The 54,225-nt window shown below is 62.4% G+C and carries 62 protein-coding genes and 1 tRNA gene (2 of these 63 only partly in view); 41 read left to right on the top strand and 22 right to left on the bottom strand.

Annotated features, from left to right (window positions below):
• Both AC1ROT_RS21200 and AC1ROT_RS21195 read right to left on the bottom strand, forming a co-directional pair.
• Positions 1–2,378, bottom strand: partial view of a penicillin acylase family protein gene (locus tag AC1ROT_RS21200; RefSeq protein WP_493001495.1) — the 5' portion only. 49 nt of this gene lie to the left of the window's left edge; only the first 2,378 of its 2,427 coding nucleotides appear in the window; its start codon is at positions 2,376–2,378; the stop codon falls past the left edge of the window.
• Positions 2,379–2,484: 106 nt separating this feature from the next.
• Positions 2,485–2,976, bottom strand: a complete 492-nt coding sequence (locus AC1ROT_RS21195; RefSeq protein WP_493001493.1) for a hypothetical protein — start codon at positions 2,974–2,976, stop codon at positions 2,485–2,487.
• Positions 2,977–3,190: 214 nt separating this feature from the next.
• Here AC1ROT_RS21195 and AC1ROT_RS21190 point away from each other — a divergent pair, with 214 nt between their 5' ends.
• On the top strand, positions 3,191–4,078 hold the full coding sequence (locus tag AC1ROT_RS21190; protein WP_493001492.1) for an NAD(P)-dependent oxidoreductase: 888 nt from the start codon (positions 3,191–3,193) through the stop codon (positions 4,076–4,078).
• Positions 4,079–4,107: 29 nt separating this feature from the next.
• On the opposite strand, the gene hemB is transcribed toward AC1ROT_RS21190, so the two are convergent.
• Genes hemB through AC1ROT_RS21175 form a run of 3 tightly spaced genes read right to left on the bottom strand, consistent with a single transcriptional unit; the run spans position 4,108 to position 7,652 of the window.
• Positions 4,108–5,130, bottom strand: coding sequence for a porphobilinogen synthase (hemB, locus tag AC1ROT_RS21185; protein WP_493001490.1), 1,023 nt, complete (start codon positions 5,128–5,130; stop codon positions 4,108–4,110).
• Positions 5,131–5,358, bottom strand: a complete 228-nt coding sequence (locus AC1ROT_RS21180; protein ID WP_493001489.1) for a helix-turn-helix transcriptional regulator — start codon at positions 5,356–5,358, stop codon at positions 5,131–5,133.
• A 50-nt stretch (positions 5,359–5,408) separates the two neighbouring features.
• Positions 5,409–7,652 carry a sensor histidine kinase gene (locus tag AC1ROT_RS21175; RefSeq protein ID WP_493001487.1) on the bottom strand — a complete coding sequence of 748 codons (2,244 nt, stop codon included), beginning with the start codon at positions 7,650–7,652 and terminating at the stop codon, positions 5,409–5,411.
• Between the two features lie 150 nt (positions 7,653–7,802).
• Between AC1ROT_RS21175 and AC1ROT_RS21170 the strand changes: the two genes are divergently transcribed.
• The 3 genes from AC1ROT_RS21170 to mmsB are packed head-to-tail and all read left to right on the top strand — an operon-like array spanning position 7,803 to position 10,941.
• Entirely contained in the window at positions 7,803–8,954 is a 1,152-nt protein-coding gene (locus AC1ROT_RS21170) for an isobutyryl-CoA dehydrogenase (protein WP_493001485.1), read from the top strand.
• Positions 8,955–8,973: 19 nt separating this feature from the next.
• The gene (locus AC1ROT_RS21165; RefSeq protein WP_493001483.1) at positions 8,974–10,023 is read left to right on the top strand and encodes an enoyl-CoA hydratase/isomerase family protein; all 1,050 of its coding nucleotides are present in this window, start codon (positions 8,974–8,976) and stop codon (positions 10,021–10,023) included.
• 27 nt (positions 10,024–10,050) lie between these two features.
• Positions 10,051–10,941: a 3-hydroxyisobutyrate dehydrogenase gene (gene mmsB / locus AC1ROT_RS21160; protein WP_493001482.1), complete on the top strand. Its 891-nt coding sequence runs from the start codon at positions 10,051–10,053 to the stop codon at positions 10,939–10,941.
• Between the two features lie 9 nt (positions 10,942–10,950).
• Here mmsB and AC1ROT_RS21155 read toward each other — a convergent pair whose 3' ends face one another.
• From AC1ROT_RS21155 to AC1ROT_RS21145, 3 genes are all read right to left on the bottom strand, one after another.
• Positions 10,951–11,436 (bottom strand): PRC-barrel domain-containing protein, encoded by a 486-nt coding sequence (locus AC1ROT_RS21155; RefSeq protein ID WP_493001480.1) that lies wholly within the window; start codon positions 11,434–11,436, stop codon positions 10,951–10,953.
• Positions 11,436–11,627 (bottom strand): hypothetical protein, encoded by a 192-nt coding sequence (locus AC1ROT_RS21150; RefSeq protein WP_492973048.1) that lies wholly within the window; start codon positions 11,625–11,627, stop codon positions 11,436–11,438. The genes AC1ROT_RS21155 and AC1ROT_RS21150 overlap by 1 nt, the downstream gene beginning before the upstream one ends.
• A 113-nt stretch (positions 11,628–11,740) precedes the next feature.
• The gene (locus AC1ROT_RS21145) at positions 11,741–12,139 is read right to left on the bottom strand and encodes a RidA family protein (protein ID WP_493001478.1); all 399 of its coding nucleotides are present in this window, start codon (positions 12,137–12,139) and stop codon (positions 11,741–11,743) included.
• 189 nt (positions 12,140–12,328) lie between these two features.
• On the opposite strand from AC1ROT_RS21145, the gene AC1ROT_RS21140 reads away from it, so the two are divergent.
• The 19 genes from AC1ROT_RS21140 (at position 12,329) to AC1ROT_RS21050 (ending at position 29,136) form a co-directional block, all read left to right on the top strand.
• On the top strand, positions 12,329–12,544 hold the full coding sequence (locus tag AC1ROT_RS21140) for a DUF6898 family protein (protein ID WP_492973045.1): 216 nt from the start codon (positions 12,329–12,331) through the stop codon (positions 12,542–12,544).
• Complete coding sequence (locus tag AC1ROT_RS21135; protein WP_492973044.1) at positions 12,544–13,458, top strand: ABC transporter permease subunit; 915 nt, start codon at positions 12,544–12,546, stop codon at positions 13,456–13,458. The genes AC1ROT_RS21140 and AC1ROT_RS21135 overlap by 1 nt, the downstream gene beginning before the upstream one ends.
• 1 nt (position 13,459) lies before the next feature.
• Positions 13,460–14,743: a high-affinity branched-chain amino acid ABC transporter permease LivM gene (gene livM / locus AC1ROT_RS21130; protein ID WP_493001476.1), complete on the top strand. Its 1,284-nt coding sequence runs from the start codon at positions 13,460–13,462 to the stop codon at positions 14,741–14,743.
• Entirely contained in the window at positions 14,740–15,564 is an 825-nt protein-coding gene (locus tag AC1ROT_RS21125) for an ABC transporter ATP-binding protein (RefSeq protein WP_493001474.1), read from the top strand. The genes livM and AC1ROT_RS21125 overlap by 4 nt, the downstream gene beginning before the upstream one ends.
• Positions 15,564–16,271 (top strand): ABC transporter ATP-binding protein, encoded by a 708-nt coding sequence (locus AC1ROT_RS21120; protein ID WP_492973041.1) that lies wholly within the window; start codon positions 15,564–15,566, stop codon positions 16,269–16,271. Before AC1ROT_RS21125 ends, AC1ROT_RS21120 begins: the two co-directional genes overlap by 1 nt.
• Positions 16,271–16,624 carry a DUF6867 family protein gene (locus tag AC1ROT_RS21115; protein ID WP_493001472.1) on the top strand — a complete coding sequence of 118 codons (354 nt, stop codon included), beginning with the start codon at positions 16,271–16,273 and terminating at the stop codon, positions 16,622–16,624. Before AC1ROT_RS21120 ends, AC1ROT_RS21115 begins: the two co-directional genes overlap by 1 nt.
• Before the next feature lie 68 nt (positions 16,625–16,692).
• Positions 16,693–17,793, top strand: a complete 1,101-nt coding sequence (locus AC1ROT_RS21110) for a branched-chain amino acid ABC transporter substrate-binding protein (protein WP_492973039.1) — start codon at positions 16,693–16,695, stop codon at positions 17,791–17,793.
• 194 nt (positions 17,794–17,987) lie between these two features.
• The gene (gene rpiB / locus AC1ROT_RS21105; RefSeq protein ID WP_493001470.1) at positions 17,988–18,431 is read left to right on the top strand and encodes a ribose 5-phosphate isomerase B; all 444 of its coding nucleotides are present in this window, start codon (positions 17,988–17,990) and stop codon (positions 18,429–18,431) included.
• Positions 18,432–18,466: 35 nt separating this feature from the next.
• Positions 18,467–19,765: a serine hydroxymethyltransferase gene (gene glyA / locus AC1ROT_RS21100; protein WP_493001468.1), complete on the top strand. Its 1,299-nt coding sequence runs from the start codon at positions 18,467–18,469 to the stop codon at positions 19,763–19,765.
• A 32-nt stretch (positions 19,766–19,797) separates the two neighbouring features.
• Positions 19,798–20,265, top strand: coding sequence for a transcriptional regulator NrdR (gene nrdR, locus AC1ROT_RS21095; RefSeq protein ID WP_492973036.1), 468 nt, complete (start codon positions 19,798–19,800; stop codon positions 20,263–20,265).
• A complete protein-coding gene (gene ribD / locus AC1ROT_RS21090) occupies positions 20,258–21,376 on the top strand; it encodes a bifunctional diaminohydroxyphosphoribosylaminopyrimidine deaminase/5-amino-6-(5-phosphoribosylamino)uracil reductase RibD (RefSeq protein WP_493001466.1) in 1,119 nt (372 codons plus the stop codon). Before nrdR ends, ribD begins: the two co-directional genes overlap by 8 nt.
• 9 nt (positions 21,377–21,385) lie before the next feature.
• Positions 21,386–21,982 (top strand): riboflavin synthase, encoded by a 597-nt coding sequence (locus AC1ROT_RS21085; RefSeq protein WP_492973034.1) that lies wholly within the window; start codon positions 21,386–21,388, stop codon positions 21,980–21,982.
• Between the two features lie 5 nt (positions 21,983–21,987).
• Positions 21,988–23,109, top strand: coding sequence for a 3,4-dihydroxy-2-butanone-4-phosphate synthase (ribB, locus tag AC1ROT_RS21080; protein WP_493001464.1), 1,122 nt, complete (start codon positions 21,988–21,990; stop codon positions 23,107–23,109).
• A 2-nt stretch (positions 23,110–23,111) separates the two neighbouring features.
• Positions 23,112–23,660: a 6,7-dimethyl-8-ribityllumazine synthase gene (locus AC1ROT_RS21075; protein ID WP_492973032.1), complete on the top strand. Its 549-nt coding sequence runs from the start codon at positions 23,112–23,114 to the stop codon at positions 23,658–23,660.
• The gene (nusB, locus tag AC1ROT_RS21070; protein ID WP_492973031.1) at positions 23,657–24,151 is read left to right on the top strand and encodes a transcription antitermination factor NusB; all 495 of its coding nucleotides are present in this window, start codon (positions 23,657–23,659) and stop codon (positions 24,149–24,151) included. Before AC1ROT_RS21075 ends, nusB begins: the two co-directional genes overlap by 4 nt.
• A gap of 7 nt (positions 24,152–24,158) precedes the next feature.
• Positions 24,159–25,154: a thiamine-phosphate kinase gene (thiL, locus tag AC1ROT_RS21065; RefSeq protein WP_493001462.1), complete on the top strand. Its 996-nt coding sequence runs from the start codon at positions 24,159–24,161 to the stop codon at positions 25,152–25,154.
• 26 nt (positions 25,155–25,180) lie between these two features.
• Positions 25,181–25,651, top strand: a complete 471-nt coding sequence (locus AC1ROT_RS21060; protein ID WP_493001461.1) for a hypothetical protein — start codon at positions 25,181–25,183, stop codon at positions 25,649–25,651.
• A 25-nt stretch (positions 25,652–25,676) separates the two neighbouring features.
• Positions 25,677–26,876 (top strand): MFS transporter, encoded by a 1,200-nt coding sequence (locus AC1ROT_RS21055; RefSeq protein ID WP_493001459.1) that lies wholly within the window; start codon positions 25,677–25,679, stop codon positions 26,874–26,876.
• Positions 26,877–27,051: 175 nt separating this feature from the next.
• Entirely contained in the window at positions 27,052–29,136 is a 2,085-nt protein-coding gene (locus tag AC1ROT_RS21050; protein WP_492973027.1) for a sodium-translocating pyrophosphatase, read from the top strand.
• Positions 29,137–29,197: 61 nt separating this feature from the next.
• Here AC1ROT_RS21050 and cobS read toward each other — a convergent pair whose 3' ends face one another.
• Entirely contained in the window at positions 29,198–30,049 is an 852-nt protein-coding gene (gene cobS, locus AC1ROT_RS21045) for an adenosylcobinamide-GDP ribazoletransferase (RefSeq protein ID WP_492973026.1), read from the bottom strand.
• Between the two features lie 78 nt (positions 30,050–30,127).
• Here cobS and cobT point away from each other — a divergent pair, with 78 nt between their 5' ends.
• Positions 30,128–31,150, top strand: coding sequence for a nicotinate-nucleotide--dimethylbenzimidazole phosphoribosyltransferase (cobT, locus tag AC1ROT_RS21040; RefSeq protein ID WP_492973025.1), 1,023 nt, complete (start codon positions 30,128–30,130; stop codon positions 31,148–31,150).
• Here the strand turns inward: cobT and AC1ROT_RS21035 are convergent.
• Entirely contained in the window at positions 31,147–31,620 is a 474-nt protein-coding gene (locus tag AC1ROT_RS21035; RefSeq protein ID WP_493001457.1) for an outer membrane protein assembly factor BamE, read from the bottom strand. The genes cobT and AC1ROT_RS21035 overlap by 4 nt on opposite strands.
• 99 nt (positions 31,621–31,719) lie before the next feature.
• On the opposite strand from AC1ROT_RS21035, the gene AC1ROT_RS21030 reads away from it, so the two are divergent.
• The 8 genes from AC1ROT_RS21030 (at position 31,720) to AC1ROT_RS20995 (ending at position 36,760) form a co-directional block, all read left to right on the top strand.
• The gene (locus AC1ROT_RS21030) at positions 31,720–32,265 is read left to right on the top strand and encodes a ubiquinol-cytochrome C chaperone family protein (RefSeq protein ID WP_493001456.1); all 546 of its coding nucleotides are present in this window, start codon (positions 31,720–31,722) and stop codon (positions 32,263–32,265) included.
• Positions 32,266–32,370: 105 nt separating this feature from the next.
• Positions 32,371–32,931: a YceD family protein gene (locus AC1ROT_RS21025; protein WP_492973022.1), complete on the top strand. Its 561-nt coding sequence runs from the start codon at positions 32,371–32,373 to the stop codon at positions 32,929–32,931.
• 104 nt (positions 32,932–33,035) lie between these two features.
• Positions 33,036–33,221: a 50S ribosomal protein L32 gene (rpmF, locus tag AC1ROT_RS21020; RefSeq protein ID WP_492973021.1), complete on the top strand. Its 186-nt coding sequence runs from the start codon at positions 33,036–33,038 to the stop codon at positions 33,219–33,221.
• 30 nt (positions 33,222–33,251) lie between these two features.
• The gene (gene plsX / locus AC1ROT_RS21015) at positions 33,252–34,328 is read left to right on the top strand and encodes a phosphate acyltransferase PlsX (RefSeq protein ID WP_492973020.1); all 1,077 of its coding nucleotides are present in this window, start codon (positions 33,252–33,254) and stop codon (positions 34,326–34,328) included.
• Positions 34,325–35,299 carry a beta-ketoacyl-ACP synthase III gene (locus AC1ROT_RS21010; RefSeq protein ID WP_493001717.1) on the top strand — a complete coding sequence of 325 codons (975 nt, stop codon included), beginning with the start codon at positions 34,325–34,327 and terminating at the stop codon, positions 35,297–35,299. The genes plsX and AC1ROT_RS21010 overlap by 4 nt, the downstream gene beginning before the upstream one ends.
• A gap of 133 nt (positions 35,300–35,432) precedes the next feature.
• Positions 35,433–35,762, top strand: a complete 330-nt coding sequence (locus tag AC1ROT_RS21005) for an integration host factor subunit alpha (RefSeq protein ID WP_493001454.1) — start codon at positions 35,433–35,435, stop codon at positions 35,760–35,762.
• Positions 35,763–35,782: 20 nt separating this feature from the next.
• A complete protein-coding gene (locus tag AC1ROT_RS21000; RefSeq protein ID WP_493001452.1) occupies positions 35,783–36,283 on the top strand; it encodes a MerR family transcriptional regulator in 501 nt (166 codons plus the stop codon).
• Positions 36,284–36,683: 400 nt separating this feature from the next.
• Positions 36,684–36,760: transfer RNA gene (locus AC1ROT_RS20995), tRNA-Pro, on the top strand.
• Positions 36,761–36,790: 30 nt separating this feature from the next.
• Here the strand turns inward: AC1ROT_RS20995 and AC1ROT_RS20990 are convergent.
• Positions 36,791–36,943 (bottom strand): hypothetical protein, encoded by a 153-nt coding sequence (locus AC1ROT_RS20990; protein WP_493001451.1) that lies wholly within the window; start codon positions 36,941–36,943, stop codon positions 36,791–36,793.
• A 226-nt stretch (positions 36,944–37,169) separates the two neighbouring features.
• Between AC1ROT_RS20990 and AC1ROT_RS20985 the strand changes: the two genes are divergently transcribed.
• From AC1ROT_RS20985 to AC1ROT_RS20965, 5 genes are all read left to right on the top strand, one after another.
• Positions 37,170–37,592 (top strand): hypothetical protein, encoded by a 423-nt coding sequence (locus AC1ROT_RS20985; RefSeq protein ID WP_493001449.1) that lies wholly within the window; start codon positions 37,170–37,172, stop codon positions 37,590–37,592.
• Positions 37,593–37,752: 160 nt separating this feature from the next.
• The gene (gene yajC, locus AC1ROT_RS20980; RefSeq protein ID WP_492973015.1) at positions 37,753–38,103 is read left to right on the top strand and encodes a preprotein translocase subunit YajC; all 351 of its coding nucleotides are present in this window, start codon (positions 37,753–37,755) and stop codon (positions 38,101–38,103) included.
• 124 nt (positions 38,104–38,227) lie between these two features.
• Positions 38,228–39,832 carry a protein translocase subunit SecD gene (gene secD, locus AC1ROT_RS20975; RefSeq protein ID WP_492973014.1) on the top strand — a complete coding sequence of 535 codons (1,605 nt, stop codon included), beginning with the start codon at positions 38,228–38,230 and terminating at the stop codon, positions 39,830–39,832.
• Positions 39,833–39,845: 13 nt separating this feature from the next.
• Positions 39,846–40,802 carry a protein translocase subunit SecF gene (secF, locus tag AC1ROT_RS20970; protein WP_492973013.1) on the top strand — a complete coding sequence of 319 codons (957 nt, stop codon included), beginning with the start codon at positions 39,846–39,848 and terminating at the stop codon, positions 40,800–40,802.
• Positions 40,803–40,826: 24 nt separating this feature from the next.
• Positions 40,827–41,201: an Mth938-like domain-containing protein gene (locus tag AC1ROT_RS20965; RefSeq protein WP_493001447.1), complete on the top strand. Its 375-nt coding sequence runs from the start codon at positions 40,827–40,829 to the stop codon at positions 41,199–41,201.
• 75 nt (positions 41,202–41,276) lie between these two features.
• Here AC1ROT_RS20965 and AC1ROT_RS20960 read toward each other — a convergent pair whose 3' ends face one another.
• A complete protein-coding gene (locus AC1ROT_RS20960; RefSeq protein ID WP_492973011.1) occupies positions 41,277–41,855 on the bottom strand; it encodes a urate hydroxylase PuuD in 579 nt (192 codons plus the stop codon).
• A 164-nt stretch (positions 41,856–42,019) separates the two neighbouring features.
• Between AC1ROT_RS20960 and AC1ROT_RS20955 the strand changes: the two genes are divergently transcribed.
• Positions 42,020–42,847 carry a phytoene/squalene synthase family protein gene (locus tag AC1ROT_RS20955; protein WP_492973010.1) on the top strand — a complete coding sequence of 276 codons (828 nt, stop codon included), beginning with the start codon at positions 42,020–42,022 and terminating at the stop codon, positions 42,845–42,847.
• On the opposite strand, the gene trmFO is transcribed toward AC1ROT_RS20955, so the two are convergent.
• From trmFO to uvrA, 4 genes are read right to left on the bottom strand one after another with little or no spacing between them, the layout of a single operon-like run.
• Positions 42,844–44,199: a methylenetetrahydrofolate--tRNA-(uracil(54)-C(5))-methyltransferase (FADH(2)-oxidizing) TrmFO gene (gene trmFO / locus AC1ROT_RS20950; protein ID WP_493001445.1), complete on the bottom strand. Its 1,356-nt coding sequence runs from the start codon at positions 44,197–44,199 to the stop codon at positions 42,844–42,846. The two genes, AC1ROT_RS20955 and trmFO, sit on opposite strands and share 4 nt — an antisense overlap.
• Positions 44,186–44,767 carry a regulatory protein RecX gene (locus AC1ROT_RS20945; protein WP_493001443.1) on the bottom strand — a complete coding sequence of 194 codons (582 nt, stop codon included), beginning with the start codon at positions 44,765–44,767 and terminating at the stop codon, positions 44,186–44,188. Before AC1ROT_RS20945 ends, trmFO begins: the two co-directional genes overlap by 14 nt.
• A gap of 8 nt (positions 44,768–44,775) precedes the next feature.
• Positions 44,776–45,189 (bottom strand): GlcG/HbpS family heme-binding protein, encoded by a 414-nt coding sequence (locus AC1ROT_RS20940; RefSeq protein WP_493001442.1) that lies wholly within the window; start codon positions 45,187–45,189, stop codon positions 44,776–44,778.
• Between the two features lie 19 nt (positions 45,190–45,208).
• On the bottom strand, positions 45,209–48,100 hold the full coding sequence (uvrA, locus tag AC1ROT_RS20935) for an excinuclease ABC subunit UvrA (protein ID WP_493001440.1): 2,892 nt from the start codon (positions 48,098–48,100) through the stop codon (positions 45,209–45,211).
• A gap of 112 nt (positions 48,101–48,212) precedes the next feature.
• Between uvrA and ssb the strand changes: the two genes are divergently transcribed.
• The 3 genes from ssb to AC1ROT_RS20920 all read left to right on the top strand — a co-directional run bounded on the left by ssb (position 48,213) and on the right by AC1ROT_RS20920 (position 51,438).
• Positions 48,213–48,722 carry a single-stranded DNA-binding protein gene (gene ssb, locus AC1ROT_RS20930; RefSeq protein ID WP_493001438.1) on the top strand — a complete coding sequence of 170 codons (510 nt, stop codon included), beginning with the start codon at positions 48,213–48,215 and terminating at the stop codon, positions 48,720–48,722.
• Between the two features lie 200 nt (positions 48,723–48,922).
• Positions 48,923–51,049, top strand: a complete 2,127-nt coding sequence (locus AC1ROT_RS20925) for an ATP-binding protein (protein WP_493001436.1) — start codon at positions 48,923–48,925, stop codon at positions 51,047–51,049.
• Positions 51,046–51,438: a response regulator gene (locus tag AC1ROT_RS20920; protein WP_492973001.1), complete on the top strand. Its 393-nt coding sequence runs from the start codon at positions 51,046–51,048 to the stop codon at positions 51,436–51,438. The genes AC1ROT_RS20925 and AC1ROT_RS20920 overlap by 4 nt, the downstream gene beginning before the upstream one ends.
• Before the next feature lie 3 nt (positions 51,439–51,441).
• Here AC1ROT_RS20920 and AC1ROT_RS20915 read toward each other — a convergent pair whose 3' ends face one another.
• The 6 genes from AC1ROT_RS20915 to AC1ROT_RS20890 all read right to left on the bottom strand — a co-directional run.
• Positions 51,442–51,771, bottom strand: a complete 330-nt coding sequence (locus tag AC1ROT_RS20915) for a hypothetical protein (RefSeq protein WP_493001435.1) — start codon at positions 51,769–51,771, stop codon at positions 51,442–51,444.
• Positions 51,772–51,854: 83 nt separating this feature from the next.
• Positions 51,855–52,163, bottom strand: a complete 309-nt coding sequence (locus AC1ROT_RS20910; RefSeq protein ID WP_492972999.1) for a hypothetical protein — start codon at positions 52,161–52,163, stop codon at positions 51,855–51,857.
• 11 nt (positions 52,164–52,174) lie between these two features.
• Positions 52,175–52,456 (bottom strand): CsbD family protein, encoded by a 282-nt coding sequence (locus AC1ROT_RS20905; RefSeq protein ID WP_492972998.1) that lies wholly within the window; start codon positions 52,454–52,456, stop codon positions 52,175–52,177.
• Positions 52,457–52,498: 42 nt separating this feature from the next.
• Positions 52,499–52,795 (bottom strand): CsbD family protein, encoded by a 297-nt coding sequence (locus tag AC1ROT_RS20900; protein WP_492972997.1) that lies wholly within the window; start codon positions 52,793–52,795, stop codon positions 52,499–52,501.
• A 216-nt stretch (positions 52,796–53,011) separates the two neighbouring features.
• Positions 53,012–53,833: a nucleoside triphosphate pyrophosphohydrolase gene (mazG, locus tag AC1ROT_RS20895; protein ID WP_493001433.1), complete on the bottom strand. Its 822-nt coding sequence runs from the start codon at positions 53,831–53,833 to the stop codon at positions 53,012–53,014.
• An 87-nt stretch (positions 53,834–53,920) separates the two neighbouring features.
• Positions 53,921–54,225: the 3' portion of a homospermidine synthase gene (locus AC1ROT_RS20890; protein ID WP_493001431.1), read on the bottom strand. The gene runs 1,105 nt beyond the window's last position; only the last 305 of its 1,410 coding nucleotides appear in the window; its start codon lies off the right edge, out of view; its stop codon occupies positions 53,921–53,923.

Raw genomic sequence — 54,225 nt, 5'->3', positions numbered from 1 at the left:
TCGATATCCCCGGGGCGAAGCGACATCGGGATGTACTGAACGCCAGCCCAGGGGGCGGCAAAATCACGGTAATTGGGCGAAAGCACATGTCCCGACTGGCCGGTGGAATGGATAAATTGCGACCGGTTAAGGTCGGCCAGGTCATAAATGGCCCGCAATGAGGCGGCATGGCGGTTGGCAAAGGGCTCGGTTTCCTGACCCAGGTCATTGCGGCCGACATTCACGCTAAAGGCGTCGCCGGGGGTCGGGACGCTGACCTCGAACAGCCGCCTGAGCGGCGCGATGGTGCTGAATGGCCGGTGCGGTGCCTTGGCGAAATGCGCCTCGCCCCAGCGCCACCGGCCGAGATCGCCGCCGTACCGGCTTTTGAGATCGCTCAGGGCCAGGTCGAGGGCTTCGGCAACCAGGGTGGGGCAAGACGTTGGCGCACCGGTTGCAACATTGGCACACCAGCGGGCCTGCCCGTCTGTGTTGGCGAGGATGTTTTTCATCAGGACTGGCCGGAAGCGCCAAAGTGGCAGAAACGACTCTCCCAATTCGTCGGCCAGCACCAGGCGGGTCAGCTCGCGATACCACGCCTGAAAGATCAGTGGTTCAGACCGGTTGGCGGTCATCGCGCCGTCCCAGGCAGACATCATGGCGTGGGTGGTTGGCAGCTCGGCGTTGCGCGGAGTGCTTTTTTGCGGCGCGCCCAGCATCAGCGGCAGGATATCGCTAACCATCAGCGACACAGTGTCGCCCTGGAGCTGTTTGAAACTCTCCACGGAATGGACCGCGCGCTCCTGGAGCAGCTGCTCGATCCGGCGTGCGCGATACGGTTCTGCCCATTCGGAGGTAATGAAATGCGGGTAGCTGTCGGGCACAATTTTGTGATTGGCGGTAACCAGCATACCCTTTGCCGGATTGTAGCTGCGCGGCAGCTCGTTAAAAGGAATGAAGCCGGTCCAGTCGTATCGCGCGTCCCATCCCGGTGCCGGCGACAGTCCCTTCAGATCGTTATCCGGACGGCGAACCGGGATTAAACCCGGCGCCAGAAAGCCGATATTCCCGTCGCGATCGGCATAAACGATATTCTGCTGCGGTGAGACAAAACGTTCGAAATTCCTGACAAAGCTGTTCCAATCCGTCACCGCTTCGAGTCCGAGCAATGAATCGGCTGTGGTGTCTTCATCGCGCAATGCCGTCCAGGCAAAGGCCAGGACATAGCCAGGTTCGATCAGGCGCTGAGCTGAGTCGTGGACATCGCTGATAACAGGGCCATGGCGCGTTTCGCGCACCGTGAGTGCAACGTCGTCACCGCCGCGCAGCTTGATGATTTCCTGCCTTGTGGCAAAGGCGGCTGTGCCATCCGGTGTTACGTAACGGCCAGAATCATTCGGGTCGATCTTCTCAATGAAGAGATCCTGAGTGTCCGGTCCAGTATTGGTGAAGCCCCAGGCGACGCGACCGTTATGACCCAGGATAACGCCAGGGACGCCGGGCAATGTTGCGCCGATAATGCCATTGTTCTGGACGGTGAGATGGGCGAAATACCAGATTGCAGGCGTCGTCAGGCCCAGATGCGGATCGTTGGCTAGCAGAGGCAACCCCGTAACGGTGCGTTTGCCATGCACGACCCAATTGTTCGAGCCGATGCCTTCGGGTGGCGGGGCGGGCAGGGCCTGCTGCAGCTGGTCGAGATTGATTGCGGCCGTGACCTGCCTGTAAAGGCTGCTGTAATCTGCCAGCGCGACCGGTCCGTCGCCTGGATAGGGCGGGAAAAATTCTTCAATCTGCTGCTTGCTGAGGCGGCGCGACAGACTGAGGCGCGCCAGCTCACTGCCCCAGTTCCCGCTCAGATCCCAGGCCATCATCTTCAGCCAGCCAAGCGAGTCCGCAGGTGTCCATGGCTCTGGCGATACGTCGAAGACGAGGAATTCCGGAGGCAACGGGCCGGGATGATCGGTGATGAAGGCATTGATGCCGTCGGCATAGGCCTGCAGATAGGCCTGGGTGTCAGGCTGAAGATAGGCGAATGCGGCGACAGCCTTGCGGCGGATACCGAGGGTGCGTGTAAACCTGTCTGTATTGAGGGTGGCTGTGCCAAAAATTTCGGACAGGCGGCCGGCTGCGATGCGGCGCTGTACTTCCATTTGCCACAAGCGATCCTGAGCATGGGCATAACCCAGTCCGAACGCGCTGTCGTTGCGGCTGGCAGCACGAATATGGGGGACGGCGTAGCGGTCGCGCAGGATTTCAAGCGGTCCGGCAAGTGCCCGGTCGACCTTTACCTCGCCATTGACGGCAGGCAGTGAGAGGCGGGCAATGACATAGATGCTACCAGCGGTGATCCCGGCAAGCAGAACCAATGCCATAACCAACCGAATCAACCAGCGCATAACGCCCCGCTCGCGACAAAGACACGAACTGGCTTAGCAGATTCGCGAGTGATTTGCAGGTTTCAAAAAACGCCACAGCACCGGCTGCTGGCATTGGCCGCCACAATCAGGCGATCGCAACTTCCCGTTTGGCTGCAGGAGCAGGAGCAGGAGCGGGGCTGTCGCTCTGGGCAGTGCTGGTCGTCTGGGCCTTCGCAGGCTCGGCGGCCTTGTCGGAATCGCTGCCAATGATGCGGGGTTCGGCCTTATCGTTCTGCTTGTCGCTGCCTTCGGCGCGCAAATCCGAGTCATCGGGCAGGTTCTGCGCATACTCGCGAACCGCACGTGGACTTGGATATTGCTGCTGAACTTCGCCGGTCTGGCTGTTGCGGATTTCGACAATCGCCAAGCGTGTCTCTACATCGAGCCTGATGAACGGGCTGACGAAAACGGCCAAGCCTCCCGTCGAGGAGACTTTCGTTTCAGCAGCTTCGTTGTCCGAGCGAACGGAGAGAGCCGCGGAACTAACGGTTGTGGAGGTGTCTGTACTTCGAGCAGAGCGGGCAACTACACCGCTACTGCTCGACGAGGCGTAACTGCCTATGGTGTCGAGCGGCATGATGGGCTTCTCCCACGCCAGAACTTGGGTAACTCTGTATTCTGTTTACTATAATTGCCCCTGTCCCGCAAGTTGAAATTGTATGTGCCCTACAATCAAACGCGGTGGGTTGCGTTTGAGGCAATTGCCCGTTCCGGCGCCATGGTGCAAACTGGGGGCGTGAATCGAACGCATCTTCTAATAAATTGAAAAACAAAGACTTTTGGAGAAAAAGATGGCGAAGGTGGCATTCATCGGTCTGGGTGTTATGGGCTTTCCTATGGCCGGGCACCTGGCCAAGGCCGGGCATAGTGTAACGGTCTGGAATCGTTCCGCGGATAAGGCAGACCGCTGGGTGGCCCAGCATAAGGGGCAAAAAAGGTTAACCCCTAAGGAGGCTGCCACCGGCGCTGAATTTGTCATGGCCTGTGTCGGCAATGACGATGATCTGCGGTCTGTCGTCTATGGCGAGACAGGGATTCTGGCCGGCCTGGCCAAGGGGGCAGTCTTCGTTGACCATACAACGGCATCGGCTGATGTTGCCCGCGAGATTGGCGAGAAGGCCAAGGCCAATGGTCAGGGTTTCATCGATGCGCCGGTTTCCGGTGGCCAGGCTGGTGCCGAAAATGGCCAGCTGACCATCATGTGCGGCGGCGATGAGCCGACCTATGAGAAGGTCAAGCCGGTGATCCAGGCCTATGCCAAGATGCAGAACCTGATGGGTGCGACCGGCAGCGGCCAGCTCACCAAGATGATGAACCAGATTTGTATCGCCGGTCTGGTGCAGGGTCTGTCCGAAGCGCTGGCTTTCGGTCGCGCCTCGGGGCTCGATCTGACCAAGGCAGTGGAAGTGATTTCCAAGGGCGCAGCCGGGTCCTGGCAGATGGACAACCGCCACAAGACGATGATCGAAGGCAAATTCGATTACGGCTTCGCGGTCGACTGGATGCGCAAGGACCTCGGCATCTGCCTGGCCGAAGCGCGCCGCAACGGTGCCAGTCTGCCGGTGGCGGCACTGGTCGACCAGTTCTACGCCGAAGTGCAGCAGATGGGGGGCAATCGCTGGGATACGTCCAGCCTGATCGCGCGTCTGGAAGCGACCAAGACCGCCAAGAAGTTCTGATTATCCGTGATGCCGGTGGCGGCGGCCCGTCAGGGCTGCTTGCCGTCGGCCATCATGCGGGCGACGTCACGCGCAAAGTATGTCAGCACGCCGTCGCAGCCGGCACGTTTGAAGGCGAGCAAGCTTTCAAAGGCCACCTTGGTGCGATCAAGCCAGCCACGTTCAGCGGCGCCGGCCATCATGGCGTATTCACCGGAGACCTGGTAGGCGAAAGTCGGCAGGCGGAAAGCCTGTTTCACCCGCCAGCAGATGTCGAGATACGGCATGCCGGGCTTGACCATCACCATATCCGCGCCCTCGGCGACATCGAGAGCAACTTCGCGCAGGGCTTCGTCGCCATTGGCGGGATTCATCTGATAGGTGCGCTTGTCGCCCAGGCCGAGATTCACGGACGAACCGACGGCATCGCGGAATGGGCCATAGAAAGCGGATGCGTATTTTGCTGCATAGGCCATCAGTTGCACATGGCGGATGCCGTCGCGCTCAAAAGCGCCGCGGATCGCCGCGATGCGGCCATCCATCATGTCTGACGGAGCGATGATATCGCAGCCGGCCTGCGCCTGCACGATCGCTTGCTGGACTAGCAAAGCGACTGTTTCGTCATTCAGAATCACACCATCACGCAGCAGTCCGTCGTGGCCGTGACTGGTATAGGGATCCAGGGCCACATCGCACAGCACGCCCAGATTTTTGGTCGCAGCCTTTATAGCGCGGACACTGCGGCAGACCACATTATCGGGATTGAGACCTTCGCGACCGTCATCGCTTTTCAGCTTGGGGTCGGTGGCCGGAAAGAGGGCAATCGCCGGAATGCCAAGGGCTTCGGCTTCCTTCGCAGCAACGACTGCCGCATCGATACTCAGGCGTTCGACTCCCGGCATCGAAGGGATCGCGATATTGGCAGAGCCGTCGTGGACGAAAATCGGCCAGATCAGGTCATCGACGCTCAGGCGGTTCTCGGCGACCAAGCGGCGCGTCCAGTCGGACTGGCGCAGGCGGCGGGGACGGGAGACCGGGAATGGCGGGGGCGGGGTAATCGGATGGCTGCTCATTCACAGAGCTTTATCAAACCGCTCCTGAAACGCAATCCAGACCCAGGGAGAAGTACCCAGAATCCGGCCCAGACGCAGGGCAAGGCCGAAGGAAATCGGCCTTTGGCCGGATAGCACCAGTTGTAGCAGCCGGCGTGGCATGCGGGCTTCGCGATGGAACATCTGGGGGTCTGAGCCGCGGGCGCTGATGGCGCGCTCCAGCAGGGTTCCAGGATGGATCGGTAGCATGATCGGACCTCCACGCCATGATGATGGCGGAGAATCATGCGCCTGGTTGGTTAATGTCCCGTAACGCCGCCACCGCCGCGCGGTGTGCGGCCTGCCAGACGATCGAACTGGCTGACCAGGTCTGCGACGTCTTGCTCCAGCGGTTCGGGCGGCAGCAGGGTGGCGGCATCGTTGGCTGCGGGCGGTGCCGGCTGTTTGACGGGCTGCTGGGCGGCCAGCTTGGCGGTGAGCTCGATATCCTCGCGGCACCGTACGGTGAACCAGAATGTCGAGCCTTCCCCCAGGGCGCTCACCATGCCGATCTCGCCGCCCATCAGATGCACCAGATGCCGGCAGATCGTCAGGCCTAGGCCGGTGCCGCCATAACGGCGGGTCATGGAGGCGTCGGCCTGGGTGAAAGGTTCAAAGAGCTTGTTCTGCTGGTCTGCTGCGATGCCGATGCCGGTGTCACGGATGGCGCAGTGAAGCATGAAGTCGCCGTTCTGCAGCGGCGTGGCGGTAATCGTTATGGTAACCAGGCCGTTCTCGGTGAACTTGATGGCATTGCCGATCAGGTTAATCAGGATCTGGCGCAGGCGCAGCGGATCGCCGATCACATGCTCGGGCACACCATCTGCGAGATCGATGGTCATGCGGTTGTTATTGTCACGGGCGCGGGGCGTCAGAAGTGCGACAACATTATCGATGGCTGGGCGAAGGTCGAAATCGATCGCCTCGATCTGCAATTTGCCCGCTTCCAGTTTCGACACATCGAGAATGTCGTCGATCAGGCCGAGCAGATCGCGCGCCGACTGATGCGCCACTTCGGCATAGCGCTTCAGGGCTGGTTCCAGCTCACTGCGATGAATCAGGCTGAGCATACCGAGCACGCCGTTCATCGGCGTGCGTATTTCGTGGCTCATCATGGCCAGGAAACTGGATTTCGCGCGGTTGGCCGACTCTGCGGCATCTTTGGCCAGTGCCAGCGCCTGTGCCGTTTCAGCCAGCTTCACCGACTGTTCTTCCAGCAACTGGCGCTGTAGTTCCAGCTCGTTCATCTGACGGCGGATCTGGTCGACGTCTTCCAGGCTGCCGATCATGCCGACAGGTTTGCCGGTTTCATCTCTGCCGACCTCGGCACGGGCCAGCACCCAGATGTAACGGCCATCGGCACGGCGGATGCGGAACTCGATTTCATAAGGGATTGCCCCCCGCTGCGCATCCTTGGCGCGCCGCTCCACCATCTTGAAGTCATCGGGATGAATGAGCGTGTTGAAGGCCTCGATTGACATGCGCGATGTCAGCAGGTCATTGGCGTTGCCGTCCTGCAGATAGTTGGCGACGATCAGCAACTCGCCTGTTGCCAGGTTCCAGTTCCAGATGCCCAGGCGACTGCTGCGTGCAGCAGCCATGAACAGGTTGTTGCTGGCTTCCAGGGCACTGCGCGCCGCTTCCATGGCGCGCTGCTGGATGGTGACGCGCACGGCCAGGGCGATGAGGCCTGCGATCATATAGGTGGCGACAAGACAGGCCATGAAGGACAGCGCCGGCACCAGGGGGTGCGACGCGGTGGCGACATTCGCCTGCCAGAGAATGAACGATGCCAGGACGCCGCCAATCAAGACGACGGACTGGCCGATCAGCAGGGTGATCGGGGCAATCTGCGGCGACAGGTGGAAGGTGCGGGCAGCGCAGGCCGCGCCAAACAGCAGCAGGATTAAGGCACCGTCTGGCAGCGCCGCAGCATGGGCGGTCCATGACGGCCGCTGGGGCAGCAGGTCCAATGCGCCAATGGTCAGTGTCAGCGCCAAGGCCAGCAGGGTCATGGCGATGGACCAGCCCAGCGGCACGTTGGTGAGGGTTGCCCGACCGGCCGCGGGCACATAGAGCCGCGCGGCGGTCAGAAGATAGCCGAAGGCAACCAGCGGTCCCATATGGCCGGACCACAGACTGCTCAGGGCCAGAGGGGCGGCTTGTGTGGCCAACTGTAAATCGGCGTGCTGCAGGAATGCCAGCAGACCGACAATAGCCAGGCAGCCCATCGCGAGTGCCAGCATGCGTGACAGGCCGCCAGCCGTATCCCGGGTCAACAGGGACAATCCACCCAATGCGGCGCCAACAGCGATGTCGAGATGCGCCGGTGGTTTCCCTGGTAGCCAATCGATGTTCGGCATGCCGCCGATGAGTGGCAGGCCAAGCAGAACTGCGGCAATGGCGATCAGCAGTCCGGCCAATCCATAGGCAGCACCGCGCAAGGGCCAGCCGATGCCTGATTTCGCATCCGGCATTGGTTCAGCGGTAGGGGACGGCAGCATGGATAAGTATCATGAAGGCCAATGGAAACGGCCGCGAAGCTAGCATGGGGGGCTGGGCCGTGCGACTCTATTGAGGTGGCGTTACCCTTTTGGAGTAGGCGTTGACTGGTGTGTAGCGGGCGATTAAGACCCGTTAAAAGGGAGAAACAGATGCTGTTCGAGCTTTCCGAGGATCAGCGGGCCATACAGGATACCGCACGCCGCTTTGCCACGGATCGGATGCTGCCCAATGCCGCGAAATGGGACGAAAACAAACATTTCCCGGTCGAAGAACTGCGCGAAGCGGCAGCCCTCGGCTTCGGTGGCATCTATGTGCAGGATGATGTCGGTGGCTCCGGACTCAGCCGCCTGGATGCCGCGCTGATTTTTGAGGAACTGGCGGCGGGTTGTACATCCACGGCAGCCTATATCTCGATCCATAACATGGCGGCCTGGATGATCGACCGCTTTGGCGGGGATGAACAGCGGCAGCGGTTCCTGCCTGACCTCTGCAGCATGCAGTCTTTTGCGTCCTATTGCCTGACCGAACCGAATGCCGGCTCGGATGCGGCTGCCCTGCAGACAAAGGCCGTGGACGCCGGCGATCATTATGTGTTGAACGGAACCAAGGCCTTTATTTCGGGCGGGGGGCGTTCGGATATCTATGTCTGCATGGTCCGCACCGGCGAGCCAGGTGCGCGTGGCGTCACCTGCCTGGTGGTGGAAAATGGCACGCCGGGCCTCTCTTTCGGTGCGCAGGAGCGCAAGCTTGGCTGGAACAGTCAGCCAACCGCCATGGTCATTTTCGAAGACTGCAGGGTTCCGAAGTCGAACCGCATCGGTGCCGAAGGCGAGGGATTTCGTATCGCCATGGCCGGACTCGATGGCGGCCGTATCAATATTGGCGCATGTTCACTGGGGGCCGCCAAAGCCTGTCTGAATACGGCGCGCGAGTATGTCGTGAACCGCAAGCAGTTCGGTCATTCGATTGCCAGCTTTCAGGCGACGCAGTTCAAGCTTGCAGATATGGCCACCGATCTGGCGGCCGCCAGGCTGATGATTCGTCATGCTGCAGCTTTGCTGGATGCAAAAAGCCCGGAAGCGACCATGTATTGCGCTATGGCCAAGCGGTTCGCCACCGATGCAGGATTCGCGATCTGCAATGAGGCATTGCAGATGCATGGAGGTTACGGATACCTGAAGGATTATCCTGTGGAACGCTACTTGCGCGATGCCCGCGTCCATCAGATTCTGGAAGGCACAAACGAGATCATGCGTGTGATCGTTTCCCGTGCTCTCCTCTCCGGTTCATTCCACGATTGATTTTAATCTCAAGGCTCCCATGACACAGGATATTCTGTTTGCGGTTCACAACGGCGTTGCCGTCATTACGCTGAACCGTCCCAAAGCCCTGAATGCCCTGACCCATGACATGTGCGTGCCGCTGGAACAGCATCTGCGGGCCTGGGCGAGCGATTCTGCGGTAAAGGCGGTGATCATAAAGGGCGAGGGTGATCGCGCCTTTTGTGCGGGCGGCGATATTCGCAAGCTGGCTGATCGCGGTCCGGAAGGGGCGTCTTACCGCAAGCAGTTCTGGCATGACGAATATCGTTGCAACACTCTGATTGGTGAATATTCGAAACCGTTCATTGCTCTGATCGACGGCATCTTCATGGGCGGCGGTGTCGGCCTTTCGGTTCATGGCAGCCATCGTATCATCAGCGAGCATGCCCATTTCGCCATGCCGGAAACCGGTATCGGTCTGTTCCCCGATGTCGGCGGCACGTATTTCCTGCCGCGCTGTCCGGGCGAACTCGGTCTTTACCTGGGTCTGACAGGTGCACGCTTGAAAGGGGCCGACATTATTACGGCAGGGGTGGCGACGCATTTCGTACCACGCGAGCAAATGGCGGCTCTGGAGCAGGCGCTGATCGCCGCATCCCCGGGTGATCCGTCTGCCGTGGATACTATCGTCGGGCAATTTGCGGGCGATCCGGGTGCTTCACCGCTGGCTGAAATCAAGCCGCAGATTGACCGACTGTTCGCCGGTCATAGCGTGGCTGAAGTCATGATGGCCCTGGAGACGGAAGCATCACCATTCTCCATCGAGCAGGCAGCAACGATCCGTGCCAAGTCACCCACGTCGGTGAAGCTGACCTTTGCGCAGTTGCGTCGCGGCCGGACATTATCCCTGCGCGACTGCATGAAACTGGAATGGCGCATGTGCAACCATGTCGCCCTGGGGCACGACTTCTACGAAGGCGTGCGAGCCGTCATCATTGACAAGGATCACCGCCCGAAATGGCAGCCGGCTAAACTGGAGGATGTCAGTGACGCCGCCATTGATGCCTATTTTGCGCCGGTAGCCGAGGGCGAACTGCAATTTAGTTGAACAATAGAAAATCCAGTGGAGGAACAGATGGCGAGTATCGGTTTTATCGGCGTCGGCAATATGGGCGGGCCGATGGCGCGCAATCTGCTGAAGGCCGGGCATACGGTGAAGGCCTTCGATCTGTCGGCGGAACTGGTGCAGAAGGTTGTCGAGGCCGGCGGCATCAAGGCGTCGAGTGCACAGGACGCCGCCACCGATGTGGATGCCGTGGTCAGCATGCTGCCGGCTGGCAAGCATGTGCTGAGTGTTTACACCGGAGAGAAAGGGATTCTCGCCGTCGCCAGGCCCGGCACCCTGTTCATCGACAGCTCGACTATCGACGTAAGGTCCGCCCGCGAAGCGATTGCCGCTGCTGAAGCGAAAGGCATGCTGATGCTGGATGCGCCGGTTTCGGGTGGGATCGCCGGCGCCGAAAATGCGGCATTGACCTTTATGGTTGGCGGTACCGATGCCGCCTTCGCCAAGGCCAGGCCGATCCTGGAAGCCTTGGGGAAGAAGATTGTTCATGCCGGTGGAGCCGGAAACGGTCAGGTGGCCAAAATCTGCAACAACATGGTGCTGGGCATTACCATGGTTGGCATTTCCGAAGCCTTTGTGATGGCTGAGAAGCTGGGTCTGTCGGCGCAGGCCATGTTCGACATCGTATCCAGTTCGTCGGGCGGATGCTGGGCGTTGGCGAACCATTGTCCCGTACCGGGACCGGTACCGACGTCAGCCGCCAATCGGGACTATAAACCAGGCTTTGCCGCCGAACTGATGCTGAAGGATTTGAAACTGTCGCAGGAAGCGGCGCGCAGCGCCAAGGTGCAGACGCCACTCGGATCCGAAGCCACGGCGCTGTATGCCGAGTATGTCGATTCCGGAAACGGCCCCAGCGATTATTCCGGCATTATTCGGATGATCCGTGATCTGGGGTAAGCGGGGGGATCAGCTTGCCTGCCGTTTCGGCGGGGTGAATTTCGCCTGGCTGCGAAGTTCATTCTTGCTGAGAGCAGTAATAAAATACGCATCAGCGTCTTTACGCTCGAAACGTACCTGCTTCCACTCGATCTCAACCTTGTCTTCGGCGAGTCCCAGCAGCTTGTCGACGCCGATGACCAGGGCAACAACGCGGCCGTCCCGGTCGATAACAAGGTTTTCGACTGTGCCGATGGTCTCGCCGGTTTCGTTGCGGAGCCTGGTGCCAATGGCAACGACCTGATCGCTGCTCAGCCGTGGCATATGCTCTTCAGCGGAGAAATCAGAGTTCTTGGATTTTTCACCGGCGGGAATACCCGGTTCGGCATTCGGGCCAGGCACTGCGGCCCGGGGCTGACGCGAAGCGGGTTCTTCCTGCTTGGGCGCAGGCTGGGCCTGACCGATAACCGGCTGAATGATCAGCAGAGCGGCGATGGCGGCGAGGGTGTAGCGCATCAGCGCCGTTCCGCGGTCACACTGACCGGCATGGCTTTCGGCATGCTGTAGGCGCCACCGGTCTGGCGCAGGTCATCGCTCCAGAGACTTGCGGCCTGATGGCGCGGGGCTGTTTGGAACCATTCGTTGAAGGCGACAAAAGGCAGGGCGGCGATACAGGCGGCGAACAGGATCAGGATGGCTTCACGCATGGTTCTCTCCCTCGGGGAGATGACCGTCCGTCAGTCAGGCGGTCATTCGTAAACCAAACGTTAATTCCGAGATGCGGTTCCCGGCCGGCCCTGCGATATAACTGTGAGAATACTCAGCCCGTAGCAGGCAGAACGGCAGTGGCTTCGATTTCGACTTTGGCGCGGTCTTCCAGCAGGGCAGCCACCTGGACCAGTGTCATAGCCGGATAATGACGGCCCAGAATCTCGCGGTAGACGGCGCCCAGTTCGGCATTGTGGGCCATGTAGTCGCGCTTATCGACCACATACCAGGTCAGACGGACGATATGCTCCGGCCGGGCCCCGGCTTCTGCCAGTACACGAACGATATTGCGCAGAGCCTGGCGGGTCTGATCGACAAGGTCGTCGCTCTCGAACCGGGCGTCGGCCGTCCAGCCGATCTGACCGGCGACAAAAATCGTCGTGCCCTGAGCGGCGATGCCGTTGGCGTAACCTTTGGGCTTGGCCCATTCCGCCGGATTGAGAATCTTCATGCCACGCCTTCGGTGCGTCGGTGGTTTTATTTTATATATAAAATAAATTGCCGGCGCGAGCAAGGGCAGACTTTACGGACAGGAAATTATATTTCCGTAAAGCCGAGGGCGACGCAGCATGATTCGAATGAACAGATGAAAGTTGCATAACTCTTGAGCCGGCTTGCGAAGCGGTGGTAACAACGAGTCATGTCACACGCGACAGGGAGCGGTGGCGGGGAAGACGTAATCGTCGAATTCCGTCGCATCGGGGCGGCACTGCAGGTGATTGCGATTGATCCGGCAACCGGCATGGAAGTGTCCATGGTTGGCGACCCCCGTCTGTCGCAGCATGAACTCGCGCGATTGGCGGCGCAGAAGCTGCGCTACATGCTGAACAAACAGCAGGGCGACAACGGGGGCTAATGGAGTATTTTCTTCAACAGCTGATCAACGGTATCACGCTGGGCGCGGTCTACGCGCTGATTGCCATCGGCTATACGATGGTCTACGGCATCATCGGCATGATCAATTTCGCTCATGGCGAAATTTATATGATCGGTGCTTTCATCGCGGTCATCAGCTTCTCGATCCTCGGCCTTGTGGGAATTACCTGGGTCCCGTTTGCTCTGGTTGTCGTTCTCGTTGTCTCGATGGCCATTACCGGTCTTTACGGCTGGACCGTGGAGCGCATCGCCTACCGGCCACTGCGCGGCTCGTCGCGTCTGGCGCCGCTGATCTCTGCGATCGGCATGTCGATCTTCCTCCAGAATTACGTGCAGATTGCCCAAGGCGCCAAGATCAAGCCCTTGCAGCCCATGGTGCGTGGCGGCATCGAACTGGTGCGCGGCGAAACCTTCTCGGTCACGCTGAGCTATCTGCAGATCATGATCGTGCTGCTGACGCTGGCCCTGATGGCCGGGTTCTCCTGGCTGATTGCCGCCACGCCGCTGGGCCGGGCTCAGCGTGCCTGCGAGCAGGATCGCACCATGGCTGGGTTGCTGGGCGTCAATACCGACCGCACGATTTCCCTGACCTTCGTACTGGGCGCTGTATTGGCGGCTGTCGCCGGCGTGATGGTCTCGCTCTATTACGGCGTCGTCGATTTCTACATTGGCTTCCTGGCCGGATTGAAAGCCTTTACCGCCGCCGTGCTGGGCGGCATCGGCAGCCTGCCTGGTGCCATGCTGGGCGGGTTGCTGATCGGCCTGATCGAGGCCTTCTGGTCCGCGTATTTCAGCATCGAATACAAGGATGTTGCCGTCTTTGGCATTCTGGTCGTGGTGCTGATTTTCCGTCCCACCGGCCTTCTGGGCCGGCCGGAAGTGGAGAAGGTGTGACATGAGCATCGTGGATCGTCTGCGCGATGCTGTGATGGCCGCCTTCGTGGCGGCTGTGCTCGCGCTGCCCCTGGTTGGCTTTGAAACCGTCGATACCGGCGGCCCGCTCGGCATCAAGACTCGGTTCGACTGGATTGCCTATGCCGCCATTGCGGTGTTTATCGGCCGTTTCGGGTTGCGATATGCACTTGACTGGCGTCGACGCTATCGCGAGGAACTGGCGCCAGCAGACGCGGTCACCCGCAAGTCCCTGCTCAGCGACCTTGGCCGCAAAGCCGATAAATGGCTGATGCCGGTGCTGATCGGTTTCGCGGTTATCCTCCCGTTCCTGCCATTTGCCAGCCGCACCGTGGTGGACCTCGCAACTGTGGTGCTGATCTACGTGATGCTGGGCTGGGGCCTGAACATCGTTGTCGGTCTCGCAGGCCTTCTGGACCTTGGCTATGTCGCCTTCTATGCCGTGGGCGCCTATACCTATGCCTTGCTATCGCAGCATTTCGGTTTCAGCTTCTGGACCAGCCTGCCGCTCGCCGGTCTGTTTGCCGCCACCTTCGGTGTTGTGCTTGGATTCCCGGTGCTGCGCCTGCGCGGCGATTATCTGGCGATCGTCACGCTGGGCTTTGGTGAGATCATCCGCATCGTGCTGCTGAACTGGCAGCCAGTCACCGGCGGCCCGAATGGCATCAGCGGCATTCAGCGCCCGTCCTTCTTCGGCATTCCCTTCACCAATTCCCCGCCCGAAGGCGTGAAGGCCTTCCATGAGGTATTCGGGCTCGAATTCGCCTCGGTCCACCGCATCATCTTTCTCTACTACGTGATCCTGGTGCTGGCGCTGATCACCAACCTGTTCACCATGCGCATCCGCAAACTGCCGGTCGGGCGCGCCTGGGAGGCGTTGCGCGAGGATGAGATCGCCTGCAAGGCGCTGGGCATCAACCCGACCAATACCAAACTGACCGCCTTTGCCATCGGCGCCATGTTCGGTGGTTTTGCCGGCAGCTTCTTCGCCACGCGCCAGGGCTTCATCAGCCCGGAAAGTTTTACCTTTATCGAGTCTGCCGTGATCCTGGCCATTGTCGTGCTGGGTGGTATGGGCAGTCAGGCGGGCATTGTCCTGGCGGCGGCTTTCCTGACCTTGCTGCCGGAAATCGCCCGTGAATTCTCGCTGTTCCGCATGCTCGCCTTCGGCGCCGCCATGGTGCTGATCATGGTCTGGCGACCGCAGGGCCTGCTGTCGCATCGTGAACCGACCATCCGTCTGTCCAGGGCGGAGGCAAAGTCATGACCGGGCCGCTCCTGAAGGTCGAGCATCTGACCATGCGCTTTGGCGGTCTGATCGCCGTCAACGATGTGTCTTTCGATGCCAAGCCGGGGGAAATCACAGCGATCATCGGGCCGAACGGCGCCGGCAAGACCACGGTGTTCAATTGCATCGCGGGTTTCTATAAACCCACCATCGGCAGATTGCTGCTGAACAATAATGGCACGCCGTTTCACTTGGAACGCATGCCGGGCAATGACATTGCCGGCAAGGCGCGTGTGGCGCGCACCTTCCAGAATATCCGCCTGTTCCCCAAGATGACGGTGCTGGAAAACCTGATTGTCGCCCAGCACAACAAGCTGATGCGTGCTTCGGGATTCACGCTGCTCGGGCTTGTGGGCTGGCCCGGTTATGCGAAGGCCGAAGCAGCAGCCGTCGATCAGGCGCACTACTGGCTGGACCGCACCAACCTGACGGCCATGGCGGATGAAGAGGCCGGCAGCCTGCCATATGGCGGTCAGCGTCGCCTGGAGATTGCCCGGGCGATGTGTACGGAACCGGTGCTGCTCTGTCTGGACGAACCGGCCGCTGGATTGAACCCGCGGGAGTCGGCAGAGCTGAATGCATTGTTGCGTTTCATCCGCGATGAACACAAATGCGGCGTGCTGCTGATCGAGCATGACATGAGTGTGGTGATGCAGATTTCCGATCATGTCGTGGTGCTGGATTACGGCAAGAAGATCGCGGATGGCTCGCCGGAAGCGGTGCGCAACGATCCGAACGTGATCCGGGCCTATCTGGGCGAACCGGAAGATGATGCGGCATCGGCCAAGGGAGCGGCCTGATGCTGAAAGTCTCTGGCCTGCATACCTATTACGGCGCGGTGCATGCCCTGAAGGGCGTGGATATCGAAGTGGGGAAGGGCGAGATCGTCGCCCTGATCGGCGCCAACGGTGCCGGCAAGTCGACTTTGCTGATGAGCCTCTGTGGCAACCCGAAGCCCCGGCATGGCTCTGTGCTGATGGCCGGCGAAGACATCACGGGCATCGCGACGCATCTGCTGGTTCGGCGTGGTCTGGCGCATGCGCCGGAAGGCCGCCGCATTTTTCCGCGCATGACCGTGCTGGAAAACCTGCGGATGGGTGCCGTTGCCTGCGACCCGACATACTTCAACAGCGATCTCGAGCGCGTCTTCGCATTATTCCCGCGCCTGAAGGAGCGCCGCGAACAACGTGGCGGCACGCTGTCGGGTGGCGAACAGCAGATGCTCGCCATCGGCCGGGCCCTGATGAGCCGGCCGCAACTGCTGTTGCTCGATGAACCCTCGCTCGGCCTGGCGCCACTGGTGGTGAAACAGATTTTCAACATTATCGAAGCCGTCAATCGCGACGGCATGACCGTGTTGCTGGTCGAGCAGAATGCCTATCACGCGCTGAAGCTGGCACACCGTGGTTATGTGCTGGTCAATGGCCGCATCACGATGAGTGGCAGTGGTGCTGACCTATTGGCCAACGAACAGATCCGCGCCGCCTATCTGGAAGGAGGCCACTGATGCTGGCGGCTATCCTGGGCGAGAGTCCCACAGTCTTCTTTGGCCTGACCGGTATCCTGGTGGGCGGTTGCGCCTTCATGATGGGGCAGGCGATCGCCAGCACCTGGCGGTCTTATTGGCAGATTCTGCCCTACAGCCTGATCATGGGGGCGGCGAACCGGTTTTTGGCCTTTGCACTGTTCAAGGAGCAGTTGCTGGCGGTCATTCCCTATCTGGTCGGCATGGCCGTCGTCTGGGCATTGGCAAGCCTGGGATACCGGCTTACCCAGGTTGACCTGATGGTTCACCAGTATCCATGGCTTTACGAGCGTTCCGGCCTGCTCGGATGGCGTGAAAAGCAGGGGACACCCTAGGTTGTTGCCCAGACCCGCCGGACTGATCTAGACTTTCATCCAGCGTTTCAAAACAGGGAGAGGATATCATGCGTAAACTTATGACTGGTTTGGCTGTTGTTGCTGCGGTCGGCATGTTTGCCGGCGCCGCCTCGGCCCAGATCAAGATCGCGCTGAATGGCCCGATCACCGGCCAGCTCGCCAGCTTCGGCGAACAGATGAAGCGCGGCGCCGAGATGGCGGTTGCCGATCTCAACGCCGCCGGTGGCGTCAATGGCCAGAAGATTCAGCTGGTCATCGGCGATGACCAGTGCGACCCGAAACAGGCCGTTGCGGTTGCGAACCGCGCGGCGCAGGAAAAGGTCGCTGTCGTGATCGGCCATTTCTGCTCGGGTTCTTCGATCCCGGCTTCGGATGTCTACAAGGAAGAGGGTATCCTGCAGATCACACCGGCCTCGACCAACCCGACCTTCACCGAGCGCAAGTACACCAACGTCTTCCGCGTCTGCGGCCGCGATGACCAGCAGGGCATCGTCGCTGGCGACTACATCATGGACAAGTTCAAGGGCAAGAAGGTTGCCATCATCCATGACAAGACCGCCTACGGCAAAGGCCTGGCCGACGAGACCAAGAAGCGCCTGAACAGCAAGGGCGTGACCGAAGCCATGTATGAGGCGATCTCGCCCGGCGAAAAGGATTACTCGGCTCTGATCTCGAAGATGAAGCAGGCCGGCGTCGAGCTGATCTATCTCGGTGGCTATCATCCGGAAGGCGGCCTGATCGTGCGCCAGGCCAAGGAGCAGGGCCTGAATGCCCCGCTCATGGGTGGCGACGCCCTGGTCGACAAGCAGTTCTGGGCGATCTCGGGCCCGGCCGGTGAGGGCTCGCTGATGACCTTCGACGCCGATCCGCGCAAGAACCCGGTGGCCAAGCCGCTGGTCGACAAGTTCAAGGCGCAGGGCTACGACCCGGAAGGCTACACTCTGTACACCTATGCTGCCGTGCAGGTCTGGGCCCAGGCGTCCACGACGGCGAAGTCGGTGAAGACGGCTGACGTCGAAAAGGCGATGCGGGCGGGCAAGTTCAGCACCGTGCTGAACGAAATCTCGTTTGACGCCAAGGGCGACACCACCTCGCCGGCCTACAAGGTCTATGTTTGGAAGAACGGCTCCTACGACTACGTGAACTGAGCCTCTTCATTTGAGAGGCAGGAGGGCCCGGCGTGCGAGCGCCGGGCCTTCTTTTTTGCCGGAAATTCAGCATTTGTTCTTGTTTGTGCCGACCTAATCCCGCCGGCAGCTTAAGCATTTCCCTTGGTGGTAGGGTTGGCACCAGCCACCGGATATTGTAGGGTCCGGCCCGTCTTCCCCGAGGTGTGCTGCCCATGTCCAAGCCCACGGTCGCTCTTGCCGCCGATCATGCCGGTTTTGAATTGAAAAACCTGCTGCGCGATGAGCTTAAGGCCCAGGGTTATAGTGTGCTCGACCTCGGCACCAATTCTTCCGACAGTGTCGATTATCCCGATTTCGGCCGTAAGCTGGGCGAGACCGTCGCCGGGGGGCAGGCCCAGTTCGGGGTTGCCGTCTGTGGCAGTGGTATCGGCATCTCGATTGCAGCCAACCGTATTCCCGGCTGTCGTGCGGCCCTGTGCAGCGACAGCCTGATGGCGCGCCTGTCGCGCCAGCACAATGACGCGAATGTTCTGGCGCTCGGCGCCCGCCTCATCGGCCCCGATACGGCGCGCGATTGCCTGAAAGCGTTTCTTGAGACCGGCTTCGAAGGTGGCCGGCACCAGCGCCGCGTCGACAAGCTCGGTACCGCTGCCTAATCCCATTCAGACGCCCAGAAATCCGGAGTAAGCCGATGTCCAGCACCGCCGCCAAGCCCACCGTCACCCATGCCGGCTTTTTCCAGCGCAGCCTGCAGGAGGCCGATCCGGCTCTCTACAAGTCGGTGACTGACGAGCTTGAGCGCCAGCAGACACAGATCGAGCTGATTGCCTCGGAGAACATTGTCAGCCGTGCGGTGCTCGAAGCGCAGGGCTCGGTGATGACCAACAAGTATGCCGAGGGTTATCCGGGCAAGCGTTATTACAACGGCTGCGAATTCGTCGATGTTGCCGAGACCTTGGCCATCGAGCGTGCCAAGCAGCTGTTCGGCTGCAACTTCGCCAATGTGCAGCCGCATTCTGGCGCGCAGGCGAACCAGGCCGTGTTCATGGCCGTGCTGAAGCCAGGCGACACCTTCATGGGTCTCGACCTCGCCGCCGGCGGCCATCTCACCCACGGCGCCGCGGCCAACCAGTCCGGCAAGTGGTTCAACGTGGTCAGCTATACCGTGCGCAAGGAAGACCAGCGCATCGACATGGACCAGGTGGCCAGGCTGGCGCAGGAGCACAAGCCGAAGCTGATCATCGCCGGCGGCTCGGCCTATCCGCGCTTCTGGGACTTTGCCCGTTTCCGCGAAATCGCCGACAGCATCGGCGCGCTGTTCATGGTCGACATGGCGCATTTCGCCGGCCTGGTCGCGGGTGGCACGCATCCGAACCCGTTCCCGCATGCGCATTTCGCCACCACCACCACGCACAAGACCCTGCGTGGTCCGCGCGGTGGCATGGTGCTGACCAATGACGAGGCGCTGGCCAAGAAGATCAACTCGGCCGTTTTCCCCGGCCTGCAGGGTGGCCCGCTGATGCATGTGATCGCCGCCAAGGCCGTGGCTTTCGGCGAAGCGCTGACCCCGGAGTTCAAGTCCTATGCCCAGGCTGTGGTCGATAACGCCAAGGCGATGGCGTCGGCGCTGCAGGAGCGCGGTTACGACCTCGTGTCCGGCGGCACCGATAATCACCTGATGCTGATCGACCTGCGGTCGAAGGGCCTGAAGGGCAATGTCTGCGTCGAAAGTCTGGAGCGCGCCCGGATCACCACCAACAAGAACGGCGTACCGTTCGACACCGAGAAGCCGACGGTGACGTCGGGTATCCGCGTGGGCAGCCCGGCTGGCACCACGCGTGGCTTCGGTGTGGCCGAATTTCGCCAGATCGGCAACCTGATTGCCGATGTGCTGGATGGCCTTGCCAAGCAAACCAATGATAATTCCGATGTGGAAAAGGCTGTGGCTGAGAAGGTGGCGGCGCTCTGCACCCGCTTCCCGATCTACTGATCAAGCCAGTTTAGGGCGGGGGAAACCGAACAATGCGTTGTCCGTTTTGCGGCAATGACGACACCCAGGTGAAGGACTCACGACCGACCGAAGACAATTCGGCGATCCGTCGTCGTCGCTTCTGCCCGAATTGCGGTGCGCGTTTCACGACATTCGAACGCATTCAGTTGCGTGAGCTGACTGTGATCAAGAAGAACGGCCTGAAGGCGCCGTTTGACCGTGACAAGCTTGCTCGCTCGATCATGATCGCCACCCGCAAGCGGCCGATCGATCCCGATCGCATCGAGCGTTTGATCAACGGCATTGTCCGTCGACTGGAAAGCTCGGGAGAGACCGAGATCAAGTCGGACATGATCGGCGAGCTGGTGATGGACGGCCTGGCGGCACTGGACAAGGTCGCCTATGTCCGCTTCGCCTCGGTCTATCGTAACTTCCGCGAAGCCAAGGATTTCGAGGAATTCATCGGATCGCTCGCCGGACCGGGCAGCGACGATGACTGACAGGGCTGCCGCCGCCCGCGACGAGCGCTACATGCGCATCGCGCTGGGGCTGGCGGCGCGCGGGCTGGGCAATACCTGGCCCAATCCTGCGGTCGGCTGTGTTTTGGTGAAGGATGGCCGCATCGTCGGACGCGGCTGGACGCAGGTTGGCGGCCGACCTCATGCTGAAACTCAGGCTCTGTTGCAGGCCGGAGACGCGGCGCGCGGTGCCACCGCTTACGTCACGCTTGAACCCTGCAGCCATCATGGTCGCACGCCACCCTGTGCCGATGCATTGTCCGCTGCCGGAATTGTGCGCTGCGTCGCTGCGCTGGAAGACCCCGACAGTCGCGTTGCCGGCCGCGGGATTGCCGCCCTGCGCGAGGCCGGAGTCCAGGTCGATCTCGGCTGTCTTGCCGAGGCCGCGTCAGATCTCAATGCCGGTTTCCTGATCCATCGCGAGCGCGGCCGGCCGGCCGTGACCCTGAAGCTGGCGGTCAGTCTGGATGGACGGATTGGCACGCATAGCGGCGACAGCAAATGGATCACCAGTCCGGTGGCGCGCATGCGCGCGCATCTGCTGCGGGCGCAGCACGATGCCATTATGGTCGGCAGTAATACCGCCCTGCAGGATGATCCGGATCTGACCTGCCGGCTGCCGGGCCTGCCCAGGCGCCCTGGTATTCGTGTCATCCTGGATGGCCGGTTGCGGCTCAGCCTGACCGCCAAGGTGGTGACGACGGCAAAGCAGGTGCCGACCTGGATCGTGACCCGTGAGGATGCCGATCCGACCCGTCGCGAAGCGTTTGAGGATTGCGGTGTGGACGTCTTGGCCGTCCCGGCCGACAGCGCCGGTTTTCCCGATCTGACGCCGGCCCTGACCATGCTGGGCGAGCGCGGGATTACCCGCATCCTGGTCGAAGGCGGCGGCAAGCTGGCTGCCAGCCTGATCCGGGCCGATCTGGTCGACCGTATGATCTGGTTCCGGGCCCCCAGCGTGATTGGCGGGGACGGATTGCCGGCGATTGCCGGTTTCGGCATCGATACCGTAGCGGAAGCGCCACGCTGGCAGCGGGTCCGGGCCGATATTCTGGGTGACGACCTGCTGGAAACCTTCGTCCGCCCCAACTAAAACAGGGTCATGTTTACTGGCATCATCACCGATATCGGCACCGTCATCGCCCGCGAAACCCGCGGCGATACCCATTTCCGCATCCGCACCGTCTACGACACCGGCACGATCGCCATCGGGGCCTCGATTGCCTGCGCCGGTGTCTGCCTGACCGTGGTTCAGAAGGCAGCCGACTGGTTCGCCGTGGATGTCTCGGCCGAAACCCTGTCGCGCACCACGCTTGGCAACTGGCGCGATGGTGCGCCGGTAAATCTGGAACGCAGCCTGAAAGTCGGTGACGAACTGGGCGGCCACATCGTTTCGGGCCATATCGACGGTGTTGGCGATGTCACGTCAGTTCGGCCGGAAGGCGAATCCCTGCGCATCGATTTTCGGGCGCCGGATGGCCTGGCCGGCTTCATCGCCGAGAAGGGTTCTATCACCATCGACGGCGCCTCGCTGACCGTAAATGGCGTCGAAGGGGCAGTCTTCGGCGTGAACCTGATCCCGCATACCCAGCAGGTCACCACGCTTGGCAAGCTGAAAGCCGGCGACAAGGTCAATCTGGAAATCGATGTGCTGGCGCGCTACGTGGCGCGACTGCAGCAATGGGGTAAGGCGTCGTGAACAGCATGGACGATATCAAGCGCTATATCACCTCTTCGGAAGACATCATTGAAGAGGCCCGCCAGGGCCGCATGGTGATCCTGGTCGATGAGGAGGATCGCGAGAACGAAGGCGATCTTTATATCCCCGCAGAAATGGCCGATGCCGCCGCCATCAACTTCATGGCCAAATACGGCCGGGGCCTGATCTGCCTGACTCTGACCCGCCAGCGCATCGAACAGCTGGGTCTGCCGCTGATGGCGCAGAACAATGCCTCGCGACATCAGACGGCCTTCACGGTTTCTATTGAAGCGCGCGAGGGCGTCACCACCGGCATCTCGGCGGCTGACCGTGCGCAGACCATCGCGGTTGCCATTGATCCCGGCAAGGGCCCCCAGGATATCGCTGTGCCGGGGCACATCTTCCCGCTGATGGCGCGGGATGGCGGTACGCTGGTGCGCGCCGGCCATACCGAAGCCGGCGTCGATATCGCCCGGCTGGCCGGCCTCAATCCCTCGGGCGTGATCTGCGAGATCATGAATGACGACGGCACCATGGCGCGCTTGCCGGATCTGGTCTCGTTCGCCCAGCACCACAATCTGAAGATCGGGACCATCGCCGATCTGATCGCCTATCGTCGCCGCCATGACAACCTGATCCAGAAGGTGGTCGAGGGCGAGATCGACAGCGTCTGGGGCGGCAAGTTCCGCATGCTGGTCTATCGCAACCGGGTGGAATATGCCGAGCATATTGCCCTGGTGAAAGGCGATGTCAGCGATGGCAAGCCGGTCCTCGTGCGCATGCATGCCATGAATGTGCTGGAAGACGTGCTTGGCGATCATGGTGCCCGCTCGGGGCTGCTGCATGGCGCCATGCAGATGATCGGCGAGGCGGATCGTGGTGTGGTGGTGCTGATCCGCGAACCCCGGCCGACGGCTCTGTCCGACAAGGTTCGCCAGAAGATGGGGGAAGCAGTTGAAAATTCAGCGCAACTCCGGGATTATGGCATCGGGGCACAGATCCTGATCGATCTGGGGGTGAAAGACATGATCGTTCTATCCAATACGGAACGCACCATTGTCGGACTGGAAGGTTACGGCCTCTCGGTTGTCGAAACCCGCCGCATCAAGACTGGCAGGGAGATCTGAATATGGTGGCGCGTAAGCCGGCTGCGAAAAAGGCAGTGAAGAAGAAGTCTGCCAAGACGCAGACCTTCTCGAAGAGCAAGACCCAGATGATGGGGGACCTGACGCTTGAAATCCGCAAGCCGCGGGTTTTGATCGTCGAGGCGCGCTTCTATGAGGATATTGCCGATGCCCTGTTCGAGGGCGCCAAGGCAATCATCGAGGCCTCTGATTTCGAATACGACCGGATCGATGTCCCGGGTGCACTGGAACTGCCGGCAGCGATCCGCTTCGCCATGAACCGCAAGGGCGAACGCGCCTATGACGGTTACGTGGCGCTGGGCTGCGTCATCCGTGGCGAGACCGCGCATTTCGACGTGGTCGTCAATGAAAGCGCCCGGGGCCTGCAGCAGCTCGCCATCGAGCATCAGCTCTGCATCGGCAATGGCATCATCACGGTTGAAAACGAAGAGCAGGCCTGGGATCGCGCCCGCAAGGACCGTCAGGACAAGGGTGGCCAGGCCGCTCTGGCGGCGGTCGCCATGATCGGCCTGAAGCAGCTGTTCTCGGTATGAGCGAGGGCGGGCAGCGCCGGGGAACACGCAACGACCGACCTGCCGGCCGCCGGTCGGTCGCGCGACTGTTCGCGGTGCAGGCCCTCTACGAGATCGAGTTCGGCGGCGGCAATCCGGAAGCGGTGATCGTCGACTTCAAAACGCATCGCCAGTCCGAAGAGATCGAAGGCGTGCAGATGCGCGAGGCGGATGCCGACTGGTTTTCCGAAATCGTGCGTGGCGTATCGCGGCGCGGCGATGAAATCGATGGCATTATCAAGGACGCCATGCCGCGCGCCGATGCTCTCGACCGCATGGAAGCCATTCTGCGCGATGCGCTGCGCTGTGCGGCCTATGAAATTCTGGCGCGTATCGATGTTCCTGCTGCCACCGTGATCGACGAGTATATCGGTATCGTGCGCGCCTTCTTCGGTCCACGCGAGATCAAGCTGGCCAACGGCGTGATCGATGCCGTGGCGCGCAAACTGCGCCCCGGCGAATTCCCGGCCTGAGGCGAGCATGGCCGGGCCGGGCCTCGGCGAATTCGATCTGATTGCCCGATATCTGGCACCCCTGAGCCGTGGCGCCGCCGGTAGCTTCAACCTGACAGATGATGCCGCGACGATCGCCGTGCCCAAAGGTGCGGAATTGGTCGTGACCAGCGACGCCATGGTCGAAGGCATTCATTTTCTGGCCCGGGACGGGGCCGAACGGATCGCGCGCAAGCTGCTGCGGGTAAACCTCTCCGATCTGGCCGCCAAGGGAGCTGTCCCGCTCGGGTATCAGCTGGTGCTGGGACTGCCAGCTGTGGACGAGGCCTGGCTGTCCTCCTTCGTTGCCGGCCTCGCGCAAGAGCAGAAGATGTTCGACATCGTGCTGCATGGCGGCGACACCGTACGCAGTCCCGGCGGCATCCTGCTGAGCGTGACGGCTTTCGGACATCTGCCGGCTGGCAGCATGATCCGCCGTGGCGGCGCGCAGGCCGGCGATGATCTGTATGTCACGGGCAGCATTGGCGATGCCGCGCTCGGCCTGGAAGTGAAGCTGAATCACCGACTGTTTTCATCCGCCGCAATGATGGTGTTCGATTCCCGTCTGCATCTGCCGGCACCGCGCGTCGCTTTCGGCCAGAGCATGCGCGGTGTGGTGCATGCTGCCATGGATGTCTCCGACGGCCTTGTGCAGGATACCGGCCATATTGCCGCGGCCAGCGGTCTGCAGGCGGTGATTGAGGCCGCTGCGGTGCCGTTGTCGCTGGCGACGAAGCAGGCGGTGCTGGACGACCCCGACCTGCTGTCGGTGGTGCTGACGGGTGGCGACGACTATGAATTGCTGTTTACGGCGCCGCCGGCCCGCGCAGATCAGATTCGCAGCCTGTCCCGGGCAGCCGGACTGGCGGTTACCCGTATCGGCTCCATGACGGCCGGGGCAGGGGTGACGGTGCTGGGCCCGGATGGGCAGCCGCTGACGCTCGCTCAAGGCGGCTTCCAGCATTTCGGGACTGGGGTAGACTAGACGGGGATTCGACTGGAAGGCGACATTTGCGCAAGGTTGCTCTGATTGTTATTGCCGTCGTGGTGCTGCTGACTCTGGCTGGCGGCGGCGCGGCCGTTTATTTCATGGTGCTGGCGCCAAAGCCGCAGCAGGAGGCGACCGCCGATCCGAACGATCCGCCGCCACCGGCGCCGGTCAAGCGCCCGGCCTTCATTCCCCTGGAGCCGTTCAGCGTCTATGTGCATCCCGAAGGCCAGAAGCCGCGCGAGATCATGGTGATCCTGCATCTGGAGGTGCCGCCGGATAATGTGCCGCTGGTCAATGACAGGATGCACCTGCTGCGGGATCGCTATATCCGCGAACTGCTGAAAGGCGATCCGGTCGAGGTGCCGTCACGGTTCACGGCCAAGGACCTGTTCGATATCCGCGACCGCCTGCGCACGCCGACAGAAGAAGTTTTTGGCAAGGGCGTGGTGACGCAGGTCCTGCTTCTGAATATTATTGGCCAGCTGAAATAAGTAGAATCGGCCCGTCCGCCTCCTCATGAACACTCTCTCGCCGGCCGCTGCCAAGCGGAACGTCTTCATTCTTGCCGCCTGTATGGCTCTGGCCAATTCGGCTGTGACGCTGCAGGTCACGCTGGGCGGGCTGGTCGGCCATATGCTGGTCGAAGACAAGGCGCTGGCCACCCTGCCTGTCACCTTCGTGGTGGGCGGCACGGCAGCAGCCACCATTCCGGCTTCGCTGCTGATGCGTCGGATCGGGCGCCGGCAGGGCTTCATGATCGGCTGTCTGATCGGCATCATTGGCTCGCTGATCGCAGCCTATGGCCTCTATTCGGCCCATTTTTGGACCTTCTGCCTGGGCACCTTTATTTTCGGCGGGTCCAGCGCCTTTGTGCAGCTGTATCGTTTCGCCGCCGCCGATATCGCGCCGCAGGCGATGAAAAGCCGGGCGATATCCTGGGTCATGGTCGGCGGCCTGGTGGCGGCATTCCTGGGGCCCGAGATCGCCAAGCACACCCGCGAATTGCTCTCGCCACATCTGTTTCTCGCTTCGTATCTGGCCGCGGCCATTCTGCCGGTCTTCGTTCTCGCCATCCTGACGACGGTGAATATCCCGGCGCCGACCGTGAACGAGATCCGGGAAGAGGGGCGCCCGCTGGCCGAAATCATACGTCAGCCGACCTTTGTGGTGGCGGCCCTGGCCGGCATGTTCGGCTATGGCGTGATGAACCTGCTGATGACCGCAACACCGCTGGCCATGCAGATTTGCGCGCATCCCTTCGCCGCGGCGGCCACCGTGATCCAGTGGCATGTCTTCGGCATGTTTTTCCCCAGTTTCTTCACCGGCAATCTGATCGCCCGCTTCGGCGCCCTGCGGATCATCATCGCCGGCGCCGTGCTCAATGTGATCTGCATCGCCATCGCTCTCAGCGGCATTGAGGTCCTGCATTTCCAGCTGGCCCTGCTGCTGCTCGGGGTGGGCTGGAATTTCATGTATATCGGTGGCACCGCCCTGCTGACCGAGGTCTACCGTCCGGCCGAGCGCAACAAGACCCAGGCGCTCAACGACTTCCTGGTCTTCGGTACGGTCGCCCTGGCCTCCTTGGGGTCGGGCAAACTGCTGTATCACTGGGGCTGGGACTTCGTGCCCCTGTCGGCCCTGCCGTTCGTTCTGATGGCCGCCCTGGCCGCCATCTGGCTGATGCTGCAGAAGCGCCGCGCCAGCCTGCCGGCATAACCTGCGGAAACATATGTCTTATTGCGCCTTAAGCGCTTCTCTGGCATAACGAATCCGGTCTGCCCCGTCACGAGTCTGGGGCCAATAATGGTAGCAGTCGCAGTACCCCGTCGGGCCGCACTGCCCGGTCGGGTAAGTCTCGATTACATAATCTGAGGAACGAAGGGAAACGCTCATGACGGAGTTGTGGTTCGCCATCGCCTGCGGCGGTTTGGCGTTGTTGTACGGCATCTGGACCTCACGGTCGGTGCTGGCTGAATCTGCAGGCAATGCGCGCATGCAGGAAATTGCTGCGGCGATCCAGGAAGGCGCATCCGCCTACCTCAATCGGCAGTATCGCACCATTGGCATTGTCGGCATCGTGGTTGCGATCATCTTGGCTTTCACGCTGGGCCTGAAGGTCGCCATCGGCTTTATCATCGGCGCCGTGCTGTCGGGCGCCGCCGGCTATATCGGCATGAACGTATCGGTCCGCGCCAACGTGCGCACGGCCGAAGGCGCGCGCAAGGGCATGGAGCATGCGCTCAGCATCGCCTTCAAGTCCGGCGCCGTCACCGGCATGCTGGTGGTGGGTCTCGCGCTGCTCGGCGTCGCGATCTACTACGTCGTGCTGCTGAAGATGGGCGCGCCGGTTCGTGAGATGGTCGACGCCTTGGTGGCGCTCGGCTTCGGCTCGTCGCTGATCTCGATCTTTGCCCGCCTGGGTGGCGGCATCTTCACCAAGGGCGCTGATGTCGGCGCCGACCTCGTCGGCAAGGTCGAGGCCGGTATCCCGGAAGATGACCCGCGCAATCCGGCTGTGATCGCCGACAACGTGGGCGACAATGTCGGCGACTGCGCCGGCATGGCTGCCGATCTGTTCGAGACCTATGCGGTGACCATCGTCGCCACCATGGTGCTCGCGTCGATCTACTTCGCCGCCGATGCCGCCCTGATGGCAAAGGTCATGGCCTATCCGCTGGTGATCGCAGGCGCCTGCATCATCACCTCGGTGATCGGGACGTACTTTGTCCGCCTCGGCAGCAGCCAGAATATCATGGGCGCGCTGTACAAGGGCCTGATCGTCACCGGTGTTCTGTCGGCGATCGCGCTCTGGCCGATCACCGATTACATGCTGGGCATGAAGACGACGATGACGGCGGGTACGGCAACCTTTACCGGTATGAGCCTGTTCTGGTGCGGCATCATTGGCTTGCTGGTGACGGCAGCCATCGTCTGGGCGACCGAATACTACACCAGTACGGAGTTCCGTCCGGTGCGTAGCGTCGCGCAGGCTTCGACCACGGGTCACGGCACCAACGTGATCCAGGGTCTGGCCATCTCGATGGAGGCGACGGCTGCACCGGCGCTGTTCATCGTCGTCGGCATCATCACCACCCATATGCTGGCAGGCCTGTTCGGCATTGCCATTGCGGTGACGACCATGCTGGCCCTGGCCGGTATGGTTGTGGCTCTGGATGCCTATGGTCCGGTGACCGACAATGCCGGTGGCATTGCCGAAATGTCGGATCTTCCGAAGGATGTCCGCAAGACCACCGATGCACTCGATGCGGTCGGCAACACCACCAAGGCCGTGACCAAGGGCTATGCCATCGGTTCGGCCGGTTTCGGCTCGCTGGTGCTGTTCGCCTGTTACACCGAAGATCTGAAATACTTCTTCAAGGGTGTGACAATCGACTTCTCCCTGAGCAACCCGTATGTCGTGGTTGGCCTGCTGATCGGCGGTTTGCTGCCGTATCTGTTCGGCGCCATGGGCATGACGGCGGTCGGCCGCGCGGCCGGTTCGGTCGTCGTGGAAGTGCGGCGTCAGTTCAAGGAAATCCCCGGCATCATGGAAGGCACGGCGAAGCCTGATTACTCCAAGGCTGTCGACCTGCTAACCAAGGCAGCGATCAAGGAAATGATCGTACCCAGCCTGCTGCCGGTGCTCAGCCCGATCGTGCTGTACTTCATCATCAACCTGATTGCCGGCCAGGCCGCGGCCTTTGCCGCTGTCGGTGCCATGCTGCTGGGTGTGATCGTAACGGGTATCTTCGTTGCCATCTCGATGACGGCAGGCGGCGGTGCTTGGGACAATGCCAAGAAGTACATAGAGGAAGGCCATCATGGTGGCAAGGGTTCGGATGCCCACAAGGCAGCCGTGACCGGCGACACCGTCGGCGACCCCTACAAGGATACGGCCGGTCCGGCGGTCAATCCGCTGATCAAGATCACCAACATCGTTGCGCTTCTGCTGCTCGCCATCTTGGCGCATAGCTGATCGCAACAACGGACAGGTAAGGAGAAAGGCCGGGGCAACCCGGCCTTTTTTCTTGTCCGCGTCAGACCGTCATCGCGACGGCGCTGATCGCCAGCAGGGCTGCGATCTCGGTCACCTGTTGCGTGGCCCCGAGCACATCGCCGGTATGGCCGCCGATCTGGCGCCAGGCCAGTAGGGCGATGCCCAGCGCCAGTAGGGTGGCGGCGCCCAGCACGAAGGCGAAGGCAAAACCCGGCAGCAGGATGACGGCCAGTGCGGCCGAGATCGCCGTGGCAACCAGCACCGACGGCAGCGGGACGGTACCGCTGGTTGCAGCCAGTCCATCGCTGCGGGCCGCCGGCAGTGCATACCAGACAAAGGCCATGGCTGCCCGGGACACCGCGCCTGCCGTAACCAGTGCAATGATAATGGCACTGGTATGGCTGACGGTCTCGTCCATCTCGTCGGTTACCGACAGCAGGTTGGTCGCCAGCTCCTGCAGCGCTGTGAAGCGCAGGCCGAAGGCCAGCAGCAGGGCCACGACGCCGTAAGTGCCGATGCGACTGTCGCGCATGATCGCCAGTTTATGGTTGCGGTCGCGGCCGCCGCCGAAACCGTCGGCCGTGTCGGCCAGGCCATCTTCGTGAAGGGCACCGGTGACCAGCACCTGCCAGGCGATCGCCAGCAGGGCGGCACTGGCGATGCCAAGGCTGAGCCGGTTGGCGATCAGGAAGATGACGCCACCGCCCAGGCCGACCAGGACTCCCACCAGGGGAAAGATCCAGGCCGCGCGTGCGACATCCGTCCCCATCGGCTGACTGCCGCGTGGCATGGGCAGCCGGGTGAGCAGCATCAGGGCGAGCCTGAGGTCGCCGAACCAGCGCTGGCGGCTGCTGGGTTGTTGAGACGGGGCGGCGGGGTCTGGATCAGACATGGTTCGTTGCGATTAAGAGTTTCGTGGCTTATAGCACGCAGGCAACAGGACGCGAAGCGGGGCCAGGCTGACAAAACCATGACCGAATCATTCCGGGACTTTGCGGCCATCCGCGCTGTTGTGCAGAACCTGCCGTTGCCCGATGCGACGGCCGTATCCGTTGCGCGGCAGCGGGACGCGGAGTTGACCAAGCCTGCCGGCGCGCTGGCGCGGCTGGAGGACTGCATCCTGCATCTGGCGGGCTGGCAGCGTTGCAGTACGCCCCGGCTTGAGCAGGTGCGCATTCTGATCTTCGCTGGCAATCATGGGGTGGCCGCCCGCGGCGTCTCGGCCTATCCCGCCGATGTCACCGTGCAGATGGTTGCCAATTTCGAAAACGGCGGCGCGGCGATCAATCAGCTGGCCAAACTCCATGGCGCGAGTCTGTCGGTGACGGCCCTGGATCTTGAAAATCCGACGGCCGACTTCACCATAGCGCCGGCGATGAGCGAGGCGGATTGCCTACGGGCGATCAACCGTGGCGTCGAGGCTGCGTCTGCTGCCGAAGCCGATCTGTTGATTCTCGGTGAGATGGGGATCGGCAATACCACTGTGGCAGCGGCTCTGGCTGCAGCGCTGTATGGTGGCGATGCGGCAAGCTGGGTCGGACCTGGCACGGGCGTCACCGGCCCGGCGCTTGTGCACAAGATTGCTGCCGTTGATGCCGCGCTGAAATTCCATGGTGAAGCGCTGCAAGACCCGCTGGAAGCGCTGCGTCGGGTTGGTGGTCGTGAATTGGCGGCCCTGTTCGGTGCGCTGCTTGCTGCACGACTGCGCGGAATACCCGTTCTGCTCGACGGATTTGTCGTCGGTGCTGCCGCGGCGGTTCTGGGGCGTTTATCCGACGCGGGGCTGGCGCATTGCCTTGCCGGCCATGTCTCGGCCGAGCCTGGCCACCGCCGCCTGCTGAATGTGCTGGGACAGGTGCCGTTGCTCGATCTCGGTATGCGGTTGGGTGAGGGATCGGGCGCGGCTGTTGCGCTCGGCGTTCTGAAAGCGGCGGTTGCCTGTCACGCTGGCATGGCCACCTTTGCCGAGGCCCAGGTCAGCAGTCGCCGTTAGCGACCGACGCCCGAGGTCGGCGCTGTCGTACTGGAATTGAAGCGGCCAAGATTGCCGAACAGCTGCTCCAGGAACGTCATCTCCTTGCCGCGGGTCGGCGTTTCGCGATCGACGAAGGCGATCTGCTTGCCGTCCTTCAGGCCATAGCGCTTGATCTCCTTGACGCGATTGTCCTTGTCGAAGGAAATCGCCAGCACCTGCTGATCGATCAGTTCCGGCGCCAGGAACGCAACCGTCTCGGTTTCGCTGGAGATGTAATAGTAGGTGGTGCCCCAGTCGGGGAATGTGGAGATCGTGGACGGCGAGCCGAGCAGGGCGCCAACCTGCGCTTCCGTGCTGGTGCCTACGGCGACCAGCTTCAGCTTGTCTTCGTCGATGGCGGTGCCGCGATAATCCTGTCGCGGCGCGCAGGCCGTGATTGCCAGGAGCAGCAGGGCGACAAAGGCCGTTCCGTAAAGACGTATCGACATGGCTGAAGACTCGCTATAACGCGGGCCGCATATTATCTTCACCGGCCCCGAAACGCAAACGACCGCGGTCCCACCCCGTGATTTGCAAAGCGCGTGCAGATGCTTAATCGACTTATCTCATTCTTCAACAAAAGCCCGGCCAGCGATGGGGCCATAGCCCTGTACCGGCAGATCGTCCAGCAGGCGCGGCAGCCGGACTTCTACCTGCGCCATGCGGTTCCCGACAGTCTGGATGGCCGCTTCGACATGATCGTCATGCATGCGTTCCTCACCATGCGTCGGCTGAAGCGGATTGCCGATCCGGCCGCCCAGAGGTTGAGCCAGCAGCTGTTCGACCTGTTGTTCGCCGATATGGACAGCAACCTCCGTGAAATCGGGGTCGGCGACCTGGGCGTGGGCAAGCGGGTGAAGAAAATGGCGCAGGCCTTCTATGGCCGCGTGGAAGCCTATGAAACCGGCCTCACGGCCGAGGACAGGCAGGTGCTGGCCGAGGCACTGGGCCGCAATCTCTACGGCACGGTCCAGGCCCCGGCCGCCGCAATGGCGGCAATGGCCGATTATCTCTACCGCGCCGATCGGGCCCTGACCGCCCAGCCGGACGCGGAGATTCTCTCCGGAAAGCCGGCTTTTCCAGAAATTATATAGCTTTGGCAAATGCTTAACGGGCAGTTGACCGACTGGCCGCTTGCTCTTATGGTCCGCCGCCTTGATGGCCGGGCATGAATCGGGCCGGTCGGAAGAGGGTTTGCCGTGTCGAAAGACGGGATTGGCAAGGAATTCAGCCATATCGTCGACCTCGATCGGGTAGGTCCGCAGGGCCTGCCGGTCAGGCTCGAAGCTGACGAAGCGGCCTGCCGGGCTCTGGCCCAGCGGATGCAGATTCCGGCGGTACTGGCCTTGAAGGCCGAGCTCCGGGTTTTGCCCGAGCCGGGACTGCAGGGTCACTACCGGCTGAAGGGACGGCTGGACGCCGAGGTGGAGCAGACCTGCATCGCCTCGCTGGAGCCGGTCCGGCAGCAAATCAGCGAGGCTTTTCAGCGGCTGTTTGCTCCGGCGGTCAGTCTGAAGCCGGCAGCGGCGCTGGCCGATGACGAAGCGGAGCTGCTGGACCCCGATGCCGAAGATCCGGCCGATCCGATCACGGATGGTCAGGTCGATATTGGCGAGGTGGTGGCCGAGGAACTGGCCCTGTCACTGGATCCCTATCCGCGTAAATCGGATGCGGATCTGCCGGCAGGGTACAAGCCGGATGCGGATGTCGGGGCGAAAGTCAGCCCCTTCGCCGTCCTGGCAAAGCTGAAAAAGGATTGAGGCGAAAGAGCTTGGTCCCCGGGCGCGCCGAGAGTATATAGGCGGGGATTTTGGGGCAGGCGGATCGCGACCGCCGCCCAGGCATTACTGAGAGAGACTGTATCATGGCTGTTCCGAAGAAGAAGAAGTCCAAGTCGAAGCGCGACATGGGTCGTTCGCATCACGCGCTTGCCCCGACCACTCATATGGAGTGCTCGAATTGCGGCGAGCTGAAGCGCCCCCATCACGTCTGCGGCGCTTGCGGCCATTACGATGGCCGTGAAGTGGTGGCCAAGACGGCCGCTGCCTGAATCTGATGCTGAACGGTTAAGGGCAACGGTGTGACCGCGGCCTTTACCATCGCGCTCGATGCCATGGGGGGAGATCATGCCCCCGATATGGTCATCAAGGGCGCCGCAGCCATTCTGCCGCGATTTCCGCAGGTCAAGTTCCTTCTGTTCGGCGATGCCGCACGGATAGAACCTCTGCTGCGCCAATTTCCGGCGCTGAAGGACCGTTGCGAGCTACGCCATACCGCCGAGAAGGTGGGCAGCGAAGACAAGCCGAGCCAGGCCCTGCGCCGTGGCCGCAACACCAGCATGCGTCTTGCCATCGACACGGTGGCAAGCGGTGAAGCCCAGGCCATCGTATCGGCCGGCAATACCGGTGCGCTGATGGCGATGGCGAAGTTCGTGCTGCGCATGTTGCCCGGTATCGAGCGGCCTGCGATTGCCTCTTTCCTGCCGACCATGAAGGGCGAGACCGTTGTGCTCGACCTCGGCGCCAATGTGGAATGTGATGCGCGCAACCTGGTGCAGTTCGCTGTCATGGGCGCCAACCTTGCACACTCAGCACTTGGCCGGCATCGCCCGCGCGTGGGCCTGCTCAATGTCGGCGTCGAAGAGCTGAAGGGCCACGACGAAGTGCGCGGCGCCGCCGAGCTGCTGCGCAATGTCGCCAATCCGCCGTTCGAATTTGTCGGCTTCGTCGAGGGCGACGACATCACCAAAGGCGAGACCGATGTGATCGTCACCGACGGTTTCACCGGCAATATCGCGCTCAAGACCGCAGAAGGCACCGCAAAGCTGATGGCCACGCTGCTGCGCGCGGCGTTCCAGCGCTCGCTTCTGACCAAGCTGGGGTATCTGCTGGCGCGGTCAGGCCTTGCCATGCTGCGCGACCGCATGGATCCACGCTTTTACAACGGCGGCGTGCTGCTCGGTCTGAACGGCATCGCGGTCAAAAGCCACGGCGGTACCGATGATGTCGGTTTCGCGGCGGCACTGGAAGTTGCCATCGATATGGCGCAGGATCGCCTGATCGATCGCATTAAGGCAGACTTCTCAGGCGCCTTTGCGGAATCGCTGGCGGCGCAGACCGCCCAGAACGAACAACAAGTGGCGAGTGCGGGGATATAATGATTCGCTCTGTCGTGGCGGGAGTTGGCAGTTACCTGCCGGAGCGGATATTGACCAATGCCGATCTTGCCAAGATGGTCGACACCACGGATGAGTGGATCGTCGAGCGCACCGGAATCAAACAGCGCCATATCGCCGCCGAGGGCGAGAAGACCTCCGACCTCGCCCTGAAGGCGGCCGAGGCTGCGCTGAAGCATGCCGGCCTCACGGCGCAGGATGTCGACCTGATCGTGCTGGCCACCGCCACGCCGGACGAAACCTTCCCGGCGACGGCATGCCGTGTCCAGGCCGCGCTTGGCATGACGAAGGGCTTTGCCTTCGACGTGCAGGCGGTCTGCTCGGGTTTCATTTATGCGCTCGCTACCGCCGACAACTTCATCAAGGCCGGGCAGGCCAAGACTGCTGTCGTCATTGGTGCTGAAACCTTTTCGCGCATCATCGACTGGACCGACCGCACCACCTGCGTGCTGTTCGCCGATGGCGCCGGCGCCCTTGTGCTGAAAGCGGAAGAGTCTGCCGGTACCAACGAAGATCGCGGCGTGCTGACCACGCATCTGCATTCCGACGGTCGCCATCATGACCTGCTCTATGTCGATGGCGGCCCGTCCAGCACCCAGACTACCGGCCATCTGCGCATGCTGGGCAAGGAAGTGTTCCGTCATGCGGTGGTCAATCTCGCCGATGTGGTGAAGGAAACGCTCGCCGCCGTCGACATGAAGACCGAGCAGATCGACTGGCTGGTGCCGCACCAGGCCAACAAACGGATCATTGACGGCACCGCCCGCAAGCTCGGCCTGAGCACCGACAAGGTGGTGCTGACGGTCGACCGCCATGGCAACACCTCGGCCGCCTCGGTGCCGCTGGCCCTGGCTGAAGCCGCCCATGACGGCCGTATCAAGCGCGGCGATGTGCTGCTGCTGGAGGCCATGGGCGGCGGTTTCACCTGGGGCAGCGCCCTGGTCCGCTGGTAATTTCATTTCAAAGTAGCAATACCCGGCCCAAGGCCCCGATTCGACACGGCTCTTCGGCCAAGGTCTTGTTGACGCCTGCTTGGGCTTAAGTTAGCGTGCCTGCTATAAAATTTAATAATTAGGGGCGTTGGCGATGAGCGATAATACCCTGACCCGGGCGCAACTCAGCGAAGCGATCTACCAGGAGGTGGGTCTGTCTCGCAGTGAGTCGGCCCAGCTGGTCGAAACGGTGCTGAACGAGATTATCGACAGCCTGATCGCCGACCATATGGTCAAGATCTCGTCCTTCGGCACCTTCCAGGTCCGCTCCAAGGGCGGCCGCATGGGCCGCAACCCCAAGACCGGCCAGGAAGTGCCGATTGATCCGCGCAAGGTGCTGGTGTTTCGCGCCAGCCATGTGCTGAAGGAAAAGATCAACGCCGGCATGCATGCCGCCTCGCAGCAGGCCAAGACCGGCGCCTGATTACACCTGTGCCGTGAGCCATGGCCGACCAGCCTGAATCCCAGGACAAGACCGCCAGGAGCAAGACGGGGTCCGCTTTCCGCACGATCGGCGAAGTGGCCGAGACGCTGGGCCTGCCGCAGCATGTGCTGCGCTTCTGGGAGAAGAAATTCCACCAGATCCGCCCGGTGAAGCGCAATGGCGGCCGCCGTTACTACCGCGTTGAGGATATCGCGCTCTTAAGCGAAATCCGCACCCTGCTGCACGACCAGGGCTACACCATCAAGGGTGTGCAGAAGCTGCTGCGCGAGGGCGGCCTGGCCAAGGCGGTGCGGGCGCGGGCCCAGAACGAGAAGATGCTGGGCGAGAAGAAAGCAACACCAGCGACCGAAGCACCCGCCAGGAAGGTCGCCGATACGCGCCAGATCGGCATGCCCTTCGACTTGCTCAACGATATGGGCAGCATGAAACAGGCGCTGAAAACCTGCCTGAAAGAGCTGGAATCGATCCACGCCGATATCGTAGCGCGCCAGAATCGCTGAAAGCGCGATTCAACCCAATACATTTCAATAGTTTAGTGGGCCAGTCATAGATAAAGCCGGTCCGATTGAGTCCTGTTCGGGACCAATTCGATCCGATGCGGAGCCAATTGCGTCCAGTTCAGAGCCAGTTCGGGCCAAGTCCGTCCAGTTGAAGGCCAATTGAGTCCCATTCTGTCCCGATGCAGGAATGGCATACGGATTCACGATGTTCGACAGCAAAAACGGCTGCGAATGAAATGGGAACAGCGCTCTGCAAATCAAGATGTCCTGCGGAATTACAGCGCGTTCCGTCACTGGATTCCCAAGGGGTTGGCGCAGTTGCGCCTGCATGGGGCGGTGGCTATAGTGCGCGCCGCTTCGCCGCGCCGCCTGCTTACCCGGCCGCGCAGCAAAGCCCGGTCGGACTGTAGCGCAGTCTGGTAGCGCACTTGTCTGGGGGACAAGGGGTCGTGGGTTCAAATCCCGCCAGTCCGACCATTTCTTTCCATCTCTGAAAACCCGAATCCGTCAGGCCTGCAACTGCTCTTCGGCGAGTTGGGGCAGGTGCCAGACCTCGTGTTCGACCAGGATGCCGACTTCGTCGCGCCACCAGGCTTCATCCCGGGTGCGCCGGTCAGAATGGCGGTTTTCGGTCCTGCGCTCAGAAACGGTGCTGATCATGGCGATGCCCTCTCTGTACGGACGGGGTTGCATGACCAGCCTAACCGGGCGGGACGGGTGGGCGTTCCGCTGCACTGCGGGATGTCTCGCGGATGCCACAAGGCCACAGCCGTTTCACAGGTAAAATACCGGAGGCAGTGGAATACAACCGCACCACCACCTATGCGTCAGTCAAAAATTAACCATAACCACGTTCCACTGGTCTCAGGCAGTTATGGGGATGACGGTGGAACAGCAGACGACGGTGCAGGACGCATCCATTCACCTCGGCGAGCGGGACGACTTTGTCGCCCTGCGTGCCACGGATGGCATGCTGATGATCGATCTGGTGGGCGCACCGGATGGCGAGCAGATCTATCTCGGCATGCAGGAAGGCTATGCGCGTGGCTGGATCACCACCTCGATGCCCACCCTGGTGGATGTCTCGGCATTCCGCGGCAATATCAACTGGGCGGCAATCAAGGCGGTCAGCAAGCTGGCCGACTGGGGGCGCGGCAACAGGGAGCCGTCGCGCGTCGCCTATGTGAGCGGCGATCCGATCTTCGCCCTGGTGGTGAAGGCAGTGAGCGCCATGTTCCCGAACTCGCGTCACTGCATGTTTCCCGATCGCCAGACGGCGCTGGACTGGCTGCACAGCGTGCAGCATTAGAGGCTTGATCCGCCTTGCTTTTTTGCAGCCCTGAGCCACGCGGAAACAGGGCGCGATACTTGCATTTGAAGCATCCCCGGCTATAGTCCGCGTCTCTCGCTGGCGGCAGGTTTGCCGCCTGGCTGCACATACACGATACAGATACGACAGGGAGCCTTTCATGCTGATTTCCGAGGCCTATGCGCAGGCGGCCGGTGGCACCACCGACATGCTGACCTCGCTGCTGCCGCTGGTCCTGATTTTCGTTGTCTTCTACTTCCTGCTGATCCGTCCGCAGCAGAAGAAGATGAAAGACCACAAGGCGATGATTGAGGCCGTGCGTCGCGGCGACGTGGTCACCACGGCCGGCGGCATCGTCGGCAAGGTGATCAAGGTTCAGGAAGACGGCCTGGTCCAGATCGAGATCGCCGAAGGCGTCAAGGTCAAGGTCATCAAGGGCACCATCGGCGAAGTCCGCTCCAAGGGCGGCGACACCGACGCCGAAGAGAAGACCGAAGCCAAGGCCGGCTGATTTTTCAATGACTGCGAACGGCGCCGATGGTTTCGGCGCCGTTCGTTCTTGAACGACACGCCATTTCCGAACGACACGACCGCTTGCCCCGCTTCGTCGGGCAGCCTCTGACGGTGTAACGACCATGATGTATTTCGCGCCCTGGAAGATTGCGCTGATCGCTCTGGCCTGCCTGGCCAGCGTGATCCTGAGCATCCCGAGCTTCTTCTCGGCCGCAACCGTGGCAAGCTGGCCCAACTGGCTGCCCAAGCGCCAGATCAGCCTCGGCCTCGATCTGCGCGGTGGCGCGCATCTGCTGCTGGAAGTGGATACCAGCGTGGTGCTGCGCGAGCGCCTGGAAGCCGTGGTTGAAGGGGCGCGCAATGAACTGCGCACCGCACGTATCGGCTATACCTCGCTGGGTGTTTCCGGCAGCAACAGCGTGGCTGTGCGTCTGCGCGATCCGGCCCAGACCGAGCAGGCGCGCCAGCTGCTGACCAAGCTGGGCAATCCCGTGCAGAGCACCGCCGGCCTCGGCTTCGGCGCCACGCAGACCGATCTGCAGGTATCGGCCACGCCGGACGGCCAGATCCGCATGACGCTGTCGGAAGCCGCGCTGGTCGAGCGCGCCCGTAACGCCGTGACACAATCCATTGAAATCGTCCGCCGCCGTATCGACCAGACCGGCGTGTCGGAACCCACCATCCAGCGTCAGGGCGACAGCCGCATCCTGGTCCAGCTGCCCGGCGTGGGTGATCCGCAGCGCATCAAGACGCTGGTCGGCACCACCGCGAAGCTGACCTTCCGCATGGTCGACACCAATGCCGATCCGAATGCGCCGGCGCCGCCGGGCTCGGAAATCCTGGAAGGCGACAAGGGCCGCGGCGAACGCTATGTCGTGAAGCGCAAGGTTGAGGTTGCCGGCGATAATCTGGTGGATGCCCAGCCGGGCTACGACCAGCGCGGCGGTCAGCCCATCGTCTCCTTCCGCTTCGATACCACCGGCGGCAAGCGCTTTGCCGAGATCACCCAGCAATCCGTGGGCCAGCCCTTTGCCATTGTGCTCGACAACAAGGTGCTGAGCGCGCCGGTGATCCGCGAGCCGATCCTGGGCGGCTCGGGTCAGATCAGCGGCAACTTCACCGTGGCTGAAGCCAACGATCTTTCCGTGCTGCTGCGTGCCGGCGCCCTGCCGGCGCCGCTGAAAGTGGTGGAGGAACGCACTGTCGGTCCCGACCTGGGCGAGGATTCGATCCGTGCCGGCCTGATCTCGATTGCCGTCGCTGCCGCGCTGGTCGTGGTCTACATGGTGCTGGCCTATGGCCTGTTCGGCCTGTTCGCCGATGTGGCGCTGCTGGTCAACCTGGTGATGACGCTGGCCGCCATGTCGCTGCTGCAGGCGACCCTGACGCTGCCCGGCATCGCCGGCCTGCTGCTGACGCTAGGCATGTCGGTCGACGCCAACGTGCTGATCAACGAGCGCATCCGCGAAGAAGTGAAAATGGGCAAGTCGCCGATGGCGGCGATGTCGGCCGGCTTCAGCCGCGCCTTCAGCACCATCTTCGATGCCAACGTCACCACGCTGATCAAGATGGCGCTGCTCTATTCGCTGGGCTCCGGCACGGTGAAGGGCTTTGCCGTCACCATCTCGATCGGCATTCTCACCTCGATGTTCACTGCCACCGTCCTCGTTCGCCTGATGATGGTGACCTGGCTGCGCCAGCGTCGTCCGACGCTGCTGCCGGTGTAAGGAGGCGACCGTTATGTACAAGCTTCGTCTGATCCCGGACAACACCGCCTATCCCTTCATGAAGGGCCGCGTCATCGGACTGGCCGTTTCGGCCTTCCTGTCGGTGATCTCGGTCGTCCTGTTCTTCTATCCGGGCCTGAATTACGGCATCGACTTCAAGGGCGGCATCGTGATCGAGGCCCGCCTGCAGCAGCCGGCCGATTTCCCGGCGCTGCGCGGCCTGATCGGCAACCTGAATCTCGGTCATTCGGCGTTGCAGCAGTTCGGCGGGCCGAACGATGTGCTGATCCGTCTGGAGCGCCAGGGCACGGAAGACTCTGCCGCGCAGCAAGCTGCCGACAAGGTGCGCGTTGCGCTGACGCAGGCCTATCCGGGCACCGAAATCCGCCGCGTGGAAGCGGTGGGCGCATCCGTGTCGGAAGGCCTGTTCCGCGATGGCATGCTGGCCATGGGTCTGGCGCTGGTCGCCATGCTGATCTACATCTGGTTCCGCTTTGAATGGCAGTTCGGCATCGGCGCCATCGCCACTCTGGTGCTCGACGTCACCAAGACCATCGGCTTCTACGTGGTGACCGACATCCAGTTCAATCTGGTGGCCATTGCCGCGGTGCTGACCGTGATGGGCTTCTCGGTCAACGACAAGGTGGTGGTCTATGACCGCGTGCGCGAGAACCTGCGCAAGTACAAGTCGCTGCCGCTACGCGAACTTATCGACAAGAGCATCAACGAGACGCTGAACCGCACGGTCAACACCTCGCTGACCGTGTTCCTCTCGACCATCCCGCTGGCCCTGTTCGGCGGCGAGGCGGTGCGCGAATTCGCGCTGGTGCTGCTGTTCGGCATCGTGCTGGCGACCTCGTCCTCGATCTTCATCGCCGCACCGATCCTGCTGTTCCTGGGCGAGAACCGCCTGCGTCGCGGCCAGCCGGCCGAGCAGGCCGAAGCCAAGGCCGCCGCGCAGCGGCCATAAGGGGCGCGCGGAGCGAGCGGCGTCATGGACCTGCTGCCGCGCATTCCCGGCGACCGCCAGGTCATCAATGCCTATGGCGATGGCGGCTTCCGCATCTCCGGCAAGCACTGGACGGAATCCGTGCTGGTGTTCCCGACCCAGACGCTGGCCTGGGGCATCACCGATATCAAAGAGATGACGCTGGCTTCGCTGGAGCCGGTCTTCGCTATCGCCGGCGAGGTGGAGATCCTGCTGCTCGGCTGCGGTCCGGGCATGGTCTTCATCGACAAGGCGCTGCGCGCCGAGGTGCGCAAGCGTGGCCCGGTGATCGAGACGCTGGACACCGGCGCCGCCTGCCGCACCTACAATCTTCTCATGGGCGAGAGCCGCCGGGTGGCGGCGGCGCTGATCCCGGTCTGACCGGCGGGTTCACGCAGGTAAAGAAAAAGGGCGGCCCGCAAAGGCCGCCCTCGTTCGTTTTGAAAGGCTGTCGCCTTACCAGGCGCCGCCATTCTGCTGCGCGACCATGCAGTACAGCATCGGGATCGACAGCATGAAGTTGGTGCGCGAGCCCAGCATGGCCATGCGGGCCGCCTTGGCCTTCGACGCATCGTCGGTCGGCACGATGCCCAGCGCCTTCTTCTGGTTCGGCCAGATGACGAACCAGACATTGGCGGCCATGAACAGGCCGAGCCACATGCCGATACCGATGGTGCGGCTGCCTTCCTGCAGGGCCAGCGCCTGATGGCCGTAGCCGTTCAGGAAGGCCAGGATCAGGCCGGTGATGACCGTGGCGAGCGCCGCCCAGCGGAACCAGAACAGCGCCTCGGGGGCGATGAACTTGCCCACGGCGGGCTTCAGCTCGGCCGGGATCTTCGGCATGGTGGGGATCTGCACGAAGTTGAAGTACCACAGCAGGCCGATCCACAGGATGCCCGAGAGGACATGCAGCCAGCGGAAGAAGAAGCTGACGAAGGCAGCATCGAAGCTGCGGTGGACAAGGAAGAACAGCACCAGCGCCAGGACGACGCCGGCGCCGAGCGCCTTGTAGAGGTTTTCCAGAATCTTTGCCATGATGCGGGTCCTTATTGTTCTTGTTCAGGCGTTGCTGGTTATGCTGGTCCGCAGCCGGGGCCCTCGGGGACGAGGGCGAGGGAAGGAACGAATCGATTACCCATGTCTGCGCGCAACAGCCCTGATTCGCTGCGCTGAAGTTATCACAAAACCGCTAGTCCGGAATGACCGAATCGCCTGATGACCATTGCGCCCGCGAGTTGCGCCGGCTGGACCCTGACCGCTGGCTGAGTGCGCTGTTCGCACCGGATGCCCGGCGGGCAGGCCTGTTCGCGCTCTACGCGTTCAACAGCGAGATCGCCCGCGCCCGCGAAACCGTCACCCAACCCATGATCGGCCAGATCCGCCTGCAATGGTGGCGCGAGGCCTGGGAGGGTATCCGCGCCGGCACGCCGCGGCAGCATCCCGTTGTACTGGCGCTGCATGCCCATTGCCGTGGTTTGGATATGGAACAGGCGCTGGCGCTGATCGACGGGCGCGAACGCGACATGGACGAAGCGCCGCTCGCCGACATGGCGGCGCTGCTGGACTATGCCGCCGCGACCTCGGTGCCGCTGATGCGGCTGGCGGCACAGCAGCTCGGCGCAACGATAGATGACAGCATCCTGCAGCCGGCGGCCACGGCCTATGCGCTGACCGGCATCCTGCGCGCGACACCGCATCTGATCGCGCAGCGCCGCATCCTGCTGCCGGCCAGTCTGCTCGGCGCCCATGGTATTTCGCCCGATGCGGTGATCCAGACCGATGTGAGCGCCAAGCTGCCGGCCGTGCTCGCCGAGATCGCGGGTGAGGCCAAACGACTGCTGGCTGCCGCAAGGCAGGGAACGTCATCGCGCCAGGCTTTGCCGGCGCTGCTGCCGGCAAAACTGGCCGGCCTGCATCTGAAGGCGCTGGAACAGTGCGGCTACGATCCGATGATGGCCGAGGCGCGTGTTACGCCGCTGCGCAAACAGATGGCACTGCTCTGGGCCTCGTTGCGCGGCCGGATCTAGGCGGCAGCGGCCGCGGCGCCGCCAAGCCAGCTCCCGAGATCGGCCAGCGCGCGACGGCTCAGGACTTTCTTGCGTTCGCTTTTATGCACGTCCTCGCCGACCGGCGGGAACAGGCCGAAATTCACATTCATCGGCTGGAAGTGCTTGGCATCGGCGCCACCGGTGATGTGGCTGTGCAGCGCGCCGAGCGCCGTGGTCGGCGGCGGCGGCGTCTGTTCGCTGCCCAGGCGCTGGCTTGCCGCCATGCGGCCGGCGATCAGGCCTATAGCTGTGCTTTCGACATAGCCCTCTACGCCGGTGACCTGGCCGGCGAAACGCAGCCGCGGCATCGCCTTCAGGCGCAGCTGCGTGTCGAGCAGCTTGGGCGAGTTGAGGAAGGTGTTGCGGTGGATGCCGCCGAGCCGGGCGAATTGCGCATTCTCCAGGCCGGGGATCATGCGGAAGATGCGGGTCTGCTCGCCATGCTTCATCTTGGTCTGGAAGCCGACCATGTTGTAGAGCGTGCCGAGCTTGTTGTCCTGGCGCAGCTGCACGACCGCATAGGGTTTGCGGCCGGTTTTCGGATCGGTCAGGCCGACCGGCTTCATCGGACCGAAGGTCAGCGTGCGCGGGCCGCGCTCCGCCATCACCTCGATCGGCAGGCAGCCCTCGAAATAGGGCGTGTTCTTTTCCCACTCTTTAAACTCTGTCTTTTCCGCAGCGAGCAGCGCCGCATGGAATTCGAGGTAGTTGGGTTTCTCGAAGGGGCAGTTGATGTAATCGGCACCATCACCGGCGGGTCCCACCTTGTCGTAGCGCGACTGGAACCAGGCTTTGTCCATGTCGATGCTGTCTTTGTGGATGATCGGCGCGATGGCATCGAAGAAGGCCAGGCTCTGCAGGCCGGTGAGCTGGCCCACGGCTTCGGCCAAAGCGGGCGAGGTGAGCGGCCCGGTGGCGACGATCACGCTGTCCCAGTCCGCCGGCGGCAGGCCGGCGATCTCGCCGCGTTCCAGCGTGATCAGCGGCTCGGCTTCGATGGCCTTGTGCACCTCGCCGGAAAAGACATCGCGGTCGACGGCGAGGGCGCCACCGGCCGGCACTTTCGCCACTTCAGCGGCCCGCATGATCAGCGAATTGCAACGCCGCAGTTCTTCATGCAGCAGCCCGACGGCATTGCCTTCCACATCGTCGGAGCGGAAGGAATTTGAGCAGACCAGCTCGGCCAGGTTGTCGGTGTGATGGGCATCGGTCTTGCGGATCGGCCGCATCTCGTGCAGCACCACCGGCACGCCCAGGCGCGAAACCTGCCAGGCGGCTTCCGAGCCGGCGAGCCCGCCGCCGATGATGTGGATGGGCTTAATCTGCGTCATGCAACATCTCCTCGAGCGCGGCGACGCTGCCGGCGCTCAGTATCTTCATGGCAATGGCCTGGCTGAAGCCGCGACGCGCCAGCGCGCCGAGATCCTTCTGCTTCATGGTCCGGCGTTCTTCGGCGTCCATCCGATATGGCCCCAGCTTGCGTTTGCGGGCGAAGGCGGCGGCCGCCGGCAGGTCGGAGACCGGTGCATCCGCTTCATCCTGCAGGCGCTCGAAAGCGGCAGCCACATCGTCCTGCGCCACGCCTTTGACGGCCAGCGTCTGCTTGATGCGGCCAAGCGACTTGCCCTCGGCATAGAGCCGCCGCACCCGGCCTTCGGCATATTTGCGGTCGTCCAGCAGGTTGAGCCGCTGCAGCTTGGCCAGCAGGGCTACGATCCATTGCACCGCCTCTTCGGCTGTCGGCGCGCCATGTTCGGCAATCGAGCGCCGCACCTTGCGGCCCAGCACCCGGCGGAGATTCTCCGCCGAACTGCTGTAGCGTTCGAGATAGAACAGGGCGGCCTTTTCCAGATAGTCCGGCGTGATCTTTTTCGGGACCTTGCGCGGACGCGGCGGCACGGATGGCCTCAGGCCACCAGCTTGGCGATGCCGGCCAGCGCGATCTGGGAATCTTCGCTGGACTTCACGCCCGACACGCCGACGGCGCCGATGCAGATGCCGTCCACGATGATCGGTTCGCCGCCTTCCAGCAGCACCATGTCGCTGACAGCGGCCGCGGTCAGGAAGGCGGTGCGGCCGTTGCCGATCACCTCTTCCAGGCCCTTGGTCGGCTTGCGCGCATAGGCGGCCGCCTTGGCCTTGCCCTGGCTGATATAGGTCGACTGGGTCGGCGCGCCGTCGAGACGCTGGAAATGCAGCAGATGGCCGCCGTCATCGGCAATGGCGATGCTGACCTTCCAGTTGTTCTTCATAGCTTCGGCTTCGGCGCCGGCGGCAATGGCCTGGACGTCGGACAGGGTGAGGGCCTTGCGGGTAATCATCGACAGGTGCTTCCTTGTTTTATTCCGCCGCGGCGCGGCCGACTTTTTTCGAGGCCGGCGCAGCCGAACGCTGCGCCGCCGGTTTCAGATACTCTTTCAGATACTGGCCTGTATAGCTGTCCTTGACCTTGGCCACGTCTTCCGGTGTGCCCTGGGCGACCACACGGCCACCACCGCTGCCGCCTTCGGGGCCCATATCGACGATCCAGTCGGCGGTCTTGATCACTTCGAGATTGTGCTCGATCACGATCATTGTGTTGCCGGAATCGACCAGCGTGTGCAGCACTTCGAGCAGCTTGCGCACATCCTCGAAATGCAGGCCGGTGGTCGGCTCATCGAGGATATAGAGCGTGCGCCCGGTGGCGCGCTTGGACAGTTCCTTGGCCAGCTTGACGCGCTGCGCCTCGCCGCCCGACAGCGTGGTGGCCGACTGGCCGATCTTGATATAGCCGAGGCCGACCTTTTCCAGCGTCTCCAGCTTGTCGCGGATGGTCGGCACGGCCTTGAAGAAGGCTGCACCGTCCTCCACCGTCATGTCGAGCACATCGGCAATCGACTTGTCGCGATAGTGGATTTCCAGCGTCTCGCGGTTGTAGCGCTTGCCTTTACAGACGTCGCATTGCACGTAGACGTCGGGCAGGAAGTGCATCTCGATCTTGATCAGGCCATCGCCCTGGCAGGCTTCGCAGCGGCCGCCCTTGACGTTGAACGAGAAACGGCCAGGCGCATAGCCGCGCGTCTTGGCTTCCGGCAGGCCGGCGAACCAGTCACGGATTGGGCCGAAGGCGCCGGTATAGGTGGCGGGGTTGGAGCGCGGCGTGCGGCCGATGGGCGACTGGTCGATATCGACGATCTTGTCGAGCCATTCCAGACCCTCGATCCGCTCATGCGAACCCGGAATCTCGCGACTGTTGTTGAGCTTGCGCGAGATTGCCTTGAACAGCGTCTCGATGGTCAGCGTCGACTTGCCGCCGCCGGACACGCCGGTGACGCAGGTGAAGATGCCGAGCGGAAAGTCGACCGAGATATTCTGCAGGTTGTTGGCTTTCGCCCCGATCACCTTGATCTGCTTATTGGCGACGCGCTTGCGGCGCTGCTTCGGGATGGCGACCGATTTCGCACCGGTCAGATACTGGCCGGTGACGGATTTCTTCGACCGCATGATATCGTCGGGCGTGCCCTGGGCGATGATTTCGCCGCCATGTACGCCGGCTGCCGGGCCCATGTCGATGACATAATCCGCCTGGCGGATCGCTTCCTCGTCATGTTCGACCACCAGCACCGAATTGCCGATATCGCGCAGATGGACCAGCGTCTCCAGCAGCTTGGCGTTGTCGCGCTGATGCAGGCCGATGGAGGGCTCGTCCAGCACGTAGAGCACGCCGGTCAGGCCGGAGCCGATCTGCGAGGCCAGACGGATACGCTGGCTTTCGCCGCCCGACAGCGTACCTGATGAACGGGCCATCGACAGGTAATCGAGGCCGACATTGACCAGGAAGCCGAGGCGGTCGTTGATTTCCTTGAGGATGCGCGCGGCGATATCCTTTTCCTTGGGCTTCAGCTTTTTGGTCAGGTCGAGAAACCACTGGCGCGCATCGAGGATCGAGTATTCGCAGACCTGGCCGATATTCATGCCGCCGACCTTGACCGCCAGGGCTTCCGGCTTGAGGCGGTAGCCGTTGCAGGTCTCGCAGGAGGTGGCGGACTGGTAGCGCGACAGTTCCTCGCGGATCATGTCGGACTCAGTCTCGCGCCAGCGACGTTCGAGATTGGGCAGAACGCCTTCGAACGGCCGCTTCACCGTATAGGTGCGCATGCCGTCGTCGTAGGAGATCGGCACGATATCGTCGCCCGAACCCTGCAGGATGGCGTTGCGGGTCTTGACCGGCAGCTCCTTCCATTTGGTGTTCAGCGAGAATTTGTAGAATTTCGCCAGACCTTCCAGGGTCTGCAGGTAGTAGGGCGAGGGCGTGGCGGCGCGCGACCACGGCACGATCGCGCCCTCACGCAGCGATATGCTTTCCTCCGGCACCACCATGGCGGCGTCGAAATACATCTTCGAGCCGAGGCCGTCGCAGGTGGGGCAGGCGCCATGGGGACTATTGAACGAGAACAGCCGCGGCTCGATCTCTTCGATGGTGAATCCGGATACCGGGCAGGCGAACTTGGCCGAAAAGATCGTGCGCTCATCCTTGTCGGCATTCTCGGCAAAGGCGATGCCGTCGGCGAGATTCAGCGCCGTCTCGATGGAATCCGCGAGGCGGGTCTTGATGTCGCTGCGGACAACAACACGGTCGACCACCACTTCGATATCGTGTTTCAGCTTCTTGTTGAGCGCCGGCACTTCGCCGATCTCGAACAGCTTGCCGTCGACCTTGACGCGCTGGAAGCCGCGCTTCTGCAGGTCCTGCAATTCCTTGCGATACTCGCCCTTGCGGCCGCGTACGATGGGGGCCAGCAGCAGCAGGCGGGTGCCTTCCGGCATCGCCAGCACGCGGTCCACCATCTGGCTCACGGTCTGGCTCTCGATCGGCAGGCCGGTGGCGGGCGAGTAGGGCACGCCGATACGGGCATAGAGCAGGCGCAGATAGTCGTAGATTTCGGTAACGGTGCCGACGGTCGAGCGCGGGTTTTTCGAGGTGGTTTTCTGCTCGATGGAGATCGCGGGGCTGAGGCCGTCGATGTGATCTACATCGGGCTTCTGCATCAGCTCCAGGAACTGGCGCGCATAGGCCGAAAGCGATTCGACATAGCGCCTCTGGCCCTCGGCATAGATCGTGTCGAAGGCAAGCGACGACTTGCCCGAGCCGGACAGGCCGGTCAGCACGACCAGCTTGTCACGGGGGATGTCGACATCGACATTCTTCAGATTGTGCTCGCGGGCGCCGCGGACGGAAATGAACTTCTGCATGGATTTACGCCGGTCTCTGGGGGTGCCGATTATTGCGCTTTACGGGACAGTTGTTCACTATACCCGCCTGTTATATTATAGGATCAGTTCAGGAACGGATAGGGGTTAAACAATGGCTGGCAGCGTCAACAAAGTGATCCTGGTCGGTAATCTAGGTCGCGACCCTGAAATCCGTAGCATGCAGTCGGGCGAAGAGATCGCCCAGCTCTCGGTGGCGACTTCGGAAACCTGGAAAGACAAGGCCTCGGGTGAGCGCAAGGAGCGCACCGAATGGCACCGGGTGGTCATTTTTAACGAAAACCTCGTGAAAGTGGCCAAATCCTATCTGAAAAAGGGCTCCAAGCTCTATATCGAGGGCTCCCTGCAGACCCGCAAATGGACCGACAAGGACGGCGCCGAGAAGTTCACCACCGAGGTGGTGCTGCAGCGCTTCCGCGGCGAACTGACCATGCTGGACGGCCGTGAAGGCGGTGGTGGTGGGGGCGGCGGCGGATTCGGCAGCGGCGGCGATGATTATGGCAGTGGCGGCGGCGGTTCCTCCGGCGGTGGATTCGGCGGCGGCAAGTCCGGTGGCGGTTCCCCGGCCCGTCGCGATGACATGGACGACGAAATCCCGTTCTGATCCGATCCGCATCGAAACCGGAAAGCGCGGCCCCAGGGCCGCGCTTTTTTGTGCCTGAATTCGAACCGGACTGCACTCTTCGGTTGTAAACCGGTGGCTTCGCGCCAGCGGCTTTGATAGCGTCGGTGTCATAGACACCAACGCTGCCGGGGGAGGCGCGCCTGTCTCAGTCCGCCCTGTTGCGCGGTTTTGCCCGCTCCGTGGATTTCTTTGTGCCGCCGGCCGTGCTGCGCAGCGGCGATCCGCGCAAGCTGCACCGCTATCGCAGCATCCTGCAACTGACCCTGTCTGTCTGCGTCGCGCTGCTGCTGATCCCGCCCTATGTCGCCATCCGCTCCAGCCTCAATGCCTGGGAGGTGGCCGGCTTCCTGTCGATGATCGGCGGGCCTTTGATCGGCGCGCTGCTGATCCGCTTCACCGGCAATATCGCACTCGCCATCGGCTTCATGGCGCTGAACGGCGGTCTGGGCAATACGGTGCTGACGCTGGGGACCGGCGGACTGACCTCCAGCTTCGCCCTGTTCAGCGTACTGGGCCTGGCGCTGACCATGCTGACCAACAATGGCCGGGTGATCGCCTGGGTGGCGGCGATGGCGACGCTGAATTATGTCGTGTTGCTGTTGTGCCATCTGCTCGATCTGGTGCCGGCCTTCAACGTCACGCCGCACGAACAGATGCTGCTGTATTTCCTTTGCCTGGTGTTTGCCGTGCTGCTGATGCTGCGCTCGGCCATCGCCTCCCTGACGGCCCGCATCAAGGCCAAGCTGGCGCTGCAGGCGGCCAAGACCGAGGCCGAGGCGGCGGCAAAGGCCAAATCGGAATTCCTGGCGATGATGAGCCATGAAATCCGCACGCCGATGAATGGCGTGCTGGGCCTGACGCGACTGCTGCTGAAGACACGACTGGATGACGAGCAGCGCGATCTGGTCAATACCAGCCTGCAGTCGGGCGAAGCCCTGCTGGCCATCCTGAACGACATCCTGGATTTCTCGAAACTGGAATCCGGGCGCATCGAGCTTGAGACCATCGATTTCGATCTGCCGGCACAGATCGCGGCCGCGGTAGCGCTGCAGAGCGTACGCGCCGATGAGAAGGGCATCGCCCTCCGGCAGGATATCGCTCCCGATCTGCCGCGCTATTTGCGTGGCGATCCGGGCCGGCTGCGGCAGGTGCTGCTGAACCTGGTGTCCAATGCGGTGAAATTCACCGAGCGTGGCAGCGTCACTATCTCAGTCCGCTGCGAAAGTCCGGCAGCCGGCGCACAGCCGGCGATGATCCGGTTCGAGATTCGCGACACCGGCATCGGCATCACACCGGAAGGCATTGCCAGACTGTTCGGCAGCTTCGTACAGGCCGATGCCTCGATCACCCGTCGCTTCGGCGGCACCGGGCTCGGCCTGGCGATCTGCCGCACCCTGGTGCAGGCCATGGGCGGTGAGATCGGCGTGGACAGCGTGCCGGGGCAGGGCAGCACCTTCTGGGTCATCCTGCCGTTGCCGGCCGGCGAGAAGCCGCAGGAGAAAGCAGCAGTCGAGCGGCCGCCGCTGCCGGCCCTGCGCATCCTGATCGCCGAAGACAATCCGATCAACCAGAAGGTCATCGGCGGCCTGCTCGCCAATGCGGGGCACAGCATCACCTTCGTCTCCGATGGCGCAGCGGAGGTGGCGGCCGCCGCTGCCGAGGATTTCGACCTGATCCTGAGCGATATACATATGCCGGTGATGGACGGGCTGGCGGCGACACGGGCAATCCGGGCCCTGCCGCCGCCGCGCAATGCCGTGAAGATCATCGCGGTCACCTCGACCATGAGTGCGGTGGGTATCCGCAGTTGCCTGGAAGCCGGCATGAACGATTTCGTCGGCAAGCCGATCAATCCCGATACGCTGGATCTGGCCATGCGCCGCGTGCTGGGGCTGGAGCATGACGCCGACGATCTTCTGGCCGTGGTACCGGACGATGACGTGGAGGTCTTTTCGGGCGTGGCCATGGATGCCGGTGCCCATCAGCAGCTGACCGAAACCTTCGGCAAGGGCGGTCTGGTCGAGCTGATCGACACTTTCTTTGCCATGATCGGCAATCAGAAAACCGCGATTGCAGCGGCACGGGAGGCCGAGGCCTGGCCCAAGATTGCGATTGTGGCCCACAGCCTGCGCGGCGCGGCCGGGAGTCTGGGGCTGCGGCGCCTGCAGCATGTGGCGCTGCGCACCGAGCTGGCTATCGGCAACGGCGACATTGCAGCGGCCGCGATCCTGCTCGATGCGATGCAGAGTGAAATCAACGAAGGCTGCGTCTGGCTGAGCCTCATCCGCGAGGAGGCGGCAGCATGACGGAGTTCAAGGATTTGTCGGTGCTGCTGGTCGAGGACGACGCCTATTCCCAGCGTCTGACCGTGATGATGCTGCGGCAGTTCGGCGTGCAGCATCTGATGACTGCCAATGACGGATCGGCCGCCATCGAGAAGCTGAACGAGACACGCGGTCATTTCGATCTGATCGTCTCGGACTGGAACATGCCGAACATCACCGGCCTCGATCTGCTCAAGCATGTGCGCAAGACCGGCGTGCGCACGCGTTTCCTGATGCTGACCAGCAATGCCAGCGCCGAATTCGTCATCACGGCGCGCGAGAGCCGGGTCGATGCCTATATCGCCAAGCCCTTCTCGGCCAACCAGCTCAAGCAGAAGCTGATATCGCTGTTCAGCATGAAGCCGTGGTGACGGTTATTTCCGCAGGATCGAACTGAGCAGCACGCCAAGGCCGGCGGCAACGCCGACAGCCGCGAGCGGATGCTTGCGGGCAAGCGGCTCGATCTCGGCGCGGATTTTCTCGATGTCGTCGGTGAAGCTGTGGCGCGGCCAGTAGGACCAGGCCAGTGCCGCCAGAATACCCAGCGCGACGATTACGCCAAGCAGGGTGGCACCGGCGGCGGCGGCGGCCAGATGCGGCGACAGCTTCAGGCCGAACACCAGGAACAGCGACCAGCCGAACAGGATGAAGGCGGCAAACAGCGCGGCACAGGCAATCACGCCGAGGCCGGCAACGACAGCCATGCGCTGTCGTTGCCGCTTAGACGCCGCTGCCTGAACGCCGCTGAGCAGCAGTCCAGGCAGCAGGGCTGCGAGAGGCGAGGCCATTACTTGCGCAGCAGAACGGCGATCAGCGCGCCGGCGGCGAAGGCGGCCAGCAGGCTGCCGGCCGGATGCTCCTGAACGGTCTCCTCGATCTTGTCGATTGCCTCGCGGCCGCGATCCTTCAGATCGCTTGTCAGTTCCTGCAGACGGCCCTGCAGGGCGACGATTTCGGCCTCGGCCAGAGCCGTGCCGTCTTTCTTGGCGCGGTCCAGCAGGGCGCCGAGCTGGCCGCCGATATCGGAAACCTGATCGCGCAGGACGGCGAGGTCGCCTTCAGGGGTCGCGGCGCGGCGACGGGTACGAGCTACCATGACATATACTCCTAGTGCTTGCTGGGGGACGGTTTGGTTTGGGTCTTTGAGATGTCGTTCATCCAGTCGGCGATCTGGCGCTCGGCCTGATCGGTCAGGATGCCGTAACGCTCCTGAAGTTTGCCGACCAGCTGCTGGCGCTGGCCGGCGATGACATCCATGTCGTCATCGGTCAGCTCGCCCCAGCGTTCCCGGGCCCTGCCGGCATACTGTTTCCAGTTGCCGGCGATGCGATCCCAGGAAGGCAAGGCGGCCTTCAGGTTGGCCTCGGCGCGTTTGACGGTATCGGTCATGGCAATCCTTTCAGAATGGAGGGCAGGGATGAGCGGGGCGGCCTACTTGCGGACGGCCTGGGTCTTTTCCCACTCGCTGACCTGCTTCTCGGCTTCCTTCTTGGCGAGGCCGTAGCGTTCCTGGATCTTGCCGACCAGCTCCTGGCGTTTGCCGTTGATCACGGTGATGTCGTTTTCCGTCAGCTTGCCCCAGCGCTGCTTGGCCTTGCCGGCAAACTGGTTCCAGTTGCCTTCGATCTGGTCCCAGGTGCCGGCGGTGGACGCGGCATAGACGGCTGCCGGCGGCGCGGCGGCGAGCAGGGCGAGGGCAGAAACGGCGGCGATGGCGATCTTGCGCATGGCGTAATCCTCCTGACGCGGGTGAGATGACCCGGTTAAAACCGGAACAGCGGCCTTAAAGTTCCGCTGTGGGGCGTGGAAATCGCCCAGAGGCAGCAATAAGTCTTTGATTCGACTTACTGCCGCACTGCAACAAATAGGAGGAGAGTGTGGCGAAGCCGGGCCGCTGGCGCGGCCATTCCAGGGCAGGGTTTGCCCCGGTCGGTGATTATGAAATCAGGCTTTTTCGCGCTTTTTGACCTGGTTCCAGGCCACATCCATGGTGGCCAGGTCACTCTTGGCCAGTTCCTTACCTTCAGAGTTCAAAACAGATTCCATCTGACTGAAACGACGCTCAAATTTTCGGTTTGCGGCACGCAGGCAGACTTCCGGATCCAGCTTCAGATGGCGGGCCAGGTTGGCCACCACGAACAGGAAGTCGCCGAATTCCTCGGCCATCGCTTCTGACGAACCGCTTTCGATTTCGTCTTCAAGCTCCTGAAGTTCTTCCTTGATCTTGGCAATGACAGGCCGTTTGTCCGGCCAGTCGAAACCGACGCGAGCGGCACGGTTCTGCAGCTTCACGGCGCGGAGCAGGGCCGGCAGCCCGGCGGTGACCCCGGCCAGCACTGGCGACAGGCCAGCCTCGACGGCGCTTTCGGTCTTGGCGGCACGCTCGGCCGCCTTGATGGTTTCCCAGTTGGTGCTGACCGCCTCGGCATGATCGGCGGCGACGGTGCCGAAGACATGGGGGTGGCGCCGGATCATCTTGTCGCTGATCCCGGCAGCGACATCTGCGAAGGCGAAATGGCCGGCCTCCTCGGCCATGCGGGCATGGAACACCACCTGCAGCAGCAGATCGCCCAGTTCGTCCTTCAGGCCGGGCAGGTCGTTGCGGGCGATGGCATCCTCGACCTCGTAGGCTTCCTCGATCGTGTAAGGCGCGATGGTGGCGAAGGTCTGCTCCAGGTCCCAGGGGCAGCCGCCCTCGGGGTTGCGCAGCTGCGCCATGATGCGCAGCAGCTCGGCCAGGCTGGAAAGGTCGGGGGATGCGGTCATGCAGGCCTCACGGGAATCACTGCATCATCCTGCCGGAATCGAAACGGGCCCGCCATTGCTGACGGGCCCGCTCTGAAATCCTGCGTCTCAGACGACGCGGAAATTCTGGAACTGCCAGGGATCGTCGCGGTCCACCGGCTCGGGGAACAGGGTCTCGCGGTCCTGCAGTGGCGTCCAATCGGTATAGGCCCCGGCCATCTCGCCCAGATAGGGCAGGCAGATCTCCATGATGCGGGCATGATCGAGTTCGTCGGCCTCGACCAGGCCGGCTGTCGGGTTCTCGATGGCCCAGATCAGGCCGGCCAGCACGGCGACAGTCACCTGCAGCGAGGTGGCGTTGTTGTGCGGCACCAGCTTGCGGGTTTCCTCGATGGTCAGGCGCGAGCCATACC

The organism is Ferrovibrio sp. GW821-FHT12E11 (genome assembly GCF_058806975.1).
Note: the sequence above shows the minus strand (reverse complement) of the source record. Positions and strands in the feature narration are given on the sequence as shown.

Excerpts from the sequence above, each read along its gene's own strand:
- AC1ROT_RS21195 (WP_493001493.1), bottom strand. The coding sequence starts at position 2,976 with ATGCCGCTCGACACCATAGGCAGTTACGCCTCGTCGAGCAGTAGCGGT.
- AC1ROT_RS21190 (WP_493001492.1), top strand. The coding sequence starts at position 3,191 with ATGGCGAAGGTGGCATTCATCGGTCTGGGTGTTATGGGCTTTCCTATG.
- hemB (WP_493001490.1), bottom strand. The coding sequence starts at position 5,130 with ATGAGCAGCCATCCGATTACCCCGCCCCCGCCATTCCCGGTCTCCCGT.
- AC1ROT_RS21180 (WP_493001489.1), bottom strand. The coding sequence starts at position 5,358 with ATGCTACCGATCCATCCTGGAACCCTGCTGGAGCGCGCCATCAGCGCC.
- AC1ROT_RS21175 (WP_493001487.1), bottom strand. The coding sequence starts at position 7,652 with ATGCTGCCGTCCCCTACCGCTGAACCAATGCCGGATGCGAAATCAGGC.
- AC1ROT_RS21170 (WP_493001485.1), top strand. The coding sequence starts at position 7,803 with ATGCTGTTCGAGCTTTCCGAGGATCAGCGGGCCATACAGGATACCGCA.
- AC1ROT_RS21165 (WP_493001483.1), top strand. The coding sequence starts at position 8,974 with ATGACACAGGATATTCTGTTTGCGGTTCACAACGGCGTTGCCGTCATT.
- mmsB (WP_493001482.1), top strand. The coding sequence starts at position 10,051 with ATGGCGAGTATCGGTTTTATCGGCGTCGGCAATATGGGCGGGCCGATG.
- AC1ROT_RS21155 (WP_493001480.1), bottom strand. The coding sequence starts at position 11,436 with ATGCGCTACACCCTCGCCGCCATCGCCGCTCTGCTGATCATTCAGCCG.
- AC1ROT_RS21150 (WP_492973048.1), bottom strand. The coding sequence starts at position 11,627 with ATGCGTGAAGCCATCCTGATCCTGTTCGCCGCCTGTATCGCCGCCCTG.
- AC1ROT_RS21145 (WP_493001478.1), bottom strand. The coding sequence starts at position 12,139 with ATGAAGATTCTCAATCCGGCGGAATGGGCCAAGCCCAAAGGTTACGCC.
- AC1ROT_RS21140 (WP_492973045.1), top strand. The coding sequence starts at position 12,329 with ATGTCACACGCGACAGGGAGCGGTGGCGGGGAAGACGTAATCGTCGAA.
- AC1ROT_RS21135 (WP_492973044.1), top strand. The coding sequence starts at position 12,544 with ATGGAGTATTTTCTTCAACAGCTGATCAACGGTATCACGCTGGGCGCG.
- livM (WP_493001476.1), top strand. The coding sequence starts at position 13,460 with ATGAGCATCGTGGATCGTCTGCGCGATGCTGTGATGGCCGCCTTCGTG.
- AC1ROT_RS21125 (WP_493001474.1), top strand. The coding sequence starts at position 14,740 with ATGACCGGGCCGCTCCTGAAGGTCGAGCATCTGACCATGCGCTTTGGC.
- AC1ROT_RS21120 (WP_492973041.1), top strand. The coding sequence starts at position 15,564 with ATGCTGAAAGTCTCTGGCCTGCATACCTATTACGGCGCGGTGCATGCC.
- AC1ROT_RS21115 (WP_493001472.1), top strand. The coding sequence starts at position 16,271 with ATGCTGGCGGCTATCCTGGGCGAGAGTCCCACAGTCTTCTTTGGCCTG.
- AC1ROT_RS21110 (WP_492973039.1), top strand. The coding sequence starts at position 16,693 with ATGCGTAAACTTATGACTGGTTTGGCTGTTGTTGCTGCGGTCGGCATG.
- rpiB (WP_493001470.1), top strand. The coding sequence starts at position 17,988 with ATGTCCAAGCCCACGGTCGCTCTTGCCGCCGATCATGCCGGTTTTGAA.
- glyA (WP_493001468.1), top strand. The coding sequence starts at position 18,467 with ATGTCCAGCACCGCCGCCAAGCCCACCGTCACCCATGCCGGCTTTTTC.
- nrdR (WP_492973036.1), top strand. The coding sequence starts at position 19,798 with ATGCGTTGTCCGTTTTGCGGCAATGACGACACCCAGGTGAAGGACTCA.
- ribD (WP_493001466.1), top strand. The coding sequence starts at position 20,258 with ATGACTGACAGGGCTGCCGCCGCCCGCGACGAGCGCTACATGCGCATC.
- AC1ROT_RS21085 (WP_492973034.1), top strand. The coding sequence starts at position 21,386 with ATGTTTACTGGCATCATCACCGATATCGGCACCGTCATCGCCCGCGAA.
- ribB (WP_493001464.1), top strand. The coding sequence starts at position 21,988 with ATGGACGATATCAAGCGCTATATCACCTCTTCGGAAGACATCATTGAA.
- AC1ROT_RS21075 (WP_492973032.1), top strand. The coding sequence starts at position 23,112 with ATGGTGGCGCGTAAGCCGGCTGCGAAAAAGGCAGTGAAGAAGAAGTCT.
- nusB (WP_492973031.1), top strand. The coding sequence starts at position 23,657 with ATGAGCGAGGGCGGGCAGCGCCGGGGAACACGCAACGACCGACCTGCC.
- thiL (WP_493001462.1), top strand. The coding sequence starts at position 24,159 with ATGGCCGGGCCGGGCCTCGGCGAATTCGATCTGATTGCCCGATATCTG.
- AC1ROT_RS21055 (WP_493001459.1), top strand. The coding sequence starts at position 25,677 with ATGAACACTCTCTCGCCGGCCGCTGCCAAGCGGAACGTCTTCATTCTT.
- AC1ROT_RS21050 (WP_492973027.1), top strand. The coding sequence starts at position 27,052 with ATGACGGAGTTGTGGTTCGCCATCGCCTGCGGCGGTTTGGCGTTGTTG.
- cobS (WP_492973026.1), bottom strand. The coding sequence starts at position 30,049 with ATGTCTGATCCAGACCCCGCCGCCCCGTCTCAACAACCCAGCAGCCGC.
- cobT (WP_492973025.1), top strand. The coding sequence starts at position 30,128 with ATGACCGAATCATTCCGGGACTTTGCGGCCATCCGCGCTGTTGTGCAG.
- AC1ROT_RS21035 (WP_493001457.1), bottom strand. The coding sequence starts at position 31,620 with ATGTCGATACGTCTTTACGGAACGGCCTTTGTCGCCCTGCTGCTCCTG.
- AC1ROT_RS21030 (WP_493001456.1), top strand. The coding sequence starts at position 31,720 with ATGCTTAATCGACTTATCTCATTCTTCAACAAAAGCCCGGCCAGCGAT.
- rpmF (WP_492973021.1), top strand. The coding sequence starts at position 33,036 with ATGGCTGTTCCGAAGAAGAAGAAGTCCAAGTCGAAGCGCGACATGGGT.
- AC1ROT_RS21005 (WP_493001454.1), top strand. The coding sequence starts at position 35,433 with ATGAGCGATAATACCCTGACCCGGGCGCAACTCAGCGAAGCGATCTAC.
- AC1ROT_RS21000 (WP_493001452.1), top strand. The coding sequence starts at position 35,783 with ATGGCCGACCAGCCTGAATCCCAGGACAAGACCGCCAGGAGCAAGACG.
- AC1ROT_RS20990 (WP_493001451.1), bottom strand. The coding sequence starts at position 36,943 with ATGATCAGCACCGTTTCTGAGCGCAGGACCGAAAACCGCCATTCTGAC.
- yajC (WP_492973015.1), top strand. The coding sequence starts at position 37,753 with ATGCTGATTTCCGAGGCCTATGCGCAGGCGGCCGGTGGCACCACCGAC.
- secD (WP_492973014.1), top strand. The coding sequence starts at position 38,228 with ATGATGTATTTCGCGCCCTGGAAGATTGCGCTGATCGCTCTGGCCTGC.
- secF (WP_492973013.1), top strand. The coding sequence starts at position 39,846 with ATGTACAAGCTTCGTCTGATCCCGGACAACACCGCCTATCCCTTCATG.
- AC1ROT_RS20965 (WP_493001447.1), top strand. The coding sequence starts at position 40,827 with ATGGACCTGCTGCCGCGCATTCCCGGCGACCGCCAGGTCATCAATGCC.
- AC1ROT_RS20960 (WP_492973011.1), bottom strand. The coding sequence starts at position 41,855 with ATGGCAAAGATTCTGGAAAACCTCTACAAGGCGCTCGGCGCCGGCGTC.
- AC1ROT_RS20955 (WP_492973010.1), top strand. The coding sequence starts at position 42,020 with ATGACCGAATCGCCTGATGACCATTGCGCCCGCGAGTTGCGCCGGCTG.
- trmFO (WP_493001445.1), bottom strand. The coding sequence starts at position 44,199 with ATGACGCAGATTAAGCCCATCCACATCATCGGCGGCGGGCTCGCCGGC.
- AC1ROT_RS20940 (WP_493001442.1), bottom strand. The coding sequence starts at position 45,189 with ATGATTACCCGCAAGGCCCTCACCCTGTCCGACGTCCAGGCCATTGCC.
- uvrA (WP_493001440.1), bottom strand. The coding sequence starts at position 48,100 with ATGCAGAAGTTCATTTCCGTCCGCGGCGCCCGCGAGCACAATCTGAAG.
- ssb (WP_493001438.1), top strand. The coding sequence starts at position 48,213 with ATGGCTGGCAGCGTCAACAAAGTGATCCTGGTCGGTAATCTAGGTCGC.
- AC1ROT_RS20920 (WP_492973001.1), top strand. The coding sequence starts at position 51,046 with ATGACGGAGTTCAAGGATTTGTCGGTGCTGCTGGTCGAGGACGACGCC.
- AC1ROT_RS20915 (WP_493001435.1), bottom strand. The coding sequence starts at position 51,771 with ATGGCTGTCGTTGCCGGCCTCGGCGTGATTGCCTGTGCCGCGCTGTTT.
- AC1ROT_RS20910 (WP_492972999.1), bottom strand. The coding sequence starts at position 52,163 with ATGGTAGCTCGTACCCGTCGCCGCGCCGCGACCCCTGAAGGCGACCTC.
- AC1ROT_RS20905 (WP_492972998.1), bottom strand. The coding sequence starts at position 52,456 with ATGACCGATACCGTCAAACGCGCCGAGGCCAACCTGAAGGCCGCCTTG.
- AC1ROT_RS20900 (WP_492972997.1), bottom strand. The coding sequence starts at position 52,795 with ATGCGCAAGATCGCCATCGCCGCCGTTTCTGCCCTCGCCCTGCTCGCC.
- mazG (WP_493001433.1), bottom strand. The coding sequence starts at position 53,833 with ATGACCGCATCCCCCGACCTTTCCAGCCTGGCCGAGCTGCTGCGCATC.